Origin of the sequence: Streptomyces sp. NPDC008137 (assembly GCF_042957035.1) — a bacterium.
Classification (GTDB): domain Bacteria; phylum Actinomycetota; class Actinomycetes; order Streptomycetales; family Streptomycetaceae; genus Streptomyces.
The window spans coordinates 1-55,656 of record NZ_JBIBHN010000027.1 but is presented as its reverse complement, the minus strand read 5'-3'; the positions used below and the strand labels follow the sequence as shown (position 1 = coordinate 55,656).

At 71.1% G+C, this 55,656-nt stretch carries 54 protein-coding genes and 2 tRNA genes (1 of these 56 only partly in view); 33 read left to right on the top strand and 23 right to left on the bottom strand.

The annotated features are described in order from the left end of the window. The 3 genes in view from ACFZBT_RS31510 to ACFZBT_RS31500 are tightly spaced (at most 5 nt apart) and all read left to right on the top strand, a layout consistent with a single transcriptional unit that may run on beyond the window. Positions 1-168 carry the 3' portion of a hypothetical protein gene (locus ACFZBT_RS31510; RefSeq protein ID WP_391110723.1) on the top strand. Its footprint begins 99 nt before the window's first position, so only the last 168 of its 267 coding nucleotides appear in the window; the start codon falls outside the window, past its left edge; it ends in the stop codon at positions 166-168. A gap of 5 nt (positions 169-173) precedes the next feature. Further along, positions 174-443, top strand: a complete 270-nt coding sequence (locus ACFZBT_RS31505) for a hypothetical protein (RefSeq protein WP_391110720.1) — start codon at positions 174-176, stop codon at positions 441-443. Next, on the top strand, positions 440-1,141 hold the full coding sequence (locus tag ACFZBT_RS31500; protein ID WP_391110717.1) for a collagen-like protein: 702 nt from the start codon (positions 440-442) through the stop codon (positions 1,139-1,141). The genes ACFZBT_RS31505 and ACFZBT_RS31500 overlap by 4 nt, the downstream gene beginning before the upstream one ends. 5 nt (positions 1,142-1,146) lie before the next feature. Here ACFZBT_RS31500 and ACFZBT_RS31495 read toward each other — a convergent pair whose 3' ends face one another. Continuing rightward, a complete protein-coding gene (locus ACFZBT_RS31495; protein WP_391110714.1) occupies positions 1,147-1,896 on the bottom strand; it encodes a UTRA domain-containing protein in 750 nt (249 codons plus the stop codon). Between the two features lie 98 nt (positions 1,897-1,994). Here ACFZBT_RS31495 and ACFZBT_RS31490 point away from each other — a divergent pair, with 98 nt between their 5' ends. Both ACFZBT_RS31490 and ACFZBT_RS31485 read left to right on the top strand, forming a co-directional pair. After that, positions 1,995-2,228, top strand: coding sequence for a hypothetical protein (locus ACFZBT_RS31490; protein WP_391110710.1), 234 nt, complete (start codon positions 1,995-1,997; stop codon positions 2,226-2,228). Between the two features lie 3 nt (positions 2,229-2,231). Further along, on the top strand, positions 2,232-2,624 hold the full coding sequence (locus ACFZBT_RS31485; protein ID WP_391110708.1) for a hypothetical protein: 393 nt from the start codon (positions 2,232-2,234) through the stop codon (positions 2,622-2,624). 241 nt (positions 2,625-2,865) lie between these two features. On the opposite strand, the gene ACFZBT_RS31480 is transcribed toward ACFZBT_RS31485, so the two are convergent. The 4 genes from ACFZBT_RS31480 to ACFZBT_RS31465 form a co-directional block, all read right to left on the bottom strand. Next, positions 2,866-3,099, bottom strand: a complete 234-nt coding sequence (locus ACFZBT_RS31480) for a helix-turn-helix domain-containing protein (RefSeq protein ID WP_391110705.1) — start codon at positions 3,097-3,099, stop codon at positions 2,866-2,868. A 518-nt stretch (positions 3,100-3,617) separates the two neighbouring features. After that, positions 3,618-3,690 (bottom strand) — tRNA-Arg (locus ACFZBT_RS31475). A 90-nt stretch (positions 3,691-3,780) separates the two neighbouring features. Further along, positions 3,781-5,535: an IclR family transcriptional regulator C-terminal domain-containing protein gene (locus tag ACFZBT_RS31470; protein WP_391110702.1), complete on the bottom strand. Its 1,755-nt coding sequence runs from the start codon at positions 5,533-5,535 to the stop codon at positions 3,781-3,783. A 91-nt stretch (positions 5,536-5,626) separates the two neighbouring features. Further along, positions 5,627-7,123: a M6 family metalloprotease domain-containing protein gene (locus ACFZBT_RS31465; protein WP_391110699.1), complete on the bottom strand. Its 1,497-nt coding sequence runs from the start codon at positions 7,121-7,123 to the stop codon at positions 5,627-5,629. 319 nt (positions 7,124-7,442) lie between these two features. On the opposite strand from ACFZBT_RS31465, the gene ACFZBT_RS31460 reads away from it, so the two are divergent. Both ACFZBT_RS31460 and ACFZBT_RS31455 read left to right on the top strand, forming a co-directional pair. Further along, positions 7,443-8,087, top strand: coding sequence for a TetR family transcriptional regulator (locus ACFZBT_RS31460; protein WP_391110696.1), 645 nt, complete (start codon positions 7,443-7,445; stop codon positions 8,085-8,087). 184 nt (positions 8,088-8,271) lie between these two features. Next, positions 8,272-9,813, top strand: coding sequence for a DHA2 family efflux MFS transporter permease subunit (locus ACFZBT_RS31455; protein WP_391110693.1), 1,542 nt, complete (start codon positions 8,272-8,274; stop codon positions 9,811-9,813). 113 nt (positions 9,814-9,926) lie between these two features. On the opposite strand, the gene ACFZBT_RS31450 is transcribed toward ACFZBT_RS31455, so the two are convergent. Next, positions 9,927-10,460 (bottom strand): MarR family transcriptional regulator, encoded by a 534-nt coding sequence (locus tag ACFZBT_RS31450; RefSeq protein WP_391110690.1) that lies wholly within the window; start codon positions 10,458-10,460, stop codon positions 9,927-9,929. A gap of 88 nt (positions 10,461-10,548) precedes the next feature. Between ACFZBT_RS31450 and ACFZBT_RS31445 the strand changes: the two genes are divergently transcribed. After that, positions 10,549-11,334, top strand: a complete 786-nt coding sequence (locus ACFZBT_RS31445; protein WP_391110687.1) for a dioxygenase — start codon at positions 10,549-10,551, stop codon at positions 11,332-11,334. Between the two features lie 38 nt (positions 11,335-11,372). Here the strand turns inward: ACFZBT_RS31445 and ACFZBT_RS31440 are convergent, their stop codons facing one another. Continuing rightward, entirely contained in the window at positions 11,373-11,891 is a 519-nt protein-coding gene (locus ACFZBT_RS31440; protein WP_391110685.1) for a GNAT family N-acetyltransferase, read from the bottom strand. A 193-nt stretch (positions 11,892-12,084) separates the two neighbouring features. Here ACFZBT_RS31440 and ACFZBT_RS31435 point away from each other — a divergent pair, with 193 nt between their 5' ends. Together ACFZBT_RS31435 and ACFZBT_RS31430 are read left to right on the top strand one after the other, a co-directional pair. Continuing rightward, positions 12,085-13,083 (top strand): sigma-70 family RNA polymerase sigma factor, encoded by a 999-nt coding sequence (locus ACFZBT_RS31435; protein ID WP_391110683.1) that lies wholly within the window; start codon positions 12,085-12,087, stop codon positions 13,081-13,083. A gap of 465 nt (positions 13,084-13,548) precedes the next feature. Continuing rightward, on the top strand, positions 13,549-14,208 hold the full coding sequence (locus ACFZBT_RS31430; protein WP_391110680.1) for a TetR family transcriptional regulator: 660 nt from the start codon (positions 13,549-13,551) through the stop codon (positions 14,206-14,208). Between the two features lie 107 nt (positions 14,209-14,315). Here ACFZBT_RS31430 and ACFZBT_RS31425 read toward each other — a convergent pair whose 3' ends face one another. Then, on the bottom strand, positions 14,316-15,287 hold the full coding sequence (locus ACFZBT_RS31425; protein ID WP_391110677.1) for a WYL domain-containing protein: 972 nt from the start codon (positions 15,285-15,287) through the stop codon (positions 14,316-14,318). Positions 15,288-15,349: 62 nt separating this feature from the next. On the opposite strand from ACFZBT_RS31425, the gene ACFZBT_RS31420 reads away from it, so the two are divergent. The 5 genes from ACFZBT_RS31420 to ACFZBT_RS31400 all read left to right on the top strand — a co-directional run bounded on the left by ACFZBT_RS31420 (position 15,350) and on the right by ACFZBT_RS31400 (position 21,223). After that, a complete protein-coding gene (locus ACFZBT_RS31420; protein ID WP_391110675.1) occupies positions 15,350-16,858 on the top strand; it encodes a DHA2 family efflux MFS transporter permease subunit in 1,509 nt (502 codons plus the stop codon). Positions 16,859-17,020: 162 nt separating this feature from the next. Further along, a complete protein-coding gene (locus tag ACFZBT_RS31415) occupies positions 17,021-17,782 on the top strand; it encodes a DeoR family transcriptional regulator (protein ID WP_391110672.1) in 762 nt (253 codons plus the stop codon). Continuing rightward, entirely contained in the window at positions 17,779-18,726 is a 948-nt protein-coding gene (gene pfkB, locus ACFZBT_RS31410) for a 1-phosphofructokinase (protein WP_391110669.1), read from the top strand. The genes ACFZBT_RS31415 and pfkB overlap by 4 nt, the downstream gene beginning before the upstream one ends. A gap of 148 nt (positions 18,727-18,874) precedes the next feature. Continuing rightward, entirely contained in the window at positions 18,875-20,941 is a 2,067-nt protein-coding gene (locus ACFZBT_RS31405; RefSeq protein WP_391110666.1) for a fructose-specific PTS transporter subunit EIIC, read from the top strand. 120 nt (positions 20,942-21,061) lie between these two features. Further along, entirely contained in the window at positions 21,062-21,223 is a 162-nt protein-coding gene (locus ACFZBT_RS31400) for a hypothetical protein (RefSeq protein ID WP_391110664.1), read from the top strand. A gap of 17 nt (positions 21,224-21,240) precedes the next feature. Here ACFZBT_RS31400 and ACFZBT_RS31395 read toward each other — a convergent pair whose 3' ends face one another. The 4 genes from ACFZBT_RS31395 to ACFZBT_RS31380 all read right to left on the bottom strand — a co-directional run bounded on the left by ACFZBT_RS31395 (position 21,241) and on the right by ACFZBT_RS31380 (position 25,898). Beyond that, positions 21,241-21,987 carry a DUF6227 family protein gene (locus ACFZBT_RS31395; RefSeq protein ID WP_391110661.1) on the bottom strand — a complete coding sequence of 249 codons (747 nt, stop codon included), beginning with the start codon at positions 21,985-21,987 and terminating at the stop codon, positions 21,241-21,243. Between the two features lie 179 nt (positions 21,988-22,166). After that, entirely contained in the window at positions 22,167-23,384 is a 1,218-nt protein-coding gene (locus ACFZBT_RS31390; protein ID WP_391110659.1) for an Ig-like domain-containing protein, read from the bottom strand. A gap of 166 nt (positions 23,385-23,550) precedes the next feature. After that, positions 23,551-24,591, bottom strand: a complete 1,041-nt coding sequence (locus tag ACFZBT_RS31385) for a P1 family peptidase (RefSeq protein ID WP_391110657.1) — start codon at positions 24,589-24,591, stop codon at positions 23,551-23,553. A 77-nt stretch (positions 24,592-24,668) separates the two neighbouring features. Continuing rightward, a complete protein-coding gene (locus tag ACFZBT_RS31380) occupies positions 24,669-25,898 on the bottom strand; it encodes a low temperature requirement protein A (protein WP_391110655.1) in 1,230 nt (409 codons plus the stop codon). A gap of 56 nt (positions 25,899-25,954) precedes the next feature. Here ACFZBT_RS31380 and ACFZBT_RS31375 point away from each other — a divergent pair, with 56 nt between their 5' ends. Beyond that, complete coding sequence (locus tag ACFZBT_RS31375; protein ID WP_391110652.1) at positions 25,955-26,134, top strand: hypothetical protein; 180 nt, start codon at positions 25,955-25,957, stop codon at positions 26,132-26,134. A 10-nt stretch (positions 26,135-26,144) separates the two neighbouring features. Here ACFZBT_RS31375 and mscL read toward each other — a convergent pair whose 3' ends face one another. The 6 genes from mscL to ACFZBT_RS31345 all read right to left on the bottom strand — a co-directional run bounded on the left by mscL (position 26,145) and on the right by ACFZBT_RS31345 (position 32,079). Continuing rightward, positions 26,145-26,609, bottom strand: coding sequence for a large conductance mechanosensitive channel protein MscL (gene mscL, locus ACFZBT_RS31370; RefSeq protein WP_391110649.1), 465 nt, complete (start codon positions 26,607-26,609; stop codon positions 26,145-26,147). A 123-nt stretch (positions 26,610-26,732) separates the two neighbouring features. Then, the gene (locus ACFZBT_RS31365; RefSeq protein WP_391110647.1) at positions 26,733-27,281 is read right to left on the bottom strand and encodes a hypothetical protein; all 549 of its coding nucleotides are present in this window, start codon (positions 27,279-27,281) and stop codon (positions 26,733-26,735) included. A 268-nt stretch (positions 27,282-27,549) separates the two neighbouring features. Further along, on the bottom strand, positions 27,550-28,491 hold the full coding sequence (locus ACFZBT_RS31360; protein WP_391110644.1) for an S-methyl-5'-thioadenosine phosphorylase: 942 nt from the start codon (positions 28,489-28,491) through the stop codon (positions 27,550-27,552). Positions 28,492-28,569: 78 nt separating this feature from the next. Beyond that, complete coding sequence (locus ACFZBT_RS31355; RefSeq protein WP_391110641.1) at positions 28,570-28,905, bottom strand: FmdB family zinc ribbon protein; 336 nt, start codon at positions 28,903-28,905, stop codon at positions 28,570-28,572. A gap of 67 nt (positions 28,906-28,972) precedes the next feature. Next, complete coding sequence (locus ACFZBT_RS31350) at positions 28,973-30,283, bottom strand: MFS transporter (RefSeq protein WP_391110638.1); 1,311 nt, start codon at positions 30,281-30,283, stop codon at positions 28,973-28,975. A gap of 266 nt (positions 30,284-30,549) precedes the next feature. Then, positions 30,550-32,079 (bottom strand): potassium/proton antiporter, encoded by a 1,530-nt coding sequence (locus tag ACFZBT_RS31345; protein ID WP_391110635.1) that lies wholly within the window; start codon positions 32,077-32,079, stop codon positions 30,550-30,552. A 238-nt stretch (positions 32,080-32,317) separates the two neighbouring features. On the opposite strand from ACFZBT_RS31345, the gene ACFZBT_RS31340 reads away from it, so the two are divergent. Further along, positions 32,318-35,128 (top strand): penicillin acylase family protein, encoded by a 2,811-nt coding sequence (locus ACFZBT_RS31340; protein WP_391110632.1) that lies wholly within the window; start codon positions 32,318-32,320, stop codon positions 35,126-35,128. 61 nt (positions 35,129-35,189) lie between these two features. Here ACFZBT_RS31340 and ACFZBT_RS31335 read toward each other — a convergent pair whose 3' ends face one another. Continuing rightward, the gene (locus ACFZBT_RS31335; protein ID WP_391110629.1) at positions 35,190-35,819 is read right to left on the bottom strand and encodes a 5-formyltetrahydrofolate cyclo-ligase; all 630 of its coding nucleotides are present in this window, start codon (positions 35,817-35,819) and stop codon (positions 35,190-35,192) included. Between the two features lie 93 nt (positions 35,820-35,912). Between ACFZBT_RS31335 and galU the strand changes: the two genes are divergently transcribed. The 7 genes from galU (at position 35,913) to ACFZBT_RS31300 (ending at position 41,405) form a co-directional block, all read left to right on the top strand. Then, positions 35,913-36,815, top strand: a complete 903-nt coding sequence (gene galU, locus ACFZBT_RS31330) for a UTP--glucose-1-phosphate uridylyltransferase GalU (protein WP_391110626.1) — start codon at positions 35,913-35,915, stop codon at positions 36,813-36,815. Between the two features lie 4 nt (positions 36,816-36,819). Continuing rightward, a complete protein-coding gene (gene glp / locus ACFZBT_RS31325) occupies positions 36,820-38,157 on the top strand; it encodes a gephyrin-like molybdotransferase Glp (protein ID WP_391110623.1) in 1,338 nt (445 codons plus the stop codon). 62 nt (positions 38,158-38,219) lie between these two features. Beyond that, the gene (gene moaC, locus ACFZBT_RS31320) at positions 38,220-38,744 is read left to right on the top strand and encodes a cyclic pyranopterin monophosphate synthase MoaC (RefSeq protein ID WP_391110621.1); all 525 of its coding nucleotides are present in this window, start codon (positions 38,220-38,222) and stop codon (positions 38,742-38,744) included. After that, the gene (locus ACFZBT_RS31315) at positions 38,741-39,235 is read left to right on the top strand and encodes a molybdenum cofactor synthesis domain-containing protein (RefSeq protein WP_391110618.1); all 495 of its coding nucleotides are present in this window, start codon (positions 38,741-38,743) and stop codon (positions 39,233-39,235) included. Before moaC ends, ACFZBT_RS31315 begins: the two co-directional genes overlap by 4 nt. Positions 39,236-39,263: 28 nt before the next feature. Further along, positions 39,264-39,884: a GNAT family N-acetyltransferase gene (locus ACFZBT_RS31310; RefSeq protein ID WP_391110926.1), complete on the top strand. Its 621-nt coding sequence runs from the start codon at positions 39,264-39,266 to the stop codon at positions 39,882-39,884. Positions 39,885-40,056: 172 nt separating this feature from the next. Beyond that, positions 40,057-41,250 (top strand): gephyrin-like molybdotransferase receptor GlpR, encoded by a 1,194-nt coding sequence (glpR, locus tag ACFZBT_RS31305; protein WP_391110616.1) that lies wholly within the window; start codon positions 40,057-40,059, stop codon positions 41,248-41,250. An 81-nt stretch (positions 41,251-41,331) separates the two neighbouring features. Beyond that, a tRNA-Ala gene (locus tag ACFZBT_RS31300) sits at positions 41,332-41,405 on the top strand. A gap of 64 nt (positions 41,406-41,469) precedes the next feature. Here ACFZBT_RS31300 and ACFZBT_RS31295 read toward each other — a convergent pair. Then, positions 41,470-41,946 (bottom strand): GNAT family N-acetyltransferase, encoded by a 477-nt coding sequence (locus ACFZBT_RS31295; protein WP_391110613.1) that lies wholly within the window; start codon positions 41,944-41,946, stop codon positions 41,470-41,472. Between the two features lie 89 nt (positions 41,947-42,035). On the opposite strand from ACFZBT_RS31295, the gene ACFZBT_RS31290 reads away from it, so the two are divergent. Continuing rightward, positions 42,036-42,839, top strand: a complete 804-nt coding sequence (locus ACFZBT_RS31290; protein WP_391110610.1) for an exodeoxyribonuclease III — start codon at positions 42,036-42,038, stop codon at positions 42,837-42,839. 183 nt (positions 42,840-43,022) lie between these two features. Here the strand turns inward: ACFZBT_RS31290 and ACFZBT_RS31285 are convergent, their stop codons facing one another. Next, on the bottom strand, positions 43,023-43,670 hold the full coding sequence (locus tag ACFZBT_RS31285; RefSeq protein WP_391110607.1) for a MerR family transcriptional regulator: 648 nt from the start codon (positions 43,668-43,670) through the stop codon (positions 43,023-43,025). A 130-nt stretch (positions 43,671-43,800) separates the two neighbouring features. Here ACFZBT_RS31285 and ACFZBT_RS31280 point away from each other — a divergent pair, with 130 nt between their 5' ends. The 4 genes from ACFZBT_RS31280 to ACFZBT_RS31265 all read left to right on the top strand — a co-directional run bounded on the left by ACFZBT_RS31280 (position 43,801) and on the right by ACFZBT_RS31265 (position 47,417). After that, positions 43,801-45,321, top strand: a complete 1,521-nt coding sequence (locus tag ACFZBT_RS31280) for an NAD(P)-binding domain-containing protein (protein WP_391110605.1) — start codon at positions 43,801-43,803, stop codon at positions 45,319-45,321. Continuing rightward, a complete protein-coding gene (locus ACFZBT_RS31275; RefSeq protein ID WP_391110602.1) occupies positions 45,318-46,250 on the top strand; it encodes an alpha/beta fold hydrolase in 933 nt (310 codons plus the stop codon). The genes ACFZBT_RS31280 and ACFZBT_RS31275 overlap by 4 nt, the downstream gene beginning before the upstream one ends. Beyond that, the gene (locus tag ACFZBT_RS31270) at positions 46,247-47,131 is read left to right on the top strand and encodes a short-chain dehydrogenase/reductase (RefSeq protein ID WP_391110599.1); all 885 of its coding nucleotides are present in this window, start codon (positions 46,247-46,249) and stop codon (positions 47,129-47,131) included. Before ACFZBT_RS31275 ends, ACFZBT_RS31270 begins: the two co-directional genes overlap by 4 nt. A 76-nt stretch (positions 47,132-47,207) precedes the next feature. Continuing rightward, complete coding sequence (locus tag ACFZBT_RS31265) at positions 47,208-47,417, top strand: hypothetical protein (RefSeq protein WP_391110596.1); 210 nt, start codon at positions 47,208-47,210, stop codon at positions 47,415-47,417. Between the two features lie 64 nt (positions 47,418-47,481). Here ACFZBT_RS31265 and ACFZBT_RS31260 read toward each other — a convergent pair whose 3' ends face one another. Next, complete coding sequence (locus ACFZBT_RS31260) at positions 47,482-50,712, bottom strand: S41 family peptidase (RefSeq protein ID WP_391110593.1); 3,231 nt, start codon at positions 50,710-50,712, stop codon at positions 47,482-47,484. A gap of 154 nt (positions 50,713-50,866) precedes the next feature. Between ACFZBT_RS31260 and ACFZBT_RS31255 the strand changes: the two genes are divergently transcribed. Both ACFZBT_RS31255 and ACFZBT_RS31250 read left to right on the top strand, forming a co-directional pair. Then, positions 50,867-51,466 (top strand): TetR/AcrR family transcriptional regulator C-terminal ligand-binding domain-containing protein, encoded by a 600-nt coding sequence (locus ACFZBT_RS31255; RefSeq protein WP_391110590.1) that lies wholly within the window; start codon positions 50,867-50,869, stop codon positions 51,464-51,466. A gap of 97 nt (positions 51,467-51,563) precedes the next feature. Further along, complete coding sequence (locus ACFZBT_RS31250; RefSeq protein ID WP_391110587.1) at positions 51,564-53,789, top strand: MMPL family transporter; 2,226 nt, start codon at positions 51,564-51,566, stop codon at positions 53,787-53,789. Positions 53,790-53,884: 95 nt separating this feature from the next. On the opposite strand, the gene ACFZBT_RS31245 is transcribed toward ACFZBT_RS31250, so the two are convergent. Next, positions 53,885-54,409 (bottom strand): ATP-binding protein, encoded by a 525-nt coding sequence (locus ACFZBT_RS31245; protein WP_391110584.1) that lies wholly within the window; start codon positions 54,407-54,409, stop codon positions 53,885-53,887. Positions 54,410-54,546: 137 nt separating this feature from the next. On the opposite strand from ACFZBT_RS31245, the gene ACFZBT_RS31240 reads away from it, so the two are divergent. Further along, positions 54,547-55,392 (top strand): Scr1 family TA system antitoxin-like transcriptional regulator, encoded by an 846-nt coding sequence (locus ACFZBT_RS31240; RefSeq protein ID WP_391110581.1) that lies wholly within the window; start codon positions 54,547-54,549, stop codon positions 55,390-55,392. Continuing rightward, positions 55,389-55,574, top strand: a complete 186-nt coding sequence (locus tag ACFZBT_RS31235) for a DUF397 domain-containing protein (RefSeq protein ID WP_391110578.1) — start codon at positions 55,389-55,391, stop codon at positions 55,572-55,574. The genes ACFZBT_RS31240 and ACFZBT_RS31235 overlap by 4 nt, the downstream gene beginning before the upstream one ends. The last annotated feature ends 82 nt before the right edge of the window (positions 55,575-55,656 follow it).

The window sequence follows — 55,656 nt, the reverse complement described above, 5'->3', positions numbered from 1 at the left end:
ACGGCCGGCGGTGTGGCTGTGGCCGCGGGCCCGGCCGACATGTTCCGCGCCAGCTTCTGGGAGACGATGGCCGCGGCCGGTGTGGCGGCGGCGGGGACCGTGCTGAAGGGGATGCTGGCGCGGGCGTTCGGCACCAAGAACAGCGCCTCTCTGGCGCGCGGCGTCTAGGAGCCGTGTTGGACGCCACCACCCTCGGCAGCCTGCTCGTGGGCGTAGGCGCGGTCGTCGGTGGCGTGGTGGCGTACCTCGGGAAGCGGGGCGAGAACGCCCTCACCGGTTACAGCAGCCTCACCGACAACCTGCAAGAGGAGCGGGACCGCCTTGACGCCAAGGTGACCGAGCTTCACAAGGAGCTGGCCGAGGCTGCCAGCCTGCGCGCCGCCGACCAGGCCGAGATTGCTCGGCTGCGCAGCATCATCACCCAACACGGAGGACAACCGTGACCCGGACAGAGCGGGCGCTGGCCCGCCGTTGGCGCCCCCTGGCGGTGCTGTGCTGGCTGGTCGCCCTGTCCGGCGCGGTCGTCATCATCTGGGGCCGTATCGACGCAGAGACGACCGCACGTCAGGACGCTGTCGCTGAGGCGAACCGCAGAGGCGAGGCTGTGTCGACGCTCGCGACGGACGTGCGGCAGCTGCGCGCGCAGGTGAAGAGCGAGGGGCAGACGCCCGTCGCCCCTGACCCTTCCGTAGCAGTGGACAACCTGCCCGACCGAGCCGAGGTGCCAGTGCCTATCCCCGGCCCGCAGGGCGCCCCGGGGAGTCCGGGACAGGACGGCTCGCCGGGCGCCGAGGGACAGCCCGGGGAGGACGGCACGCCGGGGACGCCGGGCCAGGACGGCGAGCCCGGGGAGGACGGGGCCGCAGGCGCGGACGGGTCGCCGGGTGCGGACGGTCCGGCCGGGCCATCCGGACCAGCAGGACCGGCAGGCGATCAGGGCCCGCAGGGAGAGCAGGGGGAGCAAGGCCCCCGTGGCGAGCAAGGGCCGCCGGGCCCGGACTGCCCCGACGGGTACAGCCTGCAAGCGCCCTCGTGGGACCCCGACGCACTGATCTGCCGCCGCGACGGAGCGCCCCAGCCCGAGCCCTCGCCTTCGCCCAACAACCCGCCGGTGATTCTCGGCGATCGCCGCCGCCTCTAGGAGCCTCAGGGCGTCTGTCCGTAGATGGCCACCCACCGGTCCCCGCGCATCACGACGTCCGCCGTCTCCACCGGGCGGCCGGTGGCCTGGTCGTAGTACGTCCGCTCGACCGCGAGGACCGGCCCGGGCGGCGTCATGCCGAGGGCCTGCGCCTCCTGCCGGGTGGCAAGGCGGGCACGCACCCGCTCGACCGGGTCACCAACCTCGATGCTCAGCACCCGCATTCGCGCGGCCACGCCGACGCCGGCGTACGGCCCGACCTCGGGCAGGGCCACGAGGGACTGCCCGGTGAGGGCGAGCGGCTCCCACGACTCGGCCAGCTGCACGGGCCGCTCGTCGGCGAGGTACACGTACGAGGTGTGCATGACTGGGTCGCCGGGCGTGATGCCGAGCCGGGCGGCCACCGTCTCGGAGGCCTGCTCGGTGGTGGACTCGTGCCGCCACGTCCCCACGCTGCCCTGCTCGGCGGCGCCCTGCGCAAACGGACTGTCCTCGGAGCGGCGGCGGTGCCGGCGGACCAGCAGCTCGGGCGACTCGGGGCCACGGACGTAGTGGCCGACGCCGTGACGACTCACGACCAGGCCGTCATCGACGAGCACCTTGTACGCCCGGCTGGCCACGGAGTTGCTGCCGCCGTACTGCTGGATCAGGTCAGCGACGGATGGGAGGCGGGCCCCGGGCGGGAGTTCGCCGGTCGTAATGAGGGCGCGCAGCTCGTCGGCTACGCGCAGGTACAGCGGCGGCTCGGTGCTCACTGTCCGCCTCCCTTCTGTGTGACCTGCGTGACAGAGTAGTGCTGCTCTCGCTACTCTCGTACGAGAGTCATTCTCTCGCACGAGAGCGGGGATGTGCTGTGCCTATCAGCCTGCGAGCAGCAGCGTTGCGTACCGCGCTGGAACGCGCGCTCCAAGAGCCCGTGCGCCCGCTCGTGGTGAACGGCCGCACGCGCTTCCACGCCACAGCACCAGACCCGGGAGACATAGCCACCTGGCGGGCGCTCATGCCCGCACTCGCCAGCGCGGACCACTGGGGGAGCAGCGACACGACCGACGCTCCCGAGGTCTGGGCCGAGATCCACGAGGGGTAGCAGATGAGCACCACCACCACCGAAGAACCGCACTCGCGGGCCGTAAAGCTGCTCGCGGTGCCCGACCTGGCCACGCTGACCGACGCCCAGGTCGCCGGCCGCGTGTGCGTCTGGGGCAGCGGTGAGGACCCGCTGACCGGGGCGTCGGCCGTCGACCTCGGCGAGCGCCTCACCGAGCTGTCCGGGTCCACATCGCCGATGCGCTGGTTCCCACGGTCCTGCCCACTGCATGCGGGCGAGCGCGCCATGCGGGCCCTCTTCACCCACTGCGAGGAGGACTGCGAGCAGTGCGGCCGGAGGACCGACAAGCGGGCGGGGGACGGGATCACGCAGGAGACCTCGTGCGAGGTCGGCATCGTGCTGCGCCGCCTCGCCTTCCGGAAGGGGCAGTCGTGAAACGCTGCGCGCGCTGCGACAAGCCCCTTCGTGGGGCCGACGACTACACCAAGCACGACATCCCGTCGGCGTCTGGGCCCGGCATCACGATCTACCGGCACAGCAGGCCGTGCAGGCGGACGCCAGCCCCGACTAGCCAGTCCGACGTGCGTCAGTGACCCCCGGTGCCGGTGTGTCGCCGATCGCGCCGGCATCGGTTCCCGAGCGGCCCGTCCCGGAAATCCCCCGCGGGGCGGGCCGCTCACCTGACTAACTCGGCGAGCGGGACTCCGACGGCATCGGCCAGCAGCAGCAAGTCCTCGAGGTCGGGCACGCGTTGCGCGTACTCCCACCGGTGGATGGTGCGGTGGTCGCGGCCGACGCGGTGGCCGAGCTGCATCTGCGTGAGGTTGGCGGCGAGGCGGGCCGCTCGAATGCGCCTGCCGATCTCCCGGCGTCGGGGAAGCACCCAGTCGGGCATCGGGTCAATCGGCACCCGCTAACGCTGTAACGATCTTGCCCTCTTGTCTTTGCCTGGCCAGGCAAATTGCATGATCTTGCTGGGGGAGGGAAACCCGGGATGTGCGCCACCCCCCAACATGGCGGCCCTCGAGGTTGAGGGCCTGGGCGGCGAGGGGCGTCCGCGCGTCCGCCCCGTCCGCCCGCGCTCTGATCCGCTCAGAGCATGCCGCCCCGCCCTGAACTCCAGGGCGGGGCGGTCTACGTTGGACTTGCACGAGGCCCCCGCCGACATACACGGCAGGGGCCTCGGCCTACGTGACCGGCCTCCCCGCCGGTGGCACGCAGGATGTACGCGAGCGCGCGTCTGGCGCACGTGGGGAGACGCCAGCCCTCGCACCAGAACTGTAAACGGATATATGCATGATGCCACTACCCCGTCCGGGTGAATGATCCAATGGGGATGTGGACTCTTTGTGGACTCTGGGCGTGAGAAAGGCCCCCCGTTCGAACGGAACGGGGGGCCTTCAGCTCTCTGACCTGCGGTGCAGTCAGTGCCCCCGGCAGGATTCGAACCTGCGACACCCGCTTTAGGAGAGCGGTGCTCTATCCCCTGAGCTACGAAGGCAGTGGCATCGGACGCAAGCAGCATCGTGCCCGTGGTCTGGGAGGACCACAGGCGTCAGCGTACCGGATACGGGTCGGGTGGGTGTGGGGGTCAGGTCAGGGGGACGTGGGTGAAGCGGGCGGCGGTGTGGAGGTCTGACTCGATGCGGGTGGCTGTGGTCGTGAGTTCGGGGAGGAGGTCCGTCACGCACTCCCGGAGGCTGTGGCGGCTGGCGTGCATCGCGGTGCTCAGGGCGGAGACGACTCTGCCGGAACGGTCGCGGATCGGGACCGCGAGGGAGCGGAGGCCCTCTTCCAGTTCCTCGTCCACCAGGGCGTAGCCCTGGGAGCGGATCGAGGCCAGAGTGTCCGCGGTGGCCTTGGTGGCCCTGTCCGAGAGGAGGACTCGGCCCGGAGCCGTCGCGTACGCCGGGAGGCGGGTGCCCGAGGTGATGTTCACGCTCATGACGCGGCCCGTCGCCACTCTCGCCGTGTACTGGATCTCCTCGCCCGAGTCCGAGAGCACCGCCAGTGACGTCGACTCGTGGATGCGGGACGTCAGGTCGGCGAGGTGGGGGTGGGCGATGTCGGGGAGGGTCGTGCGGGAGAGGGGCGGGAAGCCCAGGGAGAGGACCTGGGGGGTCAGGGCGAAGGTGCGGTCGCCTGTCGATGTCACCAGGTCCAGGTGTTCGTAGGTGATCAGTGCGCGGCGGGCCGTCGCCCGGGCCAGGCCCGTGGCCTGGGCGACCTCCGTGAGTGTCAGCTCCGGCCTGCCCTCGCCGAAGGCCGTGAGGACCGTCAGGCCCCGCGCCAGGGATTCGATGAAGTCACGTCCGAGTTGCTGTTTCGACGCGCCCGTCCACAGCGCCAGGTCCGACGGTGGTGTGCCGGGGGGTGAGGGTGGAGTGCGGTCCAGTTCCCGCTCCATCTGCGTTACCGCCGCCTGCAGTCGCGGCAGCAGGGTGGTGCGCAGGCTGTGTGCCGTGTGGCGGCTGGTGTGGCTGACCACGCTGGCCACGCATGCCGGGCGGCGGTGGTCGCCCACCGTCTGAGGGGAGCGGACCGGTACCGAGACCGCCACCAGGCCCGGTTCGATCAGCTGGTCGTCCAGGGCCCAGCCGTTCGCGGCGGCCTCCCGCGTGCGGCTCACGAACATCTCGTCGTCGCGCGCGTCCGCTCCGTACTTGCGGGGCGGTACGGCCGTGAAGGAGAGGTCCCTCGGGTCCGCCGCCCGGCGTTCGCGCCAGCGTTGCCAGTCGGTGGCCGTCCACTCCGTCGCGAACAGGGGGCCGGGGGCGGTGCGTTCGGCGGGGAGCAGGTCGCCGATGCGGAAGCTCAGGGACATCGCGCGGCGGCGGGTGGCCTGGTGGATGAAGCGGATGCCATCGCGGTCGGCGACCGCCAGGGAGACCGACTCGTCCAGTTCGTCGGCCAGGGCGTCCGCCCGGGAAGCGAGCAGGGCGGGGAGGTGGAGGGCGGCGAGGTAGGCGTTGCCCAGCTCCATCAGGCGGGGGGAGAGGTGTACGTCCCTGCCGTCCACGCGGACGTAGCCCATGCGGGCGAGCGTGGCCGTGATGCGGTCGACCGTGGAGCGGGCGAGGCGGGTGGCCCGTTCCAGGCCGCTCAGGCTCAGTGTGCCGTCCGCCTCGGTCAGCTCCCGCAGCACCGCGATGCCGCGTATGAGTGGGGTGACCGCCTCGTCCGGTGTGGTCGCCCCCGTGGCCGGTGTGGTCCCCTCCCCGGCTGGTGTGGTCCTCTCCTGGGCCGGTGCGGCCGTGCCGCCGTCCTCTGTCGCCGCCCCGGCGTTCTTCACCGGCGCCCCCTTCTCGTCGGCCGAGGGCGCGGACCCCTCAGGGTCGTCGTTCATGGGTGGCTTCGCTGGCATCGGCTCTCCGGTACGGCGGTCGCGGCAGGCCTTACGGTAATCCGGAGTCCGGGACGGGCTCCCTCTGGCGTCGCTACCCCCTCGTCACCCGCACCCGATACCCGCCCTCACCTCCGCCTCCCCCCTCCAGATCCACTCCCGCCACCTCGATCTCCACTCCCCTGCCCGGATCCCTGAACGTCTCCCCGGGCGTGTACGGCGCGTCCGACAGTTCCGCGTGGACGTTGGGCGCGCGGGTGCAGCCGCCGCTGTCGCGGCGGGAGTCGTGGACGGTGACCGGGCCCATGCCCGTGTCCACCCGCGCGTCGACCTTGTAGATCAGGACGCCCGGGCGGCACACGGTCTCGTCGTTGCCCGCGCGGGTGCGCAGTTCCACGGCGTAGCCGGTCGCGCTGTCCAGGGGGAGGACGACCAGCTTGGAGCCGCCGGCGCTGGCCAGCGGGGTCAGGGTGTACTCCGTGGTGCCGGGGGTCGCCACGCAGTGGACCTGCGCCGCGTCGAGCCAGCCCAGCTTCCACTTGTGCCAGCCGAGGAAGTCGTTGTTGGCGCCCCAGTCCTCGCTCATGATGTCCCAGTGGCCGACCGCGCCCCCGCCCTCGGCGGTGTACAGGTCGGGCAGGCCGAAGACGTGGCCGTTCTCGTGGGGGAGTACGCGGTAGCCGTTGCGGTCGTAGGAGCCGGAACCGTCGTCCTGGCGGGAGTAGACGAACGAGGCGTTGGCCACGGGGGTGCCGTCGGCCGTCGGGGCGTCGGGGTTGCCGGCGAAGGTGACGGACAGGACCGTGTCCAGGGCGGAGGGGCCGGCGTTCGGGGTGACCAGCACGTTCACGAGGTCGTACGCGCGGAAGTCCACCTTGGGGTCGGCCGCGGCCACGAGGTCCTGGACCAGTGTGCGGTAGCCGGGGTCGAAGGGGGCACCGCGCTCTATGCCGTACTCGCGGAAGGACTTCGGCATCCGCAGCCACTCCGGGATCGGGGTCTCGGGGCGGTAGTCGAGACGGCCGTAGGAGCTGGTGCGGAACCAGTCGCGGGTCTGCGGGAAGAACTCCCGGAAGCGGTCCAGGGCGTCGCCGTCGCCGGGGGCGTCGGAGAAGTCGATCATCAGGGTGAGGGCGCGGACGGTGCCCGTGGAGCGGGAGTAGCCGTCGGAGGTGGGGATGCCCTCGGACATCTGGACCTCGCGGGCGCCGCGGATCAGGCAGGGGCCGTGCGAGGAGGTGCGGGACAAGGAGACCGGGCCGGCTCCGGCCGTCGTGGCGCCGGCGGTGAGGTGGCCCGTACCGGCGGAGGTGCTGACCGAGAAGGTCAGGACGGTCACGCAGGCCAGGGCGGCCAGACGTCTGCGGGGCGGCCGGGGTATCCGACGGCGAGGCGGTGGCGTACGCCCCCAGCCGGTCTGCTGTGTACGGCCCGAGCCGGTCTGCTGTGTACGGCCCGAGCCGGTCTGCTGCGTACGGCCCGAGCCGGCCTGCTGCGTACGCCCCGAGCCGGCCCGCTGCCTACGGCCCGCTCCGAGCGACCCCGCCGCGCCCGGCCGCCGGGGTCGCTGAGGCTGCGGCTGCGGCTGCATTGCAGGGAACCTCCCGCGCCACGGCAGCCGCCGGTCTCCGACTGCACCCTTTCGCTCACCCTGCGTTGCGGCGGATGGGGGCGCGCGCTGGAGGAGACCGATCGTGGGTTTCCCGCCAGTAGCGCCCCGCCGGAAGCCAGTGGGCCCTTGTGAGCCAGGTCACAAAGAAAAAGTCCGGGTTACGGGAAATACCGGGGACCCAGTCCCCGTTTAGTCATGTGTCAGAGCGAAACGGGGACCCGCTCCCCGGATCGCAAACACCGCACACCGCACACCGCACAGCCTCACCCGCCACACCTCACCCATCCAGGAGTACGCCGTGCAGACCGCCACCCCCGAACAGCGCAAGGCGCCCCGGCCTCGCGCCGACGCCCTGCGCAACCGGGAGCGGATCGTCACCGCCGCCCGGGAGATGTTCGTCGAGCACGGCCCCGAGGTGCCGCTCGACGAGATCGCCCGCCGGGCCGGCGTCGGCAACGCCACGGTGTACCGCAACTTCCCGGACCGCGACGCGCTGGTCCGCGAGGTCGTCTGCTCCGTCATGGACCGTACGGCCGCCGCGGCCGAGCTCGCGCTCGCCGAGACCGGTGACGCGTTCGAGGCGCTGGAGCGCTTCGTGCACGCCGCCGCCGACGAGCGGATCAGCGCGCTGTGCCCGATGGTCTCCAGCACGTTCGACAAGCACCACCCGGATCTGGAAACCGCGCGCGAACGGGTCGAGAGCCAGGTCGCCGAGGTCATGGACCGTGCCCGGGCCGCCGGGCAGCTCCGCTCCGACGTGGGCGTCGGAGACGTCATGATCGCCGTGGCCCAGCTCAGCCGGCCCCCGGCCGGGACGGACTGCTTCCGTGCCGACGCCTTCGTCCACCGCCATCTTCAGCTGTTCCTGGACGGGCTGCGGGCACCCGCTCGCTCCGTACTGCCGGGCACGGCCGTGACCCTGGAGGATCTGCGCCGGCCCTGACCGATTAGTTCAGCGCGTCATCGATAAGTTCAGCGCGTCACCGATTGGTTCGGCGCGTCACCGATTAGTTCAGCGCGTCCCATCCGTCCGACAACAGGACCACAGTCCCTGCGGCCGTCCCCGTAGATGAGCCGTCAGCTCTCGACATCTCTTTCCGTCACGAAGTCCCGAAGTGGGTACCCCCATGTCTGAAACAGCCTCAAAGGCACTCGGCGCACCGGCCGGAGAACCGGACGCCGGCCGCTGGAAAGCGCTCGTCTTCATCGCGCTCGCCCAGCTGATGGTCGTCCTGGACGCCACCATCGTGAACATCGCCCTGCCCTCCGCCCAGCAGGACCTCGGCATCTCCGACGGCAACCGGCAGTGGGTCGTCACGGCCTACGCCCTCGCCTTCGGCGGTCTGCTCCTGTTCGGCGGCCGGATAGCCGACCTGTGGGGCCGCAAGAAGGCGTTCGTCGTCGGGCTCGGCGGCTTCGCCGCGGCCTCCGCGCTCGGCGGCGCGGCCACCAACGAGGCGATGATGTTCGGCGCCCGCGCCCTCCAGGGCGCCTTCGGTGCCCTGCTCGCGCCCGCCGCGCTGTCGCTCCTCGCCGTGATGTTCACCGACGCCAAGGAGCGCGCCAAGGCGTTCGGCATCTACGGCGCGATCGCCGGTGGCGGCGGTGCCGTGGGTCTGATCCTGGGCGGCTTCCTCACCGAGTACCTGGACTGGCGCTGGACATTCTTCGTGAACATCCCGTTCGCCATCGTCGCCGCGGCCGGTGCGTACTTGGTCATCCGTGAGCCGGAGGGCGGCCGCAACCGCTCGCCGCTCGACATCCCCGGCGTGATCCTGTCCACTCTCGGCCTGGTCGCTCTGGTCTACGGCTTCACCCGCGCCGAGTCCGACGGCTGGAGCGACTCCGTGACCGTCGGCATGTTCGTCGCCTCCGCCGTGCTGCTGCTGGCCTTCGTGCTCGTCGAGTCCAAGGTCAAGGCGCCGCTGCTGCCGCTGCGCGTGGTCACCGAGCGCAATCGCGGCGGTGTCTACCTTTCCCTCGGGCTCGCGATCATCGCGATGTTCGGTCTGTTCCTCTTCCTGACCTACTACCTGCAGATCGTGAAGGGGTACTCGCCGGTCAAGACCGGGTTCGCCTTCCTGCCCATGATCGTGGGCATGATCACGGGCTCGACCCAGATCGGCACCCGTCTGATGACCCGGGTCGCGCCGCGCCTGCTGATGGGCCCCGGCTTCCTGGTCGCCGCGCTCGGCATGCTGCTGCTGACCCAGCTGGAGATCGGCTCCTCGTACGCGGCCCTGCTGCTGCCCGCGATGCTGCTGCTCGGCCTCGGCATGGGTACGGCGTTCATGCCGGCCATGTCCCTGGCCACCCAGGGTGTCGAGCCCCGGGACTCCGGTGTCGCCTCCGCGATGGTCAACACCTCGCAGCAGGTGGGCGGCGCGATCGGTACCGCCCTGCTGAACACCATCGCCGCCTCGGCGACGACCTCGTACATCGCCGACCACATCGTGGGGGCGACCAGCCGGTCCCAGCAGCAGCTGGTCCAGCTGGAGGGCATGGTGCGGGGCTACACCAGCGCCATCTGGTTCGCCGTCGGCATCCTCGTCGTGGCCGCCGCGATCGCCCTGACCTTCGTCAACGCGGGCCGTCCGGACAGCTCCACGGTGACCGGCTCGGACTCCGGCGTGGACGACGAGGTGCAGATCCCGGTCGTCGCCCACTGACGGCGGGCGGATCCGGGAGAACCCCTTCGGGCCACCTGAGAAACCCTTCGGGCCACCCGTAGGCGCGAGGAAGGGGACGCCTCGTACCTATGGATTCCAGGACCTGCCCCGGCTCAGCGGAGCCAGGGCAGGTCCGCACCCGCTTCGGTCGGCTGAAGTCCCTCGGCGACGATCCTCATGATCTCGCCGAGGGACTTCTGCTGCTGCGGGGAGAGCCGGTCGAAGACCGCCTGCCGTACGGCCTCCACATGGCCCGGGGCGGTCTGCCGCAGCACCTCGTAGCCCTGGTCCGTGAGCACGGCGAACTGGCCCCGTTTGTCGTCGGGGCAGTCCTCGCGGCGCACCCAGCCGTTCTTCTCCAGACGCGCGATGGCGTGCGAGAGGCGGGAGCGGGTGATCTTCGCCAGCATGGCGAGCTCGGTCATCCGCAGTTGCCGCCGGGGCGCCTCGGCGAGCTTGACCAGAAGGCCGTAGTAGACGTGCGGCATGCCCGCGTCACGCTGGAGCTGACGGTCGAGATGGTCGTCGAGGAGGGTGACGCCCTCCATGAACGAGCGCCAGACGCGCTGCTCCTCGTCGGTGAGCCAGCGCGGTTCGTGGGGTCCTTCGGCGGAGCCCGGTGTCGGTGCGGATGCGGGTGCCTTCATGCCTTCCACTTTACGTGGCCCCTTCTTGAAGATTAAACAAATGGCCCGTACAGTTTTGTCAGGGAACCATTGTGGAGGGAGTCGCAGCATGTCCGCCGCCACCCAGGAGCGCATGCCCGCTCTGTACCTCAGTCACGGCGCCCCGCCGCTGGCCGACGACCCGGTCTGGCCCGGTGAGCTGGCCGCCTGGTCCGCCGGACTGCCGCGCCCCAAGGCGATCCTGATGGTCTCCGCCCACTGGGAGGAGGCCCCGCTCGCCCTCGGCGCCACCGAGACCGTCCCCCTCGTCTACGACTTCTGGGGCTTCCCCGAGCACTACTACCGGGTGAGGTACGAGGCTCCCGGCGCACCGGAGCTCGCCGAGTCGGTACGGAAGCTGCTGCGCGCCCCCGGTGTGCCCGTCCAGGACGTCCCCGACCGCGGCCTCGACCACGGCGCGTACGTCCCGCTGGTCGAGATGTACCCGGAGGCCGACATCCCCGTCCTCCAGGTCTCCATGCCGACGCTCGACCCGGTCAGGCTCATGGAGATCGGCCGCAGGCTCGCCCCGCTGCGGGACGAGGGCGTGCTGATCGTCGGCTCCGGCTTCTTCACCCACAACCTGGCCGCGCTCCGGCAGGGCGGCATCCCCGGCTGGTCGGTGGAGTTCGACGACTGGGGGCGGCGGGCGCTGGAGGCGCGGGACGTGGACGCCCTGCTGGACTTCACGCGCACGTCCCCGGCCGGGCAGCTCGCCCACCCGCGCACCGAGCACTTCGCCCCGCTGTTCGTGACCATGGGCGCGGCTGACGCGGCCGGTGAGCTGGACGCGCAGAAGTCGGTGATCGACGGGTTCTGGATGGGGCTGGCCAAGCGGTCGGTGCAGTTCGGCTGAAACCGGCCTCATGGACGCCGGGGTGCACGCCCCGGGTGTTACAGCGGCTTCTCGTACCAGGCCACGTCCCAGTACCGGCCGAACTTGCGGCCGACCTCCCGGTACGTCCCGACGTACTGGAAGCCGAAGCGCTCGTGCAGCCGCCCGGACGCCTCGTTCGGCTGGGCGATGCCGGCGTAGGCGCGGTGCAGGTCCTCGCCGGACAGGGCCTCGAAGAGGGCCTCGTACAGGAGAGTGCCGACGCCGCGGCGGCCCGCGTGCGGGGCGACGTACACGGTCGTCTCCACCGAGGTGGCATAAGCGGGCTTCTGGCGGTAAGGGCTAGATGTGGCGTAGCCCAGAATCTCCTGTGAGTTGGTGCCCGTGGCAACCAACAGGCGGTGCGGGCCGTCTACTGGATGGGAGAGCAGCCAAGGGCGGCGCTCTTCCGGAGTGAAGATCGCGGTATCGAATGTGATTGCCGTCTCACGTACATAGTGGTTGTAGAGGGCTGTGAGAGCTTCGAGGTCGGCCTCGACTCCCGGTCTGACCTGCACCTCTGTACGTTCTGACGGCATCGTGCCTCCCCAGGTGGGCGGACAGGGTACTGCATGATCAGGAAAATCGTGGGGCGGGTTGGGAATTCTGTCCTGATTCCAGTCGTTGTTTCCATCGGATGCAGGGCACCCGAGGAGAGTCCGGAGAGTCCCGGAGACGGAGTCCAGCGTCCGAAGGACCGCCCGCTGACCTCACCATCGCAAGGGAGCACGCATGGCAACCCGTGCCGTCGCCCGTCGTAAGTCCGCCACCGGCGAGACGGCCGACGCGGCAAGCAGTGTTCGCGCCCATGGCGGCGAGATCGCCGACCGCGACCTGGTCGGCATGTACCTCGACGAAATAGCGCGCACACCACTGCTCGACGCCGCCAAGGAGGTCGAGCTGTCACAGGTCATCGAGGCGGGTGTGTTCGCGCGGCAGGTCCTCGACGGGTTCGAGGAGACCAAGGCCGACGCCACCCGTGACGAACTCGAGGCCCTGATAGCCGACGCGGAGCGGGCCAAGGACATCTTCATCCGCTCCAACCTCCGCCTGGTCGTCGCCGTCGCCCGCCGCTACCCCCGCAGCGGTCTGCCGCTGCTGGACCTGATCCAGGAGGGCAACGCCGGCCTGGTGCGCGCGGTCGAGAAGTTCGACTACCGCAAGGGCTTCAAGTTCTCCACGTACGCGACGTGGTGGATCCGCCAGGCCATCACCCGCTCGATAGCCGACCAGTCCCGCACGATCCGCCTGCCCGTCCACCTGGTGGAGGAGCTCGGCCGGATCCGCCGTGTGCAGCGCGAGTTCAACCGTGAGCACGGCCGGGAACCGGAGCCGGCGGAGATCGCCGCCGAGCTCGGCTCCACGCCGGAGCGTGTCACCGACGTGCTCGACTGGGCCCGCGACCCGGTCTCGCTGAACATGTCGGTGGACGACGAGGGTGAGACCCAGTTCGGCGACCTCCTGGAGGACACCTCCGCGGTGTCGCCCGAGCAGTCGGTGCTCACGCTGCTGCGCAGCGAGGAACTCGACGACCTCATCGGCCGCCTCGACCAGCGCACGGCCTCCATCATCAAGATGCGCTACGGCATCGAGGACGGCCGGGAGCGCACGCTGACCGAGGTCGGCAAGGAGCACGGCCTGACCCGCGAGCGCATCCGGCAGATCGAGAAGCACGCGCTGCTGGAGCTGAAGAAGCTGGCGCGCAGCACCGGCTTCGACGCGGCGGCGTGACGCCCGGTTCGCACCCGGCGTGACGCCCGGTTCGCACCCGGCCGCGTGGTGCGTGGCACCGCGTACGCCGGGTGGCGAAAGACCGCGCAAACATGGCGGTGTATCGCCGCTTAACCCGAAGGACTCGGGGAACAAGACTTCCGGGTCCACCAGTTCGAGGCCCGGGATCACACCCCCTGGGCCCCCGAGACCAAGTCCCGTCGCACTCCCCCCGGCGCCGGGACTCTCCCAAGGCCGGGCTTCGGCGCCCCTCCCCCCGGGCGCCGGGGTCCGGCTCTTCTCGTGCCCGGACCTCGCGCACCGCGGGGTGCCTGAAGCGGTGTGCCTGGAGCGTGCTGCCCGGGGTGGGATGCCTGGGGTGGGATGCCTGGGGTGGGATGCCTGGAGAGCGGGGCACCCCGTACCTGAACCACGGGGTGGCCCGCCAGATGGCAGATTGTGTCACATGGGCATAGCCTGCCGGGCGTGAGCAGCACCACCCCGACCCCGCCCCAGGCATCGCTGACCGAACGGCGGAAGGCCGAGACACGGATGGAGATCGCCCGGGCGGCGGCCGGCCTCTTCGTCCGGCACGGCCTGCGCGCCACCCGCGCGGAGGACATCGCCCAGGCCGCCGGCATCGCCCCGCGCACCTTCTACCGGTACTTCGCCACCAAGGAGGAGGCCGTCGCCCCGCTCTACGCGGCCGGCGCCCAGCGCTGGGTGGCCGCGGTACGCGCCGCTCCGGCCGACGCGAGCGTGCTCCAGGCCCTGGAACAGGGCGTCCGCCACACCCTCACCCCGGGCATCGGCGTCTCGGCGTCCTCCTGGGAGTGGGTGCGCACACTCCTGCGCCTCGCCGAGACGAATCCGTCCCTGCGCCGGGTGTGGGCGGAGGTGTGCCAGACATCGGAACGGATGCTGGGGGAGGTACTGGCGGAACGGGGGAGCGGGACCGGGCCTGGCGACGACAACGTTGCCGCCGCGCCTGGCCTGCGCTTCGCCGCCGCCGTCGCCAGCGCCGCCGTGCGCGCCGCGCTGGAGGCCTGGGCGGAAGGAGACGGCCCGGCGGAGGGCCCGGGGGGACCGGCGGAACTCGCGTCGCGGAATCTGGCGGCGTTGCGGGACTTTCCGTGGGAGGCGTGACGCGGCCGGGTGTCGAACGGATCGTGAGTGGCAGGGGCCATGTCCCGCCGATGGACACCTGAGCGCCAGGGGTGCACGCGTCGCCGGGCGGGACTTGAGAGCCAGGCTCACGCCCCGCCCCCGGCCGCCTTGCTCAACCGTTCCCCCAACTCCCGCACGGCCCGCACCAGTTCCACGGGCTCCCGGACCACGAAGTCGCATTCCAGCATCGCCAGCCGGAACGCCACCCACTGCACCTGGTCGCCCGCGGACCCGCGCAGCCGGCAGCTGCCGTCGTCCAACGGCTCGGGCGTGCCGAGCCACTTCGGTACCCGGGCGGCGATGAAGTCGGCCGGTGCGGCGAAGGTGACCTCGAAGTCGTAGGTCTGCTGCTGCCGTTGCATCGACTGCCGGAGGAACTCCGCAGCGCTTCCCGTCGGCAGCTCGCGCGGCACGAAGCGAGCCCCCGTGGCGAACGGTTCGCTCACCCGGTCGACGCGGAACGTGCGCCAGTCGTCGCGGTCGATGTCGTAGGCGACCAGGTACCAGCGGCGGCCCGTCGAGACCAGCCGGTACGGCTCCGTCAGGCGGCGCGACTCGGTGCCGTCGGCGGCCCGGTAGGCGAACCGCAGCCGCTCGTGCCCGGCGACCGTGGAGGCCATCACGGTCAGTGTCTCGGGTGCGATGCTGGGCCCGTCCCCGCTGGTCAGCGGCATGGTCGCGGCCTGCAGGGTGGTCACGCGGTGGCGCAGCCGCCCCGGCAGCACCTGCTCCAGCTTGGCCAGCGCCCGGACCGAGGCCTCGTCCAGGCCCTCCACCGCGTGCCCGGCCCCGGCGCGCAGCCCGACCGCGATGGCCACGGCCTCCTCGTCGTCGAGCACGAGCGGTGGCATGGCCTTGCCGGCGACCAGCCGGTAGCCGCCGTCGGAACCCTTGGTCGCCTGCACGGGATAGCCCAGTTCGCGCAGCCGGTCGATGTCCCGCCGGACCGTGCGGCGGGAGACCCCGAGCCGTCCGGCCAGCTCGCCGCCGGGCCATTCGCGGGGTGTCTGGAGGAGGGAGAGGAGCGTGAGCAGCCGGGCCGGTGTGTCCGTCGTCATACCGACGAGGATGCCGTACGACTAGGTCACGATCTGACCTAATGACCCCCTAGTTTCGATACATGACCTCCACCGACACCACGCTCGGCACCACGGGCGGCGGCGGGACCGACCGCCGCCGCTGGTTCGCCCTCGCCATTGTGATGACCGCCGCCTTCATGGACCTCGTCGACGTCACGATCGTCAACATCGCCATCCCGTCGATCCGGCGGGAGTCGGGCGCGTCCTTCAGCGAGATCCAGTGGATCACCGCCGGATACGCCCTGGCCTTCGCCGCCGGGCTGATCACCGGCGGACGGCTCGGCGACATCCACGGCCGCAAGCGGATCTTCCTCGTCGGCATCGGCGGCTTCACCGTCGCCTCCGCGCTGTGCGGCCTCGCGGTGAACCCGGAGATGCTGGTGGCCTCGCGGTTCCTGCAGGGCGGCATGGCCGCGCTGATGGTGCCTCAGGTGCTGTCGATCGTGCACGCGACCTTCCCGGCGCACGAACGGGGCAAGGTGTTCGGGCTCTTCGGCGCGGTCGTCGGTCTCGGGGCCGTGTCCGGTCCGCTGCTCGGCGCGCTGCTGACGGAGTGGAACCTGTTCGGGTGGGAATGGCGCTCGATCTTCCTGATCAACCTGCCCGTGGGTGTCGCGGGCCTGATCCTCGGCAGCCGCTTCATCACCGAGTCCAAGGCGCCGAAGGCCCTGAAGCTGGACCTGGTGGGCGTCGCGCTTGTGACGCTGGGCCTGCTGATGCTGCTCTACCCGCTCATCCGCGGCCGGGAGCTGGGCTGGCCGCTGTGGGGGTACGTCTCGATGGCCGGCTCGCTCGTCGTCCTCGCGGCGCTGGTGGCGTACGAGAGGCGCAAGAGCGCGCGGGACGGCTCCCCGCTGGTCGAGCTTTCGCTGTTCCGGGTCAAGAGCTTCGCGGCCGGGATCGCCGTGCAGACCGTCTTCGGAGTCGCGCTCGGCATCTTCTTCCTGGTGTGGACGCTGTACATGCAGTTCGGGCTGGGCTGGAGCCCGCTCAAGGCCGGGCTGACCGGGGTGCCGTTCTCCATCGCGGTGTCCGTGGCCGCCGGGATGTCGGTGCAGAAGCTGGTCCCGCGCTTCGGGCGCAAGGTGCTCCAGGCGGGCGCGCTGGTGATGGGGGCCGGGGTGCTGCTCTACATCTGGGAGTCCGGGCACTACGGCCTGGCCATCACCTCCTGGCAGATGGCGCTCCCGCTGGTTGTGATGGGCGTCGGCATGGGGTTGATCGTCGCGCCGCTGACCGACGCGATCCTCTCCGAGGTGCCGCGCGAGCACTCCGGCTCGGCCTCCGGCCTCATCAACACCGTGCAGCAGATGGGCAACGCGCTCGGGCTCGGGCTGGTGTCGGTCGTGTTCTTCGGCTCGATCAGCGACCACCTGAGCCGGGATCAGGTGGGCCCGGCCTTCGCCGACGCCTTCGAGAACGCGCTCGGCTGGGTGGCCGCGGTGATGGCCGTCATCTTCCTGCTGATGTTCGCGCTGCCGAAGCGGCCGGCGCAGCACGTGGAGGGCGAGTCGCTGCCGGTGGAGGGGAAGGAACCGGCGCTGGTCTGACGCAGCTGAAAGCAGGAGCGGGCCCGGCACCTCACAGGGTGCCGGGCCTGTTTCTGTTTCCGATCATGCCCGATTGGGCCCGAACCTGTTTACTTCCCAGAAATCTCGGCGTAGCCTCCCGCTGAAACCACACGTTCGGGCATGAGGCGGAGGCGAACAGACATGTACGCACCGGAGCGGCAGCAGGAGATCCTCCGGCTCGCCCGTGACGGCGGCCGAGTGGATGTCGTGTCGCTGGCCGAGGAGTTCCAGGTGACGGCGGAGACGATCCGCCGGGATCTGACGGCCCTCGACCGGGCCGGTCTGGTCCGCCGGGTGCACGGCGGGGCCATCCCGGTCGGGCGTCTCGACTTCGAGCCGGACCTCGCCGAGCGCGAGACCGCGGCGGCCGACGAGAAGGACCGCATCGCCAAGGCGGCCCTCGCGGAACTGCCGACCGAGGGCACCATGATCCTCGACGCCGGTACGACGGTGGCCAAGATGGCCGCGGCCCTCCCGCTGGAGGCCTCCCTCACCGTCGTCACGCACAGCCTGCCCATCGCGGCCCGCCTCGCCGACCACCCCGGCATCCAGCTCCACCTCATCGGAGGGCGCGTCCGGCACCGCACGCGCGCCGCCGTGGACGCCTGGGCGCTCAGGGCGTACGGCGAGATCCGCGCCGACGTGCTGTTCGTGGCCGCCAACGGCTTCTCCGCCGAACACGGTCTGACCACCCCCGACCTCGCCGAGGCCGCCGTGAAGCGCGCGGCCGTGGCAGCCGCCCGCCGGGTGGTCCTGATCGCCGACTCCTCCAAGCACGGCCAGGAGCACTTCGCCCGCTTCGGCGACCTGAGCGATGTGGACCTGCTGATCACCGACAGCGGGCTGAGCCCCGAAGACACCGTCGCCATCGAGCGCGGCGGCACGGAAGTAGTGCGCGCATGATCCTCACCGTCACCCCCAACCCGTCACTGGACCGCACCTACGAGGTGCCGTCCCTCGACCGCGGCGAGGTCATCCGCGCCACCGGCGAGCGGATGGACCCGGGCGGCAAGGGCGTGAACGTCTCGCGCGCGGTCGCCGCGGCCGGACAGCGCACCGTGGCGGTCCTGCCGCTCGGCGGCGCCCCGGGCGCGCTCGTCGCCGACCTGCTCGACAAGCAGGGCATCGAGGTCGCGCCGGTCCCCGTTGCCGGGGCCACCCGCTCCAACATCGCCCTCGCCGAGGCCGACGGGGTCCTGACGAAGATCAACGCACCGGGTCCGGAACTGTCCGAGGCCGAGCGGGAACTGCTCCTGGAGACCGTACGGCAGCAGTCCGGCGACGCCGCCTGGATCGCCTGCTGCGGCAGCCTCCCGCGCGGCCTCGCCCCCTCCTGGTACGCCGAGCTGGTCGCCCGCACCCACGCCGCCGGTGCCCGGATCGCCCTGGACACCTCCGGGCCCGCGCTGCTGGAGGCGCTCCGCGAGCGGCCCGACGTGGTCAAGCCGAACGCCGAGGAGCTCGCCGGAGCCGTCGGCCGCCCCCTGGCCACCGTCGGCGACGCCGTGAAGGCGGCCGAGGAACTGCGCGCGATGGGCGCCCGGGCCGTCCTCGCCAGCCTCGGCGCCGACGGGCAGCTGCTGGTGTCCGACGAGGGCGCCTGGTTCGGCAGCGCCCGGGTGTCCGCGGTGCGCAGCAACGTCGGCGCCGGTGACTCCTCCCTCGCCGGCTTCCTGATCGCCGGCGGCAGCGGCCCCGAGGCCCTCGCCTCCGCGGTCGCCCATGGCGCGGCCGCCGTCCAGCTGCCCGGCAGTGTCATGCCGACGCCGGGCGACCTGGACCCGGCGGCGGTGACGGTCACGGCGGAGGTCCCCGCGGACCGTGTGCTGAAGGAGCCGGTGTCATGACGTACTTCGAGCCGCACGAACCGGACCCCGAGCGGCGGGCCTCCCCGTTACTCCCCGCCGCCACCCTCGTCACCCCCCACCGCAGCACCCCCGTCCCTTCCCCCGCCCACCCCACGCACCGGGCGATACGCGAGCTAAGGAGCCCGCGATGAGCGACATGATCACCGCGGACCTGGTCGATCTCGACCTGTCCGCCGACACCAAGGAAGCGGCGGCGCGTGCCCTCGCCGAGCGCATGGTGGCCCTGGGCCGGGTGACCGACCTGGACGGCTTCCTCGCCGACGTGGCCGCCCGCGAGGCCCAGATGCCCACCGGCCTCGACGGCGGCATCGGCATCCCGCACTGCCGCAGCGAGCACGTCACCGAGCCGACGCTCGCCTTCGGGCGCAGCTCCGACGGCATCGACTTCGGCGCGACGGACGGCCCCGCCGACCTGATCTTCCTGATCGCCGCGCCGGCCGGTGCCGACGACGCCCATCTGACGATCCTGTCGTCGCTGGCCCGGCAGCTGATGAACACGGAGTTCACCGACGCGCTGCGCTCGGTGGGCGACGCGGCGGCCGCGGCGGCGCTGATCCGGGGCGACGAGCCCGACGCCGCCGAGCCTGCCGCGGCAGCGGGTTCCGAAGACACCGTGGCGTCGGCGGGAGCGGCCTCTCCCGCCGCCGCCACGGTCACCGGCGACTCCGGGGCCGAGGGCGCCCCCGCCTCCGAGGAGCGTCCGTTCCGCATCGTCGCCGTCACCTCCTGTCCCACCGGCATCGCCCACACCTACATGGCTGCCGAGTCGCTGGAGAACGCCGGCCGTGAGGCGGGCGTCGAGGTCACCGTCGAGACGCAGGGCTCGGCCGGTTTCACCCGGCTCGACCCGGCGGTCATCGCGGCGGCGGACGGCGTGATCTTCGCCCATGACGTCTCCGTACGGGAGAAGGACCGCTTCGCCGGCAAGCCGACCGTCGACGTCGGGGTGAAGGCGGGCATCAACCGCCCCGCCGAACTCATCGCCGAGGTCCGCGAGAAGGCCGCGCGTGGCGAGGTCACCTCCGGCTCCCCGGGCGCCACGCCCGTCGAGCGCACCGGCGACTCCGGCGAGGGCTACGGCACCAAGCTGCGCAAGTGGCTGATGTCCGGCGTCAGTTACATGGTCCCGTTCGTCGCGGCGGGCGGTCTGCTGATCGCCCTCGGCTTCGCGATCGGCGGCTACGAGGTCAACAAGGCCCCGTCGGTGATGGACCACTTCCTGTGGACGCAGGCCGACAGCTGGGCGGCCCTGCTCTTCCAGATCGGCGGCGTCGCCTTCGGCTTCCTCGTCCCGGTCCTGGCCGGCTACATCGCCTACGGCATGGCCGACCGGCCCGGACTGGTGCCCGGCTTCGTCGGCGGCTCGATCGCACTGACCATCAACGCCGGGTTCCTCGGCGGCCTCGCGGCCGGTCTGATCGCCGGTGGCGTGGTCATCGCGATCCAGAAGGTGAACATCCCGGCGGCGCTGCGCGGCATCATGCCGGTGGTGGTGATCCCGCTGATCTCCTCGGCGATCGTCGGGTTCCTGATGTTCGTCGTCATCGGCAAGCCCATCGCCGAGGCGCAGAAGGGCATGACCGACTGGCTGAACGGCCTGTCCGGCGCCAACGCCATCCTGCTCGGCACCCTCCTCGGCCTGATGATGTGCTTCGACCTCGGCGGCCCCGTCAACAAGGTCGCCTACACCTTCGCCACGGCCGGTATCGCGGTCTCCGACCCCAGCGACTCCGCGATGAAGATCATGGCGGCGGTCATGGCGGCCGGCATGGTGCCCCCGCTGGCGATGGCCCTGGCCACGACCGTGCGCGGAAAGCTCTTCAACGCGACCGAGCGCGAGAACGGCAAGGCCGCCTGGGTCCTCGGAGCCTCCTTCATCTCCGAGGGCGCGATCCCGTTCGCGGCGGCCGACCCGCTGCGCGTCATCCCGGCCTCCATGGCGGGCGGCGCGATCACCGGCGCCCTGTCGATGGCCTTCGGCGCCACCCTGCGCGCCCCGCACGGCGGCATCTTCGTGGTCCCGCTGATCGGCAACCCGCTGCTCTACCTGGTCGCCATCGCCGCGGGCGTCTGCGTCACGACGGCCCTGGTGATCGTCCTGAAGGGCATGCGCAAGCAGGCTCCCGGGGCCACGGCACCCGGCGAGGGCACCGCGGCCCCGGCGGCGGAGCAGAAGCAGCCGGTGGCGGCGTAAGGCACCCGCCCGCGGTTCGCCCCTTTCGGGGCGTGTGAGCCGTTCACGCCACCTGCGAGATAGATCACGAAAATCACGGCCCGGGACCGAAGTCCCGGGCCGTGGTGTCTACTGGATCGCATGCCTGAGCACGTCTCCGGGTGGCCCGAAGGCCACTCCCTCCCCGCTCTCCCGCAACAGCGGCAGACAGGCCCCCGGTCGGAGTCCGTGGAGCTGACCACGCAGGAGAGAGACGCCTTCACCGAGCTGGTGCGCCAGTTGGACGGAGACCCGGGCGTCTAGGAGGCCCGCCACGGCGCCTACGACAGCTGTGCCGCCCGCCGCTCCATCGCCTCACGCGCCGCCTCCTCGCTGACGTACACCTCACACATGTGCCGCCCGTCCGGTGTCGCCGTGTGCTCGACCTCCCAGAGGGAGAGCTCCTCGCCGTCACGCAGCAGGAACGCGTGCTCGTAGAGCGAGAAGCACAGCCCCGCCCGGCCCGCGCGGCAAGGGCGGCCGAAGGCCTGGGTGATCCGGTGGCCGGACGCCGTGGCCAGCAGGGCCGCCGTGTCCTCGCCCGGCCGGTCCGGGTTCTCCGCCCGGCGCAGTAAACGGCGCACGTGGTCCGCCGAGTCGTCGCCGGCAAAGGCGTGCCGGGGCGCGGGGACCGGTGACAGCTGCACCGTCACCGGCAGTTCGAAGTCGGGCGTGTCCGGCGGCAGCGGCAGACGTGCGGTCGCGGCCCGCAGCTCCTCCTCGTCCACATAGACCTCGTGCTGCGGTTCGCTGCCCAGGGCGGTGTTGTGGACGAGCTCCCAGAGGGTGAGCGCCGAACCGTCCGCGAGCAGCCAGGTGTGCCGGTACGTCTCCCGGTGCAGGCCCGAGCTGTGGTGCGCGGAGTGCAGCGAACTGTCGTGCGCCAGGGCGCAGTCCAGCCGCCTTATCGTCTCGTCCGGGAGCTCGAAGGAGTTCAGGGCGCGGCCGAGGAGTCGCGCGAGGTGCTCCTCCGGAGACTCGGGCGAGTCGTGGGGTTCGTACGCTGCCGTCTCGTACGGAACGCTCAAGGTTTCTCCCGGCGTTGCTGCATGTCACCTTGTGGGTGCATACCGTAGCCCCTCGGTCGGACATCATGTCCGGGAACCGAGAAAACGTACGTCCGGGAAAACGCGCGGGCCGCGCGAAAAGTTCCCGCGCGGCCCGGTCGGCCTGTCAAAAACCCCAGTTGGAGCGGATGTTCAGTCGATCAGGCCGCGCTGCCCGCGACCCACTGGCTCCAGTCCATGTTCCAGCCGTTGAGCCCGTTGTCCGGGGACACGGTCTTGTCGGGCGAGTTCTTCACGATCACCACGTCGCCGATGAGCGAGTTGTCGTAGAACCACTTGGAGGGCGTGTTGCCCCCGGCGCCCTGGACGTCCGCGAGACCGACGCAGCCGTGGCTGGTGCCCTGGCGTCCGAAGGGCGGATTGCCCTTGTTGTACCAGTAGTTGCCGTGGATGAACGTGCCGGACGTCGTCAGGCGCATCGCGTGCGGCACGTCCGGGATGTCGTACTCGCCGCCGAGGCCGACCGTCCGGCTGTTCATCCGGGTCTGTGTGAACTTCTCCGAGATCACCATCTGCCCGTTGTACGTGGTGTGCTCCGGGCTGCCCGCCGAGATCGGGATCGTCTTGATGGTCTTGCCGTCCCGGACCACCGTCATGGTCTGCGTGTTGACGTCGACCGTGGAGACCTGCGAGCGCCCGACGGTGAAGGTGACCGTCTTCTTCTGCACGCCGTAGACGCCCTTCGCGCCCTCCACCCCGTCCAGGTCGATCTTCATCGTGACCTTGGAGCCGGCCTTCCAGTACTCCTCGGGCCGGAAGTCGAGCCGCTGCCCGTTGAACCAGTGCCCGACCACCTGCTGCCCGCTGCTGGAGGTGACCGTGATGCGCGACTGCACGGCCTTCCGCTCGGTGATGGCCTTGTCGAAGGTGAACGACACCGGCATGCCCGCGCCGACCGTCGTGCCGTTGTCCGGCGTGTACGTCCCGATGAAGCTGTTCGACGACGACACCGTCGTGAAGATCGAGTTGGCCGCGGCGGTCCGGCCGTCCGAGTCCTTCGCGGTAGCCGATATCTGGTACTTCGTCCCGCGCTCCAGCTGCTCCTTCGGCTTCCACGCCTTGCCGTCGGAGGAGATCGAGCCCGGCACGGCCTGACCGTCGCCCGCCACCGTCATCTTCACGTCGGTCAGCTTCCCGTCGCTGACCTTCACGCCGGTCGAGTTGATGGACGCGCCCGTCGAACCGTCCTTCGCCGAGATGGCTATCTTCGCGACGGACGTGTTGCCCGTGCCCTTGCCGCCCTTGGCGTCGTCATCGGCGTTGGCGCTGCCACCGCAGGCGGTGAGCGTCAGGGCACCGACCAGCAGGGCGGCACAGGCCCCCAGTGTGCGCCGCGCGGCAATGTCCGGCGTTGTCACGGGCTGCTCCCAGTTCGTGTGATGTGAGTGATCCGCTCCAGTACGTGGAGGAAGAGGGCCCGGGCGGCCGTTCGGGTTGCGTCCGACCGCCGGCAACGACATCACCGTTACATGGCCGCGACAATGTCCGGCGTCGCTGTGGAGCCGCTGTGCGCCGACCGGCCGCTCAACGGCCGCCGTACAACTCCCCGTACGACGGCCACGCCCCGCCCGGGCCGTCGACCGACTCGGCGGCGCGCACCGCCCGCACGATCGCCCGGGTAACCACATCGGCGCCCGCCGCGAGGACCTCGTTGAGGGCGAGGGGGTCCGCGGCGTCCAGGGCGCGGTCTCCCGTCGCCAGCGTGAACACCGTGTCCCCGTCGTGGAGGAGGTGCACCGGCCGCACCGCACGGGCGATGCCGTCGTGAGCCGTGCCGGCCAGCTTCTGCGCCTGTGCCTTCGACAGGTCCGCGTCCGTGGCCACGACCGCCAGCGTGGTGTTGAGCGGCGGAGGCGCGCTCCTCGCGGCCGTCTCGGCCAGGCGCCGCCGCGCGGCTTCATGAACCTCCGCGTCCGGGTACTCCACCCGCCCCTGGAACAACTCCCCGTACAGCACCCCCGTTTCCGGATCCACCGTCGACCCCGCCGCGTTCGCCACCACCAGCGCGGCCACCGTGACACCCGAGCCGAGCACGGTGCTCGCGCTGCCGATGCCGCCCTTCACCACCCCGGTCACCGCCCCCGTGCCGGCGCCCACACAGCCCTGGACCACTCGCGCGCCGGGCTCGCTCGCCGCAGCCGCCTCGACCGCGGCCCGGCCGGTGGCCGCGTCCGGCCTGGCCCGGAAGTCCCCGCCCCGACCCAGATCGAAGACACAGGCGGCGGGCACCACCGGCACGACCTGCGCCGGGTCCGCCCCGACCCGGATCCCGCGCCCCCGTTCCTCCAGCCAGGCCATCACCCCCGAGGCCGCGTCCAGGCCGTACGCGCTGCCGCCGGTCAGCACGATCGCCTCGACCTTCCGCACCACGTTGCGCGGATCGAGCGCGTCCGTCTCCTTGGTCCCGGGGCCACCGCCCCGCACGTCCACGGCGGCCACGGCCCCGCCCTCCGGGGCGAGCACGACCGTGGTGCCGGTGAGCCAGCCGTCGCCGGCGCGGGTCGCGTGCCCCACGCGCAGGCCGGAGACATCCGTCAGAGCGTCCACCGACGCGTCAACTGTCATGGCGCCCAGTGTTGTCCAGTCGTCGGCCGTCGCGGGCGTACCGGGCGTCGCCGGGCCGGTCGGCGCCGACGGCGCCGTCAGGCCGGCCGGTTCGACGGGGCGTGGGCCCGCGCCGGGCGCGCGGCCAGCGCCTCTCCCGCCGCCACCGACAGCGCGCAGACCACACCCGCCGCGAGCACCGCCCAGTCACCCAGGAACGTGCAGCAGATCACCAGCAGAGCCGTCATCGGCAGCACCAGCTGCTGGGTGATGCCCGCCTTGAAGTGACGCGAGTGCAGGGCCCACACGGTCAGCAGATACAGGGCCGTCGGCAGGGTCACGGCTGCCGACGCCGCGAGCGTGGAGATGTGCGCCTTGCCGACCGTCTGCTCCACCGCCACCTCCAGCCCGGCCCCGATCGCGGCCGCCGAGGCGAAGACCACGTAGTGGCCGTAGCCCCACAGGAACGCCTGCCGGTTGGACCGCAGATGGCCGTGGATGGGCACCACGAAGTAGATCCACCACGCGGCGAAGATGAGCAGCAGCCCACCCGACGCGATGGGGAGGAGCTCGCCCAGCGAGTCGTTCTCGTCGACGCCGGACTTCACGGCGATGGTGGCCGCGGCGATCGTCTCGCCGAGCACGATGATGGTGAACAGCCCGTAGCGCTCCGCGATATGGCGGGGATGCCAGGCCGTGGGACGGCCCCGCTCCGCGAAGAGCGGCACGCACATCTCCAGCAGCGCCATCACCAGGAACCACCAGGGCCGGGCGCCCTCGGGCAGGAGCACCAGACCCAGCCAGCCGACCTGGCACAGCAGCACCCCGCCGGCGTAGCGCAGGGCCGTCGTCCGCTCCGGGCCCTCGGCGGCCCGGGCCGCCCGCAGCCACTGCGTCGCCAGGGCCAGCCGCATGATCACGTAGCCCAGCCAGACCACGAGGTAGTCGTGTTCCTCGAACGCCTGCGAGACCCCCGCAGCGAGGACCAGCACACCCGCGATCTGCACCAGCGTGACGACCCGGTACAGCACGTCGTCGTTGTCGTACGCCGAGGCGAACCACGAGAAGTTCATCCACGCCCACCACACGGCGAAGAACACCATCGCGTAGTCGAGGATCCCCTCGCCGGCATGGCCCTCGGCGACGGAGTGCACCAGCTGGATGCCCGCCTGGGCGACGGCCACGACGAAGCACAGGTCGAAGAAGAGCTCCAGCGGCGTGGCCGTCCGATGCGCCTCGTCGCGTCCGCGGGCCCTGAGCCTGCGCAGCGGTCCCCGGTCGCCGGACGCGCCGGAGGGGACGGGCGGGGGAGTGGGGCTGGACGTCATGATTCCCAGCACAGCAGAAGGCGCGGGGATTTTCTCCGCGACCGTACCCTGGACGCATGAGTAGCGCCCCCGATCCCGAGCCGCCCGCGCCGAAGCCCGCGCTGGTCTTCGACGACCCGCTCGACCAGCAGTCCTCCGACGACACCGACCGCGGCTGGGGCGAGCGCACGGACTCCGGCGGCGGCGCGGCCGACCTCAAGCGCTTCCTCGACGAGAAGCCGCCCCACCACATCTGAGCCGTCGGCGCTACCGCTCCTGCTGGTCGTGCCCCGTGCCGCGCTGTGCGACCAGCGCGTCCCGGATCTCCTTCAGCACCTCCAGCTCGGTCACCTCGATGATCTCCTGCGTGCCCTCCTTCGCCTTGCGGCGGGCCTCCTGGCGGGCCAGGTACTTCGCCATGGGCAGGACCATCAGGAAGTAGACGACAGCGGCCGTGATCACGAAGCTCAGGGTGGCGCCGAGGACGGAGCCCCACGCGATCTGGATGCCCTCCTCGCCCTTGCACGTCGAGCTCAGGCAGGAGCTGTAGTGGTCGAGGTTCTTCGTCCCGATGGCCCCGACGACCGGGTTGATGATCCCCTTGACCACGGCGTTGACGATGTTCGTGAACGCGGCGCCGATCACCACCGCCACAGCCAGATCGACGACGTTCCCGCGCATCAGGAAGGCCTTGAAGCCCTCCCAGAGGCTCGGTTCCTTCTTCTCGCTCACCTCGGGGCCTTTCCTCGCACGAGCAGCTTATGGAACAAAACGCTCCGCAACCTACGTCACGATTGAGCCGAACCGAGTAGCTGGGTCCCTCGAACGAGGGCCTTGACGCGATCATGCACAGCATCACCACAAGGTCACCGCCAACCGCGCCGTCGCGCTCGCCCCGGCCAGCCGGGCGGCGGTGGCACGCGGCACCGAGAGCACGATCAGCGCCCCGCCGTCGGTAGCGCCCTCCAGAGGCTCCGGCACCTTCGTCACCCTGGCCCCGCGCGCGACCACACGGGCGTCGCCGCCCGACACCGTCCCCTCGGCGGCGATGACGTCGACCCGGTCGCCCGGCCGCAGCAGCCGTACCGTCGCCGCGTCGGCGATCCGAATCGGAGCTGTCACCGGCCCCGCGGCACCCGCTCCGGCCGCACCCGCTCCCACGGCACCGCGCGTCCCCGCGGACCGCTCCCCGGACATCGAGGCCGTGTGCGCGGGAGACTGCCCCCGGGGCTGACCACGGGCCCCGTCACCCTCACCCGGGCCCGCCGCCACCAGCGCGGTCGCGGTGACCGCGAGCCCGACGGCCAAGGCCCGCCGCCGGTGCCGCCCGAGCCGGCCCGACCGGTACCGGCCCCCGCGCACCCGCACGGGATCAAAGCGCGGCACCTCACGCGTCGCGGGCACCTCGGGGCCGGGCGGGAGGGCGGCGGGGGAGCCACCGAAAGAAGAAGACGTGCCGAAAGAAGAAGACGTGTTGAAGGAAGAAGACGAGAGCGGAGCAAGGGACACGGGAACCACCACCTGCGACGAGGACCGGCTTGCGCTCCCCACGATGAGGCTTCCCGCCGCCGCCCGCTGAGGCCTGTGGACCCGCCCTCAGCCTGTGGACAACTCCCTCACCCGAACGGCAAGTTCCGCCGCCCACCACGGCCCGTCGCCGAACGCCTACCGTCTACGGCAACACGAACCCCGGATCCATCCCACCCAACGCCCCGCCACACAGACAGTCCCGCTCGTCCACCCCCGGCAGCCCCGCCACCGCGTCGAACAGCACCCCCCGCAACCGCCCCACGTTCGCCGCGAACACCCGCAGCACCTCGTCGTGCGAGACGCCCTCCCCGCTCTCGGCACCCGCGTCGAGGTCGGTGACCAGCGTCAGGGACGTGTAGCAGAGCTCCAGCTCACGGGCGAGAGCCGCCTCGGGATGCCCGGTCATCCCCACCACCGACCAGCCCTGCGCCTGGTGCCACAACGATTCGGCACGGGTCGAGAAGCGTGGGCCCTCGACCACGACCAGCGTGCCCCCGTCCACCGGCTCCCAGTCTCGGCCGCGCGCCGCCTTCAGCGCGACGGCCCGCCCGGCGGAGCAGTACGGGTCGGCCAGCGACACGTGCACCACGTTCGGCACCGAACCGTCGGGCAGCGGCTCTCCGTCGAAGTACGTGTTCGCGCGGGACTTCGTGCGGTCGACCAGCTGGTCCGGCACCAGCAGCGTGCCCGGCCCGTACTCGGGGCGCAGGCCGCCCACGGCGCACGGGGCGAGCACCTGGCGCACGCCGACCGACCGCAGGGCCCACAGATTGGCCCGGTAGTTGATCCGGTGCGGCGGCAGGTGGTGGCCCCGCCCGTGCCTCGGCAGGAAGGCGACCCGTCGGCCGGCGACCTCACCGAGGAAGAGGGAGTCGCTGGGCGGCCCGTACGGAGTGTCGACCCGCACCTCGGTCACATCGTCGAGGAAGGAGTAGAACCCGGAGCCGCCGATGACGCCGATTCCGGCGCCCTGCCCGTCCACCGGGCCCGCCACGTCCACCGAGCCCGCTACGGCCGCAGAGCCCGCTACGTTCGCAGAGCCCGCCACGTCCACTGAGCCCGCCCCGTTCGCCTTGTTCGCCATGTCCGCACCCTAACCGCACGCGGAAACGCCGAGGACCCCGTCGCCCGAAGGCGACAGGGTCCCGTAAGAAATCAGGCCTTACGCGGCGGTGGTGCTGCTGGTGGAGCTGCCCGAGCCCGACGAAGAGCTCGAGGACGAGCTGGACGAAGAACCGGAGGAGGAGCTCGAACCGGAACCCGAGTCGGAGGACGACGAGGAGGAGCTCGACGACTTCGCCGGGGAGCTGCTCGACGAGGAGCCGCGGCTGTCGTTCCGGTAGAAGCCGGAGCCCTTGAAGACGATGCCGACCGCCGAGAACACCTTCTTCAGGCGGCCCTGGCAGTTCGGGCATTCGGTGAGAGCGTCGTCGGTGAACTTCTGCACCGCCTCGAGGCCCTCGCCGCACTCGGTGCACTGGTACTGGTAGGTCGGCACTGTCTTCCTCCTGGCACTCTCACTCGATGAGTGCTAACGACGGTCCATAGTGACGTATTCCAGCCGCTCAGTCCACTGCCACCGGCACGCGGTGACCCACGCCACGTGCGACCGTCCGCCCCTGGGCACGCCCCGACAGCCGGGAACGCAGGGCCAGGAGGGTCGCCAGGGCAAGCACGGTGCCGCCCATGGGAACCAGGAAACCGGCACCGCCCCAGAGGCGGTCCTCCAGTTGCCCGGCGACGGTGACGGCCGCCGCCTGGCCGAGTGCCACCGCGCCGGTCAGCCAGGTGAAGGCCTCGGTGCGGGCACCTGCCGGGACCAGGCCGTCGACCAGGGTGTAGCCGGTGATCAGGGCGGGCGCGATGCACATGCCGACCAGCAGGCCGAGGCCGGCCAGGACCGGGACCGAGTGGGCGGCCCACAGGCCCGAGGCGGTGAGGGCGAGCGCCGTGTAGCCGACGACCAGGCGCCGCTGCGGGGCCGCCTTCCAGGCGATCGCGCCGCAGACGAGGCCGGAGAGCATGTTGCCCGCGGCGAAGACGCCGTAGAGGACGCCGTTCAGGCCCGGTTCGCCGATCGACTCGGTGTACGCGGCCAGCGAGACCTGCATGCCGCCGAAGACGGCGCCGATGCCCAGGAAGGTCACGATCAGCACGCGCACGCCCGGGACGCGCAGCGCCGAGGCGTGCTCCACGCGCGCGTGGCCGCCGCCGTCCGCGACCGAGGGCTGGGTGCTCTTCTGCGCGGCGAACAGCAGACCGCCGACCAGCGTCAGCGAGGCCTCGGTGACCAGCCCGGCGGCCGGGTCGATCGCCGTGCACAGGGCGGTGGCCAGCAGCGGTCCGACGACGAAGGTCAGTTCGTCCGTGACCGACTCGAAGGCCGCCGCGGTGGTCATCAGGGGCGAGCCCTTGAGCTTCACGCCCCAGCGGGCCCGCACCATGGGCCCGACCTGCGGCACCGAGGCGCCGGTCGGGACGGCGGCCGCGAAGACCGCCCACAGGGGGGCGTCCAGCAGCGCGAGCGCCGTCAGCGTCAGCCCGGAGACCGCGTGCAGCAGCACCCCGGGGATCAGCACGGCACGCTGCCCGTAGCGGTCGGCGAGGCGGCCGCTGTAGGGCGCGAACAGGGCCATGGAGACACCGGTGGCGGCCGCGGCGGCGCCCGCCGCTCCGTAGGAGCCGGTGGTGTGCTGCACCAGCAGCACGATGGAGATCGTCAGCATCGCGAACGGCTGGCGTGCCGCGAAACCGGGGAGCAGGAACGTCCAGGCGCCGCGGGTGCGCAGCAGCCGGCCGTATCCAGGGCGGGTGGAAGCCGTCGAGTTCTCCGAGGTCTTCGGGTCCTGCGACTTCGAGGTGACCGTGGACGCCACGGCCCGTGCCTTTCTGCCGCCTGGTAGCGCGGCCCGTCAACGGGCGGCGCCGAGAGCTGTCCTCTTGCGCGGAACTGCGGTAGATGCCGGGGCCCGGTGAGGAGGGACGTCCCGACCGCCATACGGTCGCGCCAGCTCTGCGTCAGACAGAGTTGGTTCGATCTTGAGTCAGACGTTCATCGTACAGGTATCCCTGTACGAGCATCCGTGGACAGGTATCCCTGAACGAGCATCCGTCAACAGGTATCCGCATCCGCGCATCCGTCTCAGCGACCCGCCCCGTCTGTCCCCAGCCACCCGGCCAGCTTGCCGCCCTGGCCCACCGACCGCAGCCGCTTCTCCGTCGCGTCCCGGACCGGGTCCGTGGCCACGACGAGCAGTTCGTCCCCGCGTTGCAGCACCGTCGTGGGAAGCGGGACGAACGATTCGTCCGCCCGCACGACGAGCGTCACCGCCGCGCCGGGCGGCAGCCGCAGCTCGTTGACCTCCACTCCGTGCATCTTCGACCCCTCGGGGATCGCCACCGACAGCAGATGCCCGCGCAGCCGCTCCAGCGGTGCCGACTCGATGCCGAGGTCAGCGGCCTCCGAACCGTCGCCCAGGTGCAGCTTGCGGCCCAGCCACGGCAGTGTCGGGCCCTGGACCAGGGTGTAGACGACGACCAGGATGAAGACGATGTTGAAGATCCGGCGGCTGGCGTCGACGCCCTCCACCATGGGGATGGTCGCCAGGATGATGGGCACGGCCCCGCGCAGTCCCGCCCAGGACATCAGGGCCTGCTCACGCCACGGAACCCGGAACGGCGTCAGGCAGAACACCACGCTCAGCGGACGCGCCACCATGGTCAGCACCAGCCCGATGGCGAGGGCGGGCACGATGTCGTCGCCCAGCTCGTGCGGTGTGACCAGCAGGCCGAGCAGAACGAACATGCCGATCTGCGCCATCCAGCCGAGCCCGTCGGCGAACCCGCGCGTGGCCGGCCAGTGCGGCAGCCGCGCGTTGCCCATCACCATCGAGGCCAGGTACACCGCGAGGAAGCCGCTGCCGTGGGCCAGCGCGCCCGCCGCGTACGCCACCGTGGCGATCGCCATGACGGCGATCGGGTAGAGGCCGGAGGCGGGCAGGGCCACATGCCGCAGCCCCCAGGAGCCCAGCCAGCCCACCGCGAGCCCGATGGCGGCGCCGATGGCCAGCTCCAGCAGGATCACTCCCAGCAGCACGTACCAGTGCTCGACCGGCCCGGCCGTGGACAAGGACACCACGAGGATGACCACCGGGGCGTCGTTGAAGCCGGACTCCGCCTCCAGCGTGCCCGTCACGCGCGCGGGGAGGGGGATTTTCCGCAGTACGGAGAACACGGCCGCCGCGTCCGTCGAGGAGACGACGGCCCCGATGATGAGCGCCTGCCGCCACTCGAGACCGATCAGATAGTGCGCGGCCGACGCCGTGACCCCGATGCTCACCGCGACACCGGCCAGTGCCAGTGCCGTGGCGGCCGGCAGGGCCGGCTCGATCTCCTTCCACTTCGTGCCCAGGCCGCCTTCGGCCAGGATCACGACCAGGGCCGCGTACCCGATGACCTGGGTCAGCTGGGCGTTGTCGAAGTGGATGTCGCCCACGCCGTCCTGGCCCATGGCGACGCCGATCCCCAGGTATACGAGCAGGCTGGGGAGCCCGCTGCGCGAGGAGATCCGTACCGCTGCGACGGCGACGAGCAGGACGAGCGAGCAGACGAGCAGGAGCTGGTTGAGGTGGTGAACAGTCAGCGGCCGAATCCTTCCCTGGCCCGCACGCACGCGCGCGTGGGCTCACGTACATCGCACATGAAGCTGTGGCGCACCGCGCCAACTACTTCGTTACCTTACCTAACTCTTGACGATTTCTTGACGCTTCCGAGGGCAAGATCGAACATTTATCCGTGTTGGTTCCCGACTCCGCGTCAAGGGGCGCAGGACCCTGCGCCTATCGTTGCTCCAGCGCTCAGTTAAAAGCACAGCCGAACCTGCCGCTCGCGTTAGGACAGCAAGGACAGCGATGCCCACCGACACCACCGCCTCCACGGGTCAGCAGCCCGGCAAGTCCGGCAGGAGAAAGGGGCGCAAAGCCCGACTGGTCCTGCTCGTCCTGGTGCTGGCCCTCATCGGGGGCGTGGCCTTCGGCGGGTACTGGTCCGTCAGCACCGTCCGGGCCTCCTTCCCGCAGACCAAGGGCACCCTCACGCTGAAGGGCCTCTCGGGCCCGGTCGAGGTCAAACGGGACAACTACGGCATCCCGCAGATCTACGCCTCCTCCGACGCGGACCTGTTCATGGCGCAGGGCTACGTCCAGGCGCAGGACCGGTTCTACGAGATGGACGTACGCCGCCACATGGCCTCCGGGCGGCTGTCGGAGATGTTCGGCAAGAGCCAGGTCGACAACGACGAGTTCCTGCGCACGCTCGGCTGGGACCGGGTCGCCAAGAAGGAGTACGACACCAAGCTGTCGGCCTCCACGAAGAAGTACCTCCAGGCGTACTCCAAGGGGGTCAACTCCTACCTCCAGGGCAAGGACAGCAAGGACATCTCCCTGGAGTACGCGGCCCTCGGCTTCACCAACGACTACAAGCCGCAGAACTGGACCCCGGTCGACTCGGTCTCCTGGCTGAAGGCGATGGCCTGGGACCTGCGCGGCAACATGCAGGACGAGATCGACCGCGCCCTGCTGACCAGCCGCCTCGGCCCGAAGCAGATCGCCGACCTGTACCCGGAGTACCCGTCCGGCCGCAACAAGGCGATCGTCCAGGAGGGCCAGTACAACGAGCTGACGGGCACCTTCGAGCAGGGCGGCACGAGCGGCACGTCCGGCGGCTCCACGGGAACCGGTGACTCCACGGGAACCGGTGCCTCCACCGGCACAGGCGCCGCCACCGGCACCGGAGGCAGCGCCGCGAGCAGCTCCGGCACGGACGGCCTCCAGAGCCAGCTCAGCGGCCTCACCAAGGTCCTGGACGACCTCCCGCCGGCCGTCGGCGTGAACGGCGACGGCATCGGCTCCAACTCCTGGGTCGTCCGCGGGAAGCACACCATCACCGGCAAGCCCCTGCTGGCCAACGACCCGCACCTGTCGCCGTCGCTGCCCTCCGTCTGGTACCAGATGGGCCTGCACTGCCGCAGCGTCTCCAGCGCCTGCCAGTACGACGTCTCCGGCTACACCTTCGCGGGCATGCCCGGCGTGATAATCGGTCACAACCAGGACATCGCCTGGGGCATGACCAACTCCGGCGTCGACGTCACGGACCTCTACCTGGAGAAGATCACCGGCGACGGCTACCAGTACGACGGCAAGATCAAGCCTTTCCAGACGCGCGAGGAGACCATCAAGGTCGCCGGCGGCGAGTCCAAGAAGATCGTCGTCCGCGAGACCAACAACGGACCCCTGCTGTCCGACCGCGACGAAGAGCTGGTGAAGGTCGGCAAGAAGGCCGGCGTCGACGCCGCCGCACCTGACAGAGGCGACGGCTACGGCGTCGCGCTGCGCTGGACCGCGCTGCAGCCGGGCACCACCATGGACGCCGTCTTCGCCATGGACAAGGCGAAGGACTGGAACGGGTTCCGCAAGGCCGCCGCGCAGTTCGAGGTGCCCTCGCAGAACCTGATCTACGCGGACACCCAGGACAACATCGGCTACACCCTCCCGGGGAGGATCCCCACGCGCCCGGAGGGCGACGACGGCTCGATCCCCGCGCCCGGCTGGGACCCCAAGTACCGCTGGACCGGCTACATCGAGCAGGACGCGCTGCCGTACGAGTACAACCCGGAGCGCGGCTACATCGTCACCGCCAACCAGGCCGTGATCGACCCGGACAAGTACCCCTACACGCTCACCGAGGACTGGGGCTACGGCACGCGCAGCCAGCGCATAAGCGACCTGATCCAGTCGAAGATCAAGAACGGCGGCAAGGTCTCCACGGACGACATGCGCCAGCTGCAGCTGGACAACAGCAGCGAGATCGCCCGGCTGCTGGTGCCCACGCTGCTGAAGATCGACCCCGAGAACAAGGACGTCCGCGAGGCGCAGAAGCTGCTGGAGGGCTGGGACTACACCCAGGACGCCGACTCGGCCGCCGCGGCCTACTTCAACGCGGTCTGGCGCAACATCCTCAAGCTCGCCTTCGGCAACAAGCTGCCCAAGGAGCTGCGGCCCAAGGGCCAGTGCCTGTGGGTCAAGCCGGTCAACACCACCGGCCCCGCGGACGAGACCGAGGAGGTCCGCGAGTGCGGTCAGCGCTCCCCGGACCAGGCGCAGCCGGACGGCGGCGACCGCTGGTTCGAGGTGGTCCGCAAGCTGATGGAGCAGCCCGACAGCGACTGGTGGAAGACGCCCGAGGCGGGCACCCGGCCTCCGGCCGCCAACCGCGACCAGCTGTTCAGGCGGGCCATGATCGACGCCCGCTGGGAGCTGACCGCCAAGCTCGGCAAGGACATCGACAGCTGGAGCTGGGGCCGGCTGCACCGCCTGTTCCTGGACAACCAGACCCTCGGCACCGAGGGCCCCGGGTTCGTCCGGTTCGCCCTCAACCGCGGCCCGTGGGAGCTCGGCGGCGGCGAGGCGACGGTCAACGCGACCGGCTGGAACGCGGCCGCCGGCTACAGCGTCGTCTGGGTGCCGTCGATGCGGATGGTCGTGAACCTCGGCGACCTCGACAAGTCGAAGTGGATCAACCTCTCCGGCGCGTCCGGGCACGCCTACAGCGCCCACTACGTCGACCAGACGGACAAGTGGGCCGAGGGCGAACTGCTGCCGTGGTCCTACTCGGACAAGGCGGTCGAGGGCGGCACGACCGACAAGCTGGTGCTCAAGCCGTGAGCCGCTGACGCCCGCACCACGAGAACGGCCCTCCACGCGCGCGTGGAGGGCCGTTCTCGTGTCAGCCGGTCCGCTCCCCGAACCGCCGCACCCCGGAGGGAGTCACCACCGCGTGCACCGGCCGGTCGTGCGGCTCCGCCGGGACCCGCTCGATCACCTCGGAGTCGTACAGCAGCACCACCAGGGGAGGCCGGGCGTCCGCCCGCTCCAGCCGCGCCAGGACACGGTCGTACGAGCCGCCGCCACGCCCGAGCCGCATCCCGCGCGTGTCGACCGCGAGCCCCGGCAGCAGGACGGCGTCGGCGGCGGTCACGGCGTCCGGCCCGAGGCGCTCGCCGGACGGCTCGAAGAGCGCCATCCGGCCGCCGCCGTGCCGGACACGCGCGAGCGAGCCCTCGCCCTCGTAGACGCCCCAGTCGAGGTCGTTGTCGGCCAGCAGGGCCGGAAGGAGGACGCGCACGCCCCGGGCGCGCAGCGTGTCCAGGAGCGCGAGCGTCCCCGGTTCACTCCCCACCGAGACGTACGCGGCGACCGTGCCGGCCCGCGCCAACTCCGGCAGTTCCAGCGCCCGCGCGGCCAGTGCCGCCGCGGTTTCCCGCAGGTCATCCGCCGTCAACCTGTTCCTCACCGTGAGGATCCCGCCTCGCAAAGTCCGCTTGTCAGGCTCGCCCGGACGCCCGATGTGACTCAATGGTTGCTCCCGTATCGTGCTAATACGCTCATATGAGCGCCCATGAACCGGAGCCGCAGATTCCGCCCAAAGGCACCGGATATGGTGGCGGACATGACTCAGGCACATCCTCGGATCAGCAAGGCTGTCATTCCCGCAGCAGGCCTCGGCACCCGGTTCCTGCCGGCCACCAAAGCCACTCCCAAGGAGATGCTGCCGGTCGTCGACAAGCCGGCGATCCAGTACGTGGTCGAGGAGGCCGTCGGCGCGGGTCTCGACGACGTCCTCATGGTGACGGGCCGCAACAAGCGCCCCCTCGAGGACCACTTCGACCGCAACTACGAACTGGAGTCGGCGCTTCAGAAGAAGGGCGACGCCGGCCGTCTCGCCAAGGTGCAGGAGTCGAGCGACCTCGCGACCATGCACTACGTCCGCCAGGGCGACCCCAAGGGCCTCGGCCACGCAGTCCTGTGCGCCGCCCCGCACGTGGGCGACGAGCCCTTCGCCGTCCTCCTCGGTGACGACCTCATCGACCCCCGCGACCCCCTGCTCCAGCGCATGGTCGAGGTCCAGGAGCAGCGCGGCGGCAGCGTCATCGCGCTCATGGAGGTCGCCCCCGAGCAGATCCACCTCTACGGCTGCGCGGCCGTGGAGACCACCGAGGACAGCGACGTCGTCAAGGTCGGCGGCCTCGTCGAGAAGCCCGACCCGTCCGACGCCCCGTCGAACTACGCGGTCATCGGCCGCTACGTCCTCGACCCGCACATCTTCGGCATTCTGCGCCGGACCGAGCCGGGCCGCGGCGGCGAGATCCAGCTCACGGACGCCCTCCAGCAGCTCGCGGCCGACGAGAAGATCGGCGGCCCGGTGCACGGCGTCGTCTTCAAGGGCCGCCGCTATGACACCGGCGACCGCGGCGACTACCTGCGTGCCATTGTCCGACTCGCATGCGAACGTGAAGACCTGGGCCCGGACTTCCGGACCTGGCTTCGCAGTTACGTAGCCGAGGAGATGTAACACGTTGAGCAGCGCCGCGCCCCGCACCCCGGTCCAGGAGCACTCGGGCCCCGACCACCTGTGGTCGGTGGACGAGCACCTGGAGGACATCCTCACCACCGTCCGCCCCCTGGAACCCATCGAGCTGCAACTGCTCGACGCCCAGGGCTGCGTCCTGGTCGAGGACATCACGGTGCCGGTGTCCCTGCCGCCCTTCGACAACAGCTCGATGGACGGCTACGCGGTACGGGTCGCGGACGTGGCGGGCGCGAGCGAGAAGTACCCGGCGGCCCTGGAGGTCGTCGGGGACGTGGCGGCCGGACAGGCCGACCTGCTCCAGGTGGGCCCCGGCCAGGCGGCCCGCATCATGACCGGCGCCCCGCTGCCGCCCGGCGCCGAGACCGTCGTGCCCGTCGAGTGGACCGACGGCGGGCTCGGCGAGGGCCCGGTGCACGGCATGCGCGCCCGCAGCCTCGGTCCCGAGGGCGCCTCCGGGCATGTGCAGGTGTACCGCCCGGCGGAGGCACGCGCGCATGTGCGCGCCCAGGGCAGCGACGTGAAGGCCGGCGACCGCGCCCTGCGGGCCGGCACGATCCTCGGACCGCCCCAGATCGGCCTGCTCGCCGCGATCGGCCGCGGCACCGTACGCGTCCGCCCGCGCCCGCGCGTGGTGGTGCTCTCCACCGGCAGCGAACTCGTCCAGCCCGACGAGAGGCTGCGTACCGGTCAGATCTACGACTCCAACAGCTTCGCCCTCACCGCCGCCGCCCGTGACGCCGGAGCCATCGCCTACCGCGTGGGCGCCGTCGCCGACGACGCCGAGACCCTGCGCTCCACCATCGAGGACCAGTTGGTCCGCGCCGACCTGATGGTCACCACGGGCGGTGTCAGCGTCGGGGCGTACGACGTCGTCAAGGAAGCCCTGTCCCACGTGGGCGACGAGGACGAGGCGGGCAGCGGCATCGAGTTCCGCAAGCTCGCCATGCAGCCCGGCAAGCCCCAGGGCTTCGGCTCCATCGGCCCCGACCACACCCCGCTGCTGGCCCTGCCCGGCAACCCGGTGTCGTCGTACGTCTCCTTCGAACTGTTCGTCCGACCCGCGATCCGCACCCTCATGGGCCTCGACGACGTCCACCGGCCGACGACCCGGGCCACCCTGGTCGCCGACAAGGCGCTGACCTCGCCGAAGGGCCGACGCCAGTTCCTGCGGGCCACCTGCGTCGACGACCGGGCGACCCCGGTCGGCGGCGCCGGATCCCATCTGGTCGCGGCCCTCGCCCACGCGGACGCGCTGATCGTCGTCCCCGAGGACACCGAGTCCGTCGAGCCCGGCGCCGAGGTCGAGGTGGTCCTGCTCGGCTGAGAAGCGCTGGTTGGGGGTACCGTGTCGCGCACAGCAGGCCCGGACCGGGAGCGCCACACAGCATGAGCACGCAGGATCCCCCTACGCAGGATTCCCCTACGCGGGACACCCCTCCGCAGGACCGACTGACGCACATCGACGATGCCGGCGCCGCCCGCATGGTCGACGTGTCGGAGAAGGACGTGACCGCGCGCACCGCCCGCGCCAGCGGACGCGTCCTCGTCTCGCCCCGCGTGATCGAACTGCTGCGCGGCGAGGGCGTCCCCAAGGGCGACGCCCTCGCGACCGCGCGGATCGCCGGGATCATGGGCGCCAAACGCACCCCCGACCTGATCCCGCTCTGCCACCCCTTGTCGGTCTCCGGTGTGAAACTGGACCTGTCGGTCGCGGACGACGCCGTGGAGATCCTCGCCACCGTGAAGACCACGGACCGCACGGGGGTCGAGATGGAGGCCCTCACCGCTGTCTCCGTCGCCGCGCTCACCGTGATCGACATGGTCAAGGCGGTCGACAAGGGAGCGGTCATCACGGACGTACGGGTGGAAGAGAAGACAGGCGGTAAGTCGGGCGACTGGAGCCGGGCATGACGTACCGCGCCCTCGTCGTCACCGCCTCCAACCGGGCCGCCGCCGGGATCTACGAGGACAAGGGCGGTCCGCTGATCTCCGCAGGCCTGAAGGACCTCGGCTTCGAGGTCGACGGCCCCCAGGTCGTCCCCGACGGCGACCCCGTCGAGGCGGCCCTGCGCGCCGGTGTCGAAACCGGCTACGACGTCATCGTCACCACCGGCGGCACGGGCATCTCGCCCACCGACCGCACCCCCGAGGCGACCCGCCGGGTGATCGACCACGAGGTGCCGGGCATCGCCGAGGCCATCCGGGCGTACGGCCGGGAGAAGGTGCCGACCGCGGCGCTCTCCCGGGGCCTGGCCGGAGTGGCCGGCGCGACGCTGATCGTCAATCTGCCCGGCTCCAGCGGTGGTGTGAAGGACGGACTGGCCGTCCTGGAGCCGCTGCTGGTGCACGCCGTAGAGCAGCTCCGCGGCGGCGACCATCCCAGACCCGGCACGGGGGTGTGAGCTGAACAGCGCATCCTGGCCCGTCGAGCTGGTGGACGGCGACATCGTCCTCCGGCCGATAAAGCTGCGCGACCAGCGGGCATGGCGCGAGGTCAACCGACGCAACCGCGACTGGCTGCGTCCCTGGGAGGCGACCATTCCGCCGCCCGCGCCCGGCGGGCCGCTCGCGCACCGCCCGACCTTCCGGCAGATGGTGCGACACCTGAGGTCGGAGGCGAACGCGGGCCGGATGCTGCCCTTCGTCATCGAGTACCAGGGGCGGCTGGTGGGGCAGTTGACGGTCGCCGGGATCACCTGGGGCTCGATGTGCTCGGGGCACATCGGTTACTGGGTGGACGAGTCGGTGGCAGGGCGCGGGGTGATGCCCACGGCGGTGGCGCTCGTCGTGGACCACTGTTTCCGCACCGTCGGACTGCACCGCATCGAGGTCTGCATTCGCCCCGAGAACGGGCCCAGCCGCCGGGTCGTGGAGAAACTCGGATTCCGCGAGGAGGGGCTCAGGCCCCGTTATCTCCACATCGACGGCGGCTGGCGCGACCACCTCGTGTTCGCCCTCACCGCGGAAGAGGTGCCGGACGGGTTGCTGCGCCGCTGGCACCGGGCACGATCGCAGAGTGATCCGGGAATCCGGCATCGCCCCGGAAATTGAATATGTGTTCGAAAATGATCGGTCACTGATCGTCTGAGGGCAATGAATTCCCGGCCTGGGTGGTCTGCTGATCGCATCGGTCACAAAAAAAGTTCGAAATATCAGCCAGATCGTGCGACACACCGGCTCAATTGGCAGATGGCCTCACGCAAACCCCTCTACGGTGTGAGACGTGAGCAGCAGCGGCCTCATCTACGCAGTCATTGTCGGGGCCTGGGCCGCCTACTTGGTGCCGATGTGGCTCCGTAGGCAGGACGAGCTGAACGAGGCCCGTCCGACGGAACGCTTCAGCACCGCCATCCGGCTGCTTTCCGGCCGGGCGGGGATGGAGCGCCGGTACGCCAAGGACCTGCGGGCGCGCTCCACCGAGGAGGGGGAGCAGGGCGCCGACGATCCGGATGCCGTCACCGACTCGGTGGACGTCCGGGCCTTCGCCGTGTCCAAAACGCGACCGCAGACCCAGGCACCCGTACCGTCGCCCGCCCAGGAGCAGTCCGGCCGATCGGAACAGCCGGGCCGATCCGAACAGCCGGCCCGCCCGGCGGCCGCGGCCCGCGGAGAGGGCCGCGTGCCCGCCGCCCGGCGCCGCCCCTCGCCGCAGGCCCAGGCGGCCGCGGCACGGGCCCGGCGCTCGAAGGTGCTCGCGCGCCGTCGGCGCACCACCACCATGCTGTTCCTCGCCTTCACCCTCGGCGCGATCGTCGCGGCGGTCGGAGGCCTCGCGTTCCTGTGGGCGCCCGGCGTGCCCGCGGTCATGCTCAGCGTGTACATCGCGTACCTGCGCACCCAGGAGCGCCGCCGCTTCACGTACCAGATGGACCGCCGCCGGGCCGAGCTCGCGGCCCAGCGGCTGCGGGAGCGGCAGCGCCAGCCCGGCCGGCGTGCCGCCGCCGAGGAGTCCGACGAACCGGAGGACGGGCCCGAGCCGGTGACCGACCCCGGCCTGTCCGCCCTCGCGGCCGACCGGCGCGCACTCGTCGAGCAGACCGACCACGCCGAGTGGGTCGACCAGCAGCGCGAGCGGCAGCGGCGCCCCGGGCAGGGCGACAGCTGGGACCCCGTCCCGGTGCCACTGCCGACCTACGTCACCGCACCGGTCGCCCCCCGGGCCACCAGCGACGTCGACCTCGGGGCCCCCGACACCTGGAGCTCGGCACGCTCCAGCGCCGTCACCCCGGACCGTCAGGACGAGGTCGACACCGCGCTCCCCGGCGAGCCGGAACCCCACGCCGAGGAGCGGGCGGACGACGACGGGCGCACCGACGCCCGCCGCGCGGCCTCCGCACGGCGGGCCCGGGAGCGCGGCCGCACCCCGCTGTTCGACCAGTACGAGGACGGGGACCGGCCCCGCGCCGCCAACGAGTAGCCCCGAACCCGCAGGTGACCGCCCCTGGGGAACGGATTTCCAAGCAGGCCGATCGGGGTGCTAAAGTTTCACTCGTTGCAAGGGCCTGTGGCGCAGTCCGGTAGCGCACCTCGTTCGCATCGAGGGGGCCAGGGGTTCAAATCCCCTCAGGTCCACGCAGCTCAGAGCCCCAGTCGGGATTCCGGCTGGGGCTCTGACGTATGTTCAGCACCCCACGCGTCAGAGGCTCTTCGCGAAGCAGCGGCTCGACTCGTAGTGCCGGTAGTAGCCGAACTTCCCGCACGGCTCGTAACCGCTGGACGTGTACAGGGCTATGGCCTCCGGCTGCTTCGTGCCGGTCTCCAGGACCATGCGGGTCCGGCCCGCCGCGCGGGCGTCCTCCTCCAGGGCGGCCAGGATGCGGCGCGCGAGGCCCCGGCCGCGCATGCCGTCGGCCACGTACATGCGCTTGATCTCGGCGTCGCCGTCCAGGTTGCCCTCGTCGTTCGCGTCCTGGCTGCGCCAGCCTCCCGAGGCGACGGGGGAGTCGTGCTCGTCGTACGCGATCAGGTAGGTGCCGTTCGGCGGGACGAAGTCCGACGCGGCCATGACCGTGGCGTCGCCGTCGTCGCCGTAGCGGACCGCGTACTCGGCCTGGACCTGGTCGTTCAGCTTCACGGCGTCGGGGTGGTCGAAGGGGACCCGGCGTATATGCATGCTGAGTACCGTATGTCAGCTCATGTGTAGGGCGGGAGTGTGTTCGATCCGGAACTGGACCTCGTCCAGTGTGCCGGTATCGTGCCGGGGTGCTGACTGTTACCTCTGTGAATGTGAACGGGCTGCGGGCCGCCGCGAAGAAGGGCTTCGTGGAGTGGCTGGCGGCGACTGACGCCGATGTGCTGTGCCTCCAGGAGGTGCGGGCCGAGCCGGAGCAGCTGCCCGAGCACGTCCGCGCGCCCGAGGGGTGGCATGTGACACACGCGCCGGCCGCTGCCAAGGGGCGGGCCGGGGTGTCCCTGTACAGCCGCCGCGAGCCCGACCGGGTGCAGGTCGGGTTCGGGTCGGAGGAGTTCGACGCCAGCGGCCGGTACGTGGAGGCCGACTTCCCGAGCGTCACCGTCGCCTCCCTCTACCTGCCCTCGGGTGAGGTCGGCACCGAGCGGCAGGACGAGAAGATGCGCTTCATGGGCGAGTTCCTCGCCTATCTGAAGGGCCTCAGGGAGCGGGCCGCCGCCGAGGGGCGCGAGGTCCTGGTCTGCGGCGACTGGAACATCGCCCACCAGGAGGCCGACCTCAAGAACTGGCGCGGGAACCGGAAGAACTCCGGGTTCCTGCCGGAGGAGCGGGAGTGGCTGGGACGCGTGCTCGACCCGGCGGACGGTGGCTACGTCGATGTCGTACGGGCGCTGCATCCCGAGGTCGAGGGTCCGTACTCGTGGTGGTCGTACCGGGGGCGGGCCTTCGACAATGATTCAGGTTGGAGGATCGACTACCACCTGGCCACGCCCGGGCTCGCCGGGCGGGCCGTCAAGGGGTTCGTCGAGCGGGCCGCCACGCATGAGGAGCGGTGGTCCGATCACGCGCCCGTGACCGTGGTGTACGACCGCTAGGGCCTGTCGTTTGGATCACGGCGCAGGGAATCGGCAGCACTTCTTCGACGCCGGTGAGCGGGGCCTGGTGCGTGCAGCTGCAAGGCGGAGGAGGGAGTCGACGCGGAGCGTCGGCGACCGACGAGAACGCGGCAGATGTGCGTGCCAGGCCCCGCGTCTGCGGCGTGATCCAAACGACAGGCCCTAGGACGGCCGGCGCATCCGCCGGTCCAGCGCCAGCGACAGTTCCGCCTCCACCACGCTCCGTGCCAGCGGGCGCAGGCGGGGGAGGTCGGTCGGGGAGGCGTGGCGGAGGACCAGGGTGGTGAAGAGTTCGGCCAGGGCGTCGGCGTGGGTGCGGACCTGTTTGGCGGCGTCGAGGACGTCGGCGAGGGGGATGCCCTCGTGGACCAGGGCCGAGGAGACGTCCAGGAGGCGGCGGCTGATGTGGACGATCTCGTCGCCGTCGGTGCCGAGGTAGCCGAGTTCCATCGCGGCGGCGAGGTTCTCCGGTGTGGTCTCGCCGGCGAAGTGGTCGGCGAGTTCCTCGGGGGTGAGGTGAACCGGTTCTTCCTCGGTGGGGGCGCCTCCGACACCCAGCAGGTCGCCGACGTCCCGGCCGTTGTCGAAGGCCTCCGCGAGTTCCGCGATGCCGCTGAGGGTGTGGCCGCGTTCCAGCAGGGCCGTGATGGTGCGAAGGCGGGCCAGGTGGTGGTCGTCGTACCAGGCGATACGGCCTTCCCTGCGGGGTGGCGGGATCAGTTTGCGTTCGCGGTAGAAACGCAGGGTGCGCACCGTGATCCCGGCGAGGCGGGCCAGCTCTTCCATGCGGTATTCACGCTTCTCGGCCACCTGGGCACCTTAAGGCGTACCACGGGTAACTTCCTCGTTCCGCCCCCTACCCATCAGTACGCCGCTGCCCTACGCTCCCATTGCGCCAGTGTTCACTGGCATGGTTCTCGTGGTGTGTGGAGGTGTCGGCATGGGCGAACGCGAACACGAACGCGAGCATGTGCGGGTCGCGGTGATCGGGTCCGGGTTCGGCGGGCTGGGGGCCGCCGTGCGGCTGCGCCGCGAGGGCGTCACCGACTTCGTCGTCCTGGAGCGGGCGAGCAGCGTCGGCGGCACCTGGCGGGACAACAGCTACCCGGGGTGCCGGTGCGACGTGCCCTCGCATCTGTACTCGTTCTCCTTCGCGCCCAACCCCGAATGGCCGCGCACCTTCTCCGGGCAGGAGCACATCCGCGCGTATCTGGAGCACGTCACGGACGTGTTCCGGCTGCGGCCGCACCTCCGCTTCGACTCGGAGGTGAAGCGGATGACGTGGAACGCCGAGCGGCTGTGCTGGGACATCGAGACGAGCAGCGGGAATCTGTCGGCGGATCTGGTCGTGTCGGCGACCGGGCCGCTGTCCGATCCGAAGGTGCCGGAGATACCGGGGCTCAAGTCCTTTCCCGGCAAGGTCTTCCACTCGGCCCGCTGGGACCACGACTACGACCTGCGCGGCAAGCGCGTCGCGATGGTGGGGACCGGGGCCTCGGCGGCCCAGATCGTGCCGGCCATCCAGCCCGACGTCTCGCGCCTGACCCTGTTCCAGCGGACCGCGCCCTGGGTCATGCCCCGCATCGACCGGAACATCAGCGACGGCGAGCGGTGGCTGCACCGGCAGCTGCCCTTCACCTCGCAGGTTCGGCGCGGACTGCTGTGGGGCATCCGCGAGTTGCAGGTGCAGGCGTTCACCAAGCACCCGAAGCAGCTCGGCCTCGTCGAGGAGATGGCCCGGCGCAACATGGCCCGCTCCATCAAGGACCCGGCCCTGCGGGCGAAGCTCACACCGGACTACCGCATCGGCTGCAAGCGGATCCTGCTGTCCAGCGACTATTACCCGGCGCTCGCGCAGCCCAATGTGGACGTGGTCGCGAGCGGCCTGGCCGAGGTGCGCGGATCGACCCTGGTCGCCGCCGACGGCAGTGAGGCCGAGGTCGACGCCATCGTCTTCGGCACCGGGTTCCACGTCACCGACATGCCCATCGCGGACCGGGTCGTGGGCGCCGACGGGCGGACCCTCGCGGAGACCTGGAAGGGCGGCATGGAGGCCCTGCGCGGCGCCGCCGCCGCCGGATTCCCCAACTGGATGACGATCATCGGGCCCAACACCGGCCTCGGGAACTCCTCGATGATCCTCATGATCGAGTCCCAGCTGAACTACCTGGCCGACTACGTCCGTCAGCTCGACGTCCTGGGCGGCAGGGTCGCCCTCGACGCCCGCCCGGGTGCCGTACGGGCCTGGAACCACCGGGTGCAGGAGCGTATGAAGCGCACGGTGTGGAACACCGGCGGCTGCACCAGCTGGTACCTCGACGCGAGCGGCCGCAACACCACCATCTGGCCCGGCACGACAGGCGAGTTCCGGCGGGCGACGCGACGGGTGGATCTCGCCGAGTACGACGTCCTGCGCGTGCCCGCGCGGAAGGAAGCCGAGAAGGCCGGGGTGGACGCGTGAGCCGGCTGCTGCGTGTCGAGGCAGGGCCCTACGCCCCGCCCGTCCCCGCCCGGGAGCTGACCGCCGTCTCCGCCGACGGCGCGCGGCTGCACGTGGAGATCCACGGTCCCGACGGCGCCCCGGCCGTCGTCCTCGCCCACGGCTGGACCTGCTCCACCGCCTTCTGGGCGGCGCAGATCCGCGAACTGGCCGCCGACCACCGGGTCATCGCCTACGACCAGCGCGGCCACGGGCGCAGCCCCGCGAGCCCCGCGTGCAGCGCCGAGGCGCTCGCGGACGACCTGGAGGCCGTACTCGAGGCCACCCTGGCGCCCGGCGAACAGGCCGTGATCGCCGGGCACTCCATGGGCGGCATGACCGTGATGGCGGCCTCGGAGCGGGCCGCCTTCCGTGCGCACGCGGCCGCCGTCCTGCTGTGCAGCACCGGCAGTTCGCAGCTGGTCGCCGCCTCCACCGTCGTACCGATCCGGGCCGGGCGGCCGCGCACCTGGCTGACGCGGCGCATCCTCGGCTCCCGGGCGCCGCTCGGGCCGGTCACACCGCTGGCCCGGCGGATCCTCAAGTACGGCACGATGGGCGCCGGTTCGGCCCCGCACATGGTCGAGGCATGCGCCCGCATCGTGCACGCCTGCCCCCGCAAGGTCCGCCACTCCTGGTCGCAGGTCCTGGACCTGCTCGACCTCGACCACGGTGTACGGGAACTGCGGGTGCCCACGGCCGTCGTCGTCGGTACGGCGGACCGGCTGACCCCGCCGGTGCAGGCCCGGGCCCTGGCCGCCGCGCTGCCGCAGTGCACCGGACTCACCGAGCTGCCCGGCATCGGCCACATGACGCCCATCGAGGCGCCCGGCCTGGTCGGCGGCACGATCCGGGAACTCGTCCACGCACACATCCGGCCCGTCCAGGCCGTATCCGAGGAGAGCGCATGAGCAGGGTCAGCCTCGAAGGGAAGGTCGCCGTGGTGACCGGGGCCGCGCGCGGTGTCGGGGAGTTGCTGGCCCGCAAGCTCTCCGCGCGCGGCGTGAAGGTGGCGCTGGTCGGTCTGGAGCCGGACGCGCTCAAGGAGGTCTCCGGGCGGCTGCACAGCGACAGCGACCACTGGCACGCCGACGTCACCGACCACGAGGCGATGGCCCGAGTGGCGAGCGAGGTGAAGGAGCGCTTCGGGCGGGTCGACATCGTCGTCGCCAACGCCGGTGTCGCCACCGGCGGTCCCTTCACCGACTCCGACCCGGAGTCCTGGCGGCGGGTGATCGAGGTCAACCTGATCGGCTCGGCGGTGACCGGCCGCGCCTTCCTGCCGATGCTGCTCCGGAGCCGGGGCTATCTGCTCCAGATCGCGTCCCTCGCCGCGATCACCCCGGCGCCGATGATGACCGCGTACTGCGCCTCCAAGTCCGGTGTGGAGGCGTACGCGCACAGCCTGCGCGCCGAGGTCGGGCACCGGGGCGTGAGGGTCGGCGTCGGGTATCTCTCGTGGACCGACACCGACATGGTGCGCGGGGCCGACCAGGACGACGTCATGCGGGAGTTGAGGCAGCGGCTGCCCTGGCCGTCCAACAAGACCTATCCGCTGGGCCCGGCCGTGGACCGGCTCGTGGCCGGGATCGAGAACCGGTCGAGCCATGTGTACGGGCAGTGGTGGCTGCGCGGCATGCAGGGGGTGCGCGGTTACCTGCCCGGGGTCATCGGGACGGTGGGGCAGCGCGAGATGCGGCGGTTCGCGGACCGGCTCACGGGCATGCGCACGGGCCTGGTCGGGGCGGGCGGAGCGGCCGACGAACAGCAGCGGGCTACGCTCCGTGAGTGATCGACATGCGCAGGGTCACGACCCGTGTGAATCTGATCGAGCCAGATCCCCTCACCCCCAACGGGAGTGAACCCACATGGGTATGAAGGACCAGTTCCAGGAGAAGTCCGAGCAGTGGCAGAACCAGGCCCGTCAGAAGGCCGACCAGGCCCGCGAGCAGATGCAGGGCCGTGGTCGCCGGCGCGACGAGGACATGGAGTCGCCGCAGCACCCGCAGCACCCGCAGCGTGACCGTGAGCGGGAGCGCGAGCACGAGGACCGCTTCGACCAGGACTACGACGCCTGACGACGCGTGCTGAAGGGAAGGGGTGCCTCGCGCGGGGCACCCCTTCCGCACGTCCTCGCGGGCCTCACCTACGCGGCGGCAGCTTCGGCCGGGAGCGGTCCGGTACGTCGCTGTACGTCGGCGGCACCGCCGCGGGACTGCTCTCCAGCAGCCCGAGCGCCAGCTCCACCGCGTCGGTCAGCTGGGCGTGGCGGCCCTCCGCCCAGTCCAGCGGGGTGCGCAGGACGTCGATGTCGGGGGCGACCCCCCTGTTCTCCACCGACCAGCCGTAGGCGTCGAACCAGGCCGCGTTCATCGGCACCGTGATCACCGTGCCGTCCCCCAGCTCGTGGCGGCCGGTCATGCCGACGACACCGCCCCAGGTGCGCTGCCCCACCACCGGGCCCAGCTTCAGCAGCTTGAACGCGGCCGTGATCATGTCACCGTCGGAGGAGGTCGCCTCGTCCGCCAGGGCCACCACAGGCCCCCTCGGCGCGTTCGAGGTGTACGACACGGGCTGGGCGTCGCGGGTCAGGTCCCAGCCCAGGATCGTGCGGCTCAGGGTCTCGATGACCAGCTCGCTGATGTGGCCGCCCGCGTTGCCGCGCACGTCCACGATCAGCGCGGGCCGCGACACCTCCATGCGCAGGTCGCGGTTGAACTGCGCCCAGCCCGAACCGCCCATGTCCGGGATGTGCAGATAGCCGCAGCGCCCGCCGCTCAATTCCCGGACCACCGCCCGGCGTTTGGCCACCCAGTCCTGGTAGCGCAACGGCCGTTCGTCCACCAGTGGGACGACGGCGACCCGCCGGGGCGGGCCCGCGCTCTCCGCCGGCATGAAGGTCAGCTCCACCGTCGTACCGCCCGCGCCCGCCAGCAGCGGATAGGGGCCCGCGTCCGGATCGACCGGGCGGCCGTCGACATGGGTGAGGACCGCGCCCTCCCGGATGCCCGTGCCGGCCAGCGGGGAGCGGGCCTTGGAGTCGGAGGAGTCGCCGGCCAGGATCCGCAGCACCGTCCAGCCGCCGTCCCGGCGTACGAGGTTGGCGCCCAGCAGGCCCTGGCGGCGCTGGTAGTGCGGCGGGCCCTCGTCGCGCCGGGCGGCGGAGACGTACGCGTGGGAGGTGCCCAGCTCGCCCAGCACCTCGCGCAGCAGGTCGGCGAACTCGTCCGGGGAGGCGACCCGTTCGACCAGCGGACGGTACTGGTCCAGCACCCCGGCCCAGTCGATGCCGCACATGCCCGGCTCCCAGAAGTACGCCCGGATCAGCCGCCCGGCCTCCTCGTACGCCTGCCGCCACTCCGCCGCCGGGTCGACCACGTGCAGGATGCGGCGCGCGTCGATCCACACCACCGTGTCGGCGTCGCCCGACTCGGTGGCCGGCACCGCGCGCAACTCGCCCTCGTCGACCACGACCAGTCTGCTGCCGTCGCCGCTCACCGCGAACCAGTCGAGGTGGTCGACGAGTTCGGACCTCTTGGCCTTGGTGATGCCGAAGTGCTCCAGGGTCGGCCGTCCGCTGGTGTCGTCCGGGTTGGCGAACGTCTCGCCCAGCGCGCCCGAGATCGGCCAGCGCAGCCACACCAGTCCGCCGCCCGCGACCGGGTGCAGCGCCGAGTACTTGGAGGCGGCCACCGGGAAGGGCGTGACCCGGCTCTCCAGACCCTCGGCCTCGACGGTCACCGTGCCGCCGTCCCCGTTCTCGTCGTCCTCCACCGGGTCCAGGCCCCCGGCGGCCGGACGGCCCTCCGGGTTCACCGCGAACGGGGAGGGCGTCGCGGAGGACAGCGGCACGAGGTACGGGCGGCAGCCCAGCGGGAAGGACAGGTCGCCGGTGTGCACGTCGTAGACGGGGTCGAAGCCGCGCCAGGACAGGAAGGCGAGGTAGCGGCCGTCGCGTGTGAACACCGGGTTCTCGTCCTCGAAGCGGCCGTTGGTGACGTCGATGACGGCACCCCCCTCGATCCTGGCCATCTTGATCTGCCGCAGGGTCCGCCCGATGCCCGGATGCGACCAGGTCAGCCACGCCCCGTCCGGGGAGAACGCGAGGTCGCGCACGGGGCCGTTGATCGACCTGATCAGCTCGGTGACCCCGCCGCCGGAGTCCTCGGTGACGTCGATCAGCAGCAGCCGCCCGTCGTGCGAGGCGACGGCGAGCCGCTCGCCCTCCGGGTCGGAGACCAGCTCGCGCACGCGGCCCAGGGCGCCCGAGGCCAGCCGGTACGGCTCGCGGGCGCCGGACGCCCGGGGCAGCGAGGCGATCTCGATCGCGTCCTCGCCCTCAGCGTCCGTCACATACGCCACCCGCCCGCTCGCGCCCAGCATCTCCGGCATCCGCACGCGGACGCCCGGGGTGTCGGTGAGGGTGCGGGCGGGCCCGTCGCGGTGGGTGAGCCAGTACAGGCTGCCGCGTACCACGACGGCGCTGGCCCGCCCGGTCTCGTCGACCGAGAGCCCGTCGAGGTGCTGGGCCGCCGCCACCTGGTACGGCCGTCGCCCCGCGCGCGGCCCGCCCAGCCGTACCTCCAGCCGCCGAGGCGCGGAGCCCGGCGCCAGATCGTCGACCAGCCACAGATCGCCCGCGCACTGGTACACCACCCGGGTTCCGTCGCTGGCGGCGTGCCGGGCGTAGAAGGCGTCGTGGTCGGTGTGACGGCGCAGGTCGGAGCCGTCGTACGCGCAGGAGTAGAGGTTGCCGACGCCCTCGTGGTCGGAGAGGAAGGCGATCCGGCCGGCGACGAACATGGGGGAGTGCAGATGGCCGCCGAGGCCTTCGAGCAGCCGTTCGCCGTGCAGCCACAGCCGGCCCGTGGCCCCGCCCCGGTAGCGCTTCCAGGAGGCCGGTTCGTGCGGCGGGGTGCCGGTGAGGAGCAGGGTCTTCCGCTCCCCGTCCAGGTCGGCGGCCTGGATGTCGGAGACCGGCCCCCAGGGCAGTTTGCGGCCCGGGGTGCCGTCGAGGGGGACCTTGTAGCCCCAGGTGAAGAAGGAGAAGGGCTCGCCGTGCGAGGCCACGGCCAGGATCTCGCCCTCCGGGGTCCAGCCGCAGACCCGGGTGTCGGCGCTGCCCCAGTGGGTCAGCCGGCGGCCCGGGCCGCCGGCCACCGGGACGAGATGGACCTCGGGCACCAGGGTGCGCCAGCTCGTGTACGCGAGGTGGCGGCCGTCGGGCGAGAAGCGGGGGTGGCCCAGCTTGGCGCGGTCGACGGTGAGCCGCCAGGCGCGGCCCGGGGCGTCGAGCGGGGCGAGCCAGAGGTCGTCCTCGGCCACGAAGCACAGTAGGTCGTCATGGAGGTGCGGCAGACGCAGATAGGTCACGTCCTCATGCTTTGCCGGGGGACGGACCAGGGCAACTCAAGGCAAAAGCCCGCCGTGACCCAGCACACGTACGAAACGGTTTCGTTTCCATGAGCGGTGCGCTACATTCGTGACGTACGAAACCGTGTCGTTCGGAGTCAGGAAGGTGAGCGAGATGACTGAGGTCGCCGCCGCGCGTCGCAGTCGGATCACCCCCGAGCGTGAGGCCGAGCTCTACACGGCCGTGCTCGACCTGCTCCGCGAAGTCGGCTACGACGCCCTCACCATGGACGCCGTCGCCGCGCGCACCCGGTCCAGCAAGGCCACCCTCTACCGCCAGTGGGGCGGGAAGCCGGAGCTGGTGGCGAAGGCGATCCGGCACAACAAGCCGGGCAACATCGCCGACATCGACACCGGTTCCCTGCGGGGTGACCTGCACGCCCTCACCTCCCGTGAGGACGACTGCACCATGCAGCAGAACGCCGCGCTGATGCGGGGCCTGTTCATGGCGGTGCACGCCAACCCCGACCTCCTCCAGGCGTTCAAGGAACTCCTCGTGGAGCCGGAGATGGCGGAGTTCCACCGCGTGGTGCAGCGGGCCGTCGACAGAGGCGAGGTCCGCGCCGACTGCCCGGCGCTGGACTACGTCGTCCACATGCTCATCGGCGCGTTCGCGACGCGCACGCTGATCGACGACCAGCCTCCGACGCAGCGGTTCCTCCTCTCGTACATCGACGCCGTGGTCCTCCCCGCCCTCGGCGTGCCCACCGAGTAGTCCCCCTCAGCCAGCCCTTACCTGACGTATCCGCTCACGTCGTCGGGCCGATCACCCCTGCCCTGACCACCCCACGACTGACCGGGAGTACGCCCTCGTGGCCACTTTCCTCTACAAACTCGGCCGGCTCTCGTTCCGGCGGCGGCACTTCGTCGCCCTGATCTGGGTGGCCCTGCTGACCCTCGCCGGTGTCGGCGCGGCCAGTGCCCCCGCCGCGGGCAACAGCTCGTTCTCCATCCCCGGCACGGAGGCCCAGAAGGCCTTCGACCTGCTGGAACAGCGCTTCCCCGGCGCGAGCGCCGACGGAGCCACCGCACGCGTCGTCTTCAAGGCGCCGAGCGGCGAGAAGATGACCGACCCGGGCAACAAGGCGACGGTCCAGGAGACCGTCAAGGAACTCGCCGACGGCTCCGAGGTCGCCCGCGTCACCGACCCGTACCAGGCGAAGGCCGTCAGCAAGGACGGCACGATCGCCTACGCGCAGGTGTCGTACAAGGTCTCCGGCATGGAGCTGGAGGACTCCTCCCGCGACGCCCTTCAGGACAGCGCGCAGGACGCGCGCAAGACCGGGCTGACCGTCGAGATCGGCGGTGACGCGCTCCAGACCGTCCCGCACACCGGATCCAGCGAGATCATCGGCATCGCGGTCGCCGCCGTCGTCCTCGTCATCACCTTCGGCTCCCTGGTCGCGGCCGGTCTGCCGCTGCTGACGGCGCTCATCGGCGTGGGCATCGGCGTCTCCACGATCACCGCCCTGGCCAGTGCGCTGGACCTGGGCTCCACGACCTCCACCCTGGCGATGATGATCGGTCTCGCGGTCGGCATCGACTACGCCCTGTTCATCGTCTCCCGCTACCGCGCCGAACTGGCGGAGGGCCGCGACCGCGAGGAGGCAGCCGGCCGGGCCACCGGCACCGCGGGCTCCGCCGTCGTCTTCGCGGGCCTGACGGTAGTGATCGCGCTGGTGGGTCTGTCCGTCGTCAACATCCCGATGCTGACGAAGATGGGCATCGCGGCGGCGGGCACGGTGGCCATCGCGGTGCTGATCGCGCTGACCATGGTCCCGGCGCTGCTCGGCTACGCGGGCCGCAGGGTGAAGCCGATGGGGGAGAAGGGCAAGCGGTTCGGCCGGGCGTCGAAGGAGCCGTCGGAGCAGCCGTCGAACAAGCCGGAGCGCCCCAACCTGGGCACCCGCTGGGCGAGCTTCGTCGTCCGCCGTCCGATCGCGGTCCTGCTGCTCGGCGTCATCGGCCTCGGCGCGGCGGCCGTCCCCGCGTCGAGCCTGGAACTGGGCCTGCCGGACGACGGCTCCCAGCCCACCTCCACCACCCAGCGCCGCGCCTACGACCTGCTGTCCGAGGGCTTCGGCCCCGGCTTCAACGGCCCGCTGATGGTCGTCGTCGACGCGAAGGACAGCGACGACCCGAAGGCGGCCTTCGCGGAGGTCGGCGACGAGATCAAGGGCCTCAAGGACGTCGTCACGGTGACGCCGCCGGCACCCAACAAGGCCGGCGACACGGCCACGATCACGGTCATCCCGGGCTCGAAGCCGTCGTCCGTCACGACGGAGAACCTGGTCCACGGCATCCGCGACGCCGGCACGGACATCAAGGCCGACACGGACGCGAACGTCCTGGTCACCGGCAGCACGGCGATGAACATCGACGTCAGCGAGAAGCTCAACGACGCGCTGATCCCCTACCTGGTCCTGGTGGTCGGCCTGGCCTTCCTCCTCCTGATCGTCGTCTTCCGCTCCATCCTGGTCCCCCTGAAGGCGGCCCTCGGCTTCCTCCTCTCCGTGATGGCGGCCCTCGGCGCGGTCGTCGCGGTCTTCCAGTGGGGCTGGCTGTCGGGCCTCATGGGCGTGGAGCAGACGGGCCCGGTCATGTCGATGATGCCGATCTTCATGGTCGGCGTGGTCTTCGGACTCGCCATGGACTACGAGGTGTTCCTCGTGACCCGGATGCGGGAGGCCTACGTCCACGGCGAGAAGCCGGGCCAGGCGATCGTGACGGGCTTCCGGCACGGGGCGAGGGTGGTCACCGCCGCCGCGGTCATCATGATGGCCGTCTTCGCCGGCTTCATCGGCTCGTCCGAGTCGATGGTCAAGATGATCGGCTTCGGCCTGGCGATCGCGGTCTTCTTCGACGCGTTCATCGTCCGCATGGCCATCGTCCCGGCCGTCCTGGCCCTCCTCGGCCGCAAGGCCTGGTGGCTGCCCAGGTGGCTGGACCGGGCCCTGCCCAACGTGGACGTCGAGGGCGAGGGCCTGCGCGACGACCCCGACCGGGGCGACACGGACCGGGAGCTGGTGCGGGCCTGACGGCACCCGGGGAAAACGGCCGGTGAGGACTCCGTGGCGACGGGGGCCTCACCGGCTTCTTTCGCGCTGGACACAGAGCGCCATGCCCTGGGCGTCTACTCACTGCGTTCCAGGGTCTCCCTCATGACGTCCTCGAGCGGGACACCGGCTGCCGGATCCGCCACGCGCTCGTCGATGACCCGGTTGATTTCGCGCTCTCCCCACTCCAGCTCCGCCCACACCGTCTTGCGAGGAGGTGGGCCCGGTGTCACGCCCCAGCGGTCGGAGAGGGCGGCTACGAGGAGGAGGCCCCGGCCGGTGGTGGTGTGCGGGGTGGGCCGCGTGAGGTGGGGGAGCAGGTCGCCGCGCGTGTCCGTGACCTCGATACGGAGAGTGCCGCCTACGACGTACAGCAGCAGCCGGAAGTTCCGCCCGGGTACGCGCCCGTGCGTCGCGGCGTTGGTCGCGAGCTCGGCGATGATCTGGTCGGCCGGCTCCAAGGGCAGCCCCCAGCTGCGGAGTTGCTCCGTCGCCAACAGCCGCGCGAGCCGGGCTCCTCGGGGTGTGGGGGAGAGCAGGAGGCTGAAGTTTCGGATGGGGGTGGTGAGGTCGTTTTCGGGGGCAGCCATCTCGCGGTTCATGTGACTCAGCGTGGCGGAATCTGCGTACCGTGATCAGTGGCAGCGGGTGTGCGTATGACTACTGTCCGGGGTTTGTCTGGTGCTGTCTCGGCTGTCTTGGCGGTTGTACGGGTACGGCTGCGCGATGGAGGTGGGGCATGAACGAGGCTGTGGACGAGGCCGGTTGGGATGTCGAGCCGGGGGATGAGATCGAGCCGCTGGTCCAGGCGGTGGGGAAACTGCTGAAGGTGTGCCGGGAGGCGGCGGGGATGCGGGTCGCCGAGCTGGGCGAGGTGCTCGGCTATGGGGAGGACATGGTCCGGAAGATGGAACGGGGGGTGCGGATTCCTCGGCCGGAGCTGTTGGACAGGGCGGATCAAGTGCTGGGCGCGCAGGGGCATCTGCGGGCGTTCATGAAGGACATGGAGAGGGCTCGGTATCCGAAGAAGGTGCGGGAGCTGGCGCAGTTGGAGGAGCGGGCTGTGGAGATGCTGCTCTACAGCAGCCACAACATCCATGGGCTTCTGCAGACGCCGGAGTATGCGAGGGCGCTGTTCGAGATGCGGCAGCCCGCACACTCGCCTGAACAGGTGGAACGGGGAGTCGCCGCCCGGGTGGCACGGAAGTCGATCTTCGAGGTGGAGCCCGCCCCGACGCTCAGTTTTGTCCAGGAACAGGTGACGCTGGAACGCCCTCTCGGTGGGAAGATGGTGCTGCGTCGACAGCTTGAACACCTGCTGGAGGTGGGGAAGTTGAGGAACGTCACCCTCCAAGTCATGCCGACCGAACGCGAAGAACATGCGGGCGTACAGGGCTTGATCGAGGTGCTGAAGTTCGCCGATGGCACGGCGGTCGGACGTTCCGAAGGCGCTTTCAATGGCCGCCCGGTCTCAAGCCCTCGGGATCTCCGCATCCTTGAGCTGCGCTATGGCATGATCCGGGCGCAGGCTCTCACGCCGAGGGAGTCGCTGGCCTTCATCGAGCGGCAGCTGGGAGAACTATGAGCGCCACGGAACTCCACTGGTTCAAGAGCACCTACAGCAGCAGCAGCGAGATAGACGACTGCGTCGAGGTCGCCAACACCCCCGCCACGATCCACATCCGCGACTCCAAGAGCCCGGACACTCCCTACGTAACTGTCGCTTCCACGACGTGGGCGTTGTTCCTCGAGTCCGTCACCGACTGACTGTCGGGGCCGCCCGCTTCTTGGCAGTGTCGTGCTTCCACGGCCTGCCTCAAGGGCGCTGCGCGTCGGCTTCGCCGATCGG

Excerpts from the sequence above, each read along its gene's own strand:
- ACFZBT_RS31425 (WP_391110677.1), bottom strand. The coding sequence starts at position 15,287 with ATGACGACGGACACACCGGCCCGGCTGCTCACGCTCCTCTCCCTCCTC.
- ACFZBT_RS31470 (WP_391110702.1), bottom strand. The coding sequence starts at position 5,535 with ATGAACGACGACCCTGAGGGGTCCGCGCCCTCGGCCGACGAGAAGGGG.
- ACFZBT_RS31340 (WP_391110632.1), top strand. The coding sequence starts at position 32,318 with ATGCCCACCGACACCACCGCCTCCACGGGTCAGCAGCCCGGCAAGTCC.
- ACFZBT_RS31295 (WP_391110613.1), bottom strand. The coding sequence starts at position 41,946 with ATGCATATACGCCGGGTCCCCTTCGACCACCCCGACGCCGTGAAGCTG.
- ACFZBT_RS31315 (WP_391110618.1), top strand. The coding sequence starts at position 38,741 with ATGACGTACCGCGCCCTCGTCGTCACCGCCTCCAACCGGGCCGCCGCC.
- pfkB (WP_391110669.1), top strand. The coding sequence starts at position 17,779 with ATGATCCTCACCGTCACCCCCAACCCGTCACTGGACCGCACCTACGAG.
- ACFZBT_RS31280 (WP_391110605.1), top strand. The coding sequence starts at position 43,801 with ATGGGCGAACGCGAACACGAACGCGAGCATGTGCGGGTCGCGGTGATC.
- ACFZBT_RS31455 (WP_391110693.1), top strand. The coding sequence starts at position 8,272 with ATGTCTGAAACAGCCTCAAAGGCACTCGGCGCACCGGCCGGAGAACCG.
- ACFZBT_RS31445 (WP_391110687.1), top strand. The coding sequence starts at position 10,549 with ATGTCCGCCGCCACCCAGGAGCGCATGCCCGCTCTGTACCTCAGTCAC.
- ACFZBT_RS31405 (WP_391110666.1), top strand. The coding sequence starts at position 18,875 with ATGAGCGACATGATCACCGCGGACCTGGTCGATCTCGACCTGTCCGCC.
- ACFZBT_RS31360 (WP_391110644.1), bottom strand. The coding sequence starts at position 28,491 with ATGGCGAACAAGGCGAACGGGGCGGGCTCAGTGGACGTGGCGGGCTCT.
- ACFZBT_RS31265 (WP_391110596.1), top strand. The coding sequence starts at position 47,208 with ATGGGTATGAAGGACCAGTTCCAGGAGAAGTCCGAGCAGTGGCAGAAC.
- ACFZBT_RS31270 (WP_391110599.1), top strand. The coding sequence starts at position 46,247 with ATGAGCAGGGTCAGCCTCGAAGGGAAGGTCGCCGTGGTGACCGGGGCC.
- ACFZBT_RS31235 (WP_391110578.1), top strand. The coding sequence starts at position 55,389 with ATGAGCGCCACGGAACTCCACTGGTTCAAGAGCACCTACAGCAGCAGC.
- ACFZBT_RS31450 (WP_391110690.1), bottom strand. The coding sequence starts at position 10,460 with ATGAAGGCACCCGCATCCGCACCGACACCGGGCTCCGCCGAAGGACCC.
- ACFZBT_RS31375 (WP_391110652.1), top strand. The coding sequence starts at position 25,955 with ATGAGTAGCGCCCCCGATCCCGAGCCGCCCGCGCCGAAGCCCGCGCTG.
- ACFZBT_RS31255 (WP_391110590.1), top strand. The coding sequence starts at position 50,867 with ATGACTGAGGTCGCCGCCGCGCGTCGCAGTCGGATCACCCCCGAGCGT.
- ACFZBT_RS31485 (WP_391110708.1), top strand. The coding sequence starts at position 2,232 with ATGAGCACCACCACCACCGAAGAACCGCACTCGCGGGCCGTAAAGCTG.
- ACFZBT_RS31465 (WP_391110699.1), bottom strand. The coding sequence starts at position 7,123 with ATGCAGCCGCAGCCGCAGCCTCAGCGACCCCGGCGGCCGGGCGCGGCG.
- ACFZBT_RS31415 (WP_391110672.1), top strand. The coding sequence starts at position 17,021 with ATGTACGCACCGGAGCGGCAGCAGGAGATCCTCCGGCTCGCCCGTGAC.
- ACFZBT_RS31420 (WP_391110675.1), top strand. The coding sequence starts at position 15,350 with ATGACCTCCACCGACACCACGCTCGGCACCACGGGCGGCGGCGGGACC.
- ACFZBT_RS31435 (WP_391110683.1), top strand. The coding sequence starts at position 12,085 with ATGGCAACCCGTGCCGTCGCCCGTCGTAAGTCCGCCACCGGCGAGACG.
- galU (WP_391110626.1), top strand. The coding sequence starts at position 35,913 with ATGACTCAGGCACATCCTCGGATCAGCAAGGCTGTCATTCCCGCAGCA.
- ACFZBT_RS31240 (WP_391110581.1), top strand. The coding sequence starts at position 54,547 with ATGAACGAGGCTGTGGACGAGGCCGGTTGGGATGTCGAGCCGGGGGAT.
- moaC (WP_391110621.1), top strand. The coding sequence starts at position 38,220 with ATGAGCACGCAGGATCCCCCTACGCAGGATTCCCCTACGCGGGACACC.
- ACFZBT_RS31245 (WP_391110584.1), bottom strand. The coding sequence starts at position 54,409 with ATGAACCGCGAGATGGCTGCCCCCGAAAACGACCTCACCACCCCCATC.
- ACFZBT_RS31440 (WP_391110685.1), bottom strand. The coding sequence starts at position 11,891 with ATGCCGTCAGAACGTACAGAGGTGCAGGTCAGACCGGGAGTCGAGGCC.
- ACFZBT_RS31400 (WP_391110664.1), top strand. The coding sequence starts at position 21,062 with ATGCCTGAGCACGTCTCCGGGTGGCCCGAAGGCCACTCCCTCCCCGCT.
- ACFZBT_RS31385 (WP_391110657.1), bottom strand. The coding sequence starts at position 24,591 with ATGACAGTTGACGCGTCGGTGGACGCTCTGACGGATGTCTCCGGCCTG.
- ACFZBT_RS31380 (WP_391110655.1), bottom strand. The coding sequence starts at position 25,898 with ATGACGTCCAGCCCCACTCCCCCGCCCGTCCCCTCCGGCGCGTCCGGC.